This window comes from Marinobacter sp. ST-43 (assembly GCF_030541085.1).
Taxonomy (GTDB): domain Bacteria; phylum Pseudomonadota; class Gammaproteobacteria; order Pseudomonadales; family Oleiphilaceae; genus Marinobacter; species Marinobacter nauticus.
Map to the genome: position 1 here is coordinate 1 of NZ_JASSVO010000026.1, position 40,798 is coordinate 40,798.

The window sequence follows — 40,798 nt, forward strand, 5'->3', positions numbered from 1 at the left end:
TGGAAGAAGAGGGTGGCAGCGAGCCCACCCGCTATCACAACACCTTCAGCGCCATCCCGGCCGACAAAACCTGGCGCCCCCTGTGTAATCACAAACCCGTGATGGACGGCCCCCAGATGGCCATCGTCACCGGCCCCGAGGGTGAAGAAATCCACTGCGACCAGTACGGCCGGGTGAAAGTACGATTCCCTTGGGACCGCTATTCCAAGAACGACGAGCACAGCAGTGCCTGGCTGCGCGTGGCCCAGGGTTGGGCTGGAGGCCAGTACGGCTTTATGGCCCTGCCCAGAATCGGCCACGAAGTGATCGTGTCTTTCCTGGACGGCGACCCGGATCAGCCCATCATCACCGGAAGAACCTATCACGCCACCAATACACCGCCGTACGCGCTGCCGGAACACAAAACCCGGACCACCCTGAAGACCAAAACCCACAAGGGCGAGGGCAGCAACGAACTGCGCTTTGAAGACGAAGCGGGCGAAGAGCAGATCTACGTGCACGCCCAGAAAGACCTGGACCTGCTGACGGAAAACAACCGCACCGAAGTTATCAGGAATGACAGCCACCTGACGGTGGAAAACAACCGCTTCAGCCACACCAAAGGCAACCGCCACCACACCACAGATGGCGAACATCGCGAGAGTATCGGCGCCGACTACAGCCTCACCGTAAACGGCAGCCACCACAGCAAGCAGGGCAAAAACCAGCTGGTGGAAGCCGGCACCGAAATCCACCACAAGGCGGGTATGAAAATAGTGATCGAAGCCGGAGCCGAGGTGACGCTGAAAGCGGGTGGCAGCTTTGTGAAGGTAGACCCGAGTGGGGTGACAGTGTCTGGGCCTTTGGTGAGGATGAATTCCGGAGGTGGGCCCGGGAGTGGTAGCGGGGTTGGGGTAACTGGGCCGTTGTTGCCAAATGTGGTGACTCATGATGCTTTATCTGAGCAGCCAGTCTCAACACTTCCCCATACCGAGACACGGCATTCCGGTGATACTCAGTCTGTAAACGCGGACCAGCTGCGACCGACTGAGGCTGACCTGAAACAGGCCGCAAGTTTCAGAAATTCAGCGAGAAACGAAGAAACTTTTTCGGAGGTTTGCTCTGTGAGATCGGACCAGAGGATTTCTTCATGACGCTGCAGAGTTCGAACATTCAAGGAAGCCTGTCGCCGTCCGACAAAAAAATGTTCATGTTGTTTGATGGAGCGATCGCGGGTGGCCTGCGAAGTTTGTATGAAGAGAGACTGGATGTATGCCCTTTAATGGTACTTAAAGACGGCGTTTTCGATGGCGTATCAGCATTAGGGCCGATGATTGCTGATTTTGGAGCGAGCATAGTGCTCAAAGAGCTGTGGGCAAAGAACCATCCCTTAGTCGCGAGGGCTTCGGTGTTGCACACGTCTTATGATGAGTCAGCATTATTGGACTTTATGCGGTCTAGGGTTCAGGTGATGATGCCGGAGGGGCACGCTGTCTGGCTGAGGATTGGTGATGCCAAGGTAGTCTCGAGACTAGCTGGAGTCGACGGTCGTTTACCCGCTCATTTTTGGTCTGGCATTAACAGCATCTTTTTCCGTTCAAGTGATGGATCGATGACTCAGTATCGCCCTTCACCTTCCAGAATGAGTGACGAACAAAAGGAAGGACAATTCGCGTCTAATCTGGTGGCCCCATGCTTTCAATTTAGCTTGGATTTGCTGGCCGCTCTGGATTCTTCTGCGGATAACCAACACAGGGACGTGTTATGACTTATTGCGCAACTTGCCCACTAATGACGGCTTTTCTACCCCTTCGATACGCCATCGGCCCTATGCGCTATGAGGGAGAGCTCTTAGCTGGGCTGGAATTGCCCGATTTGCCGGTCCTGTTTCCTAATATTGATCGTTATACTGATCTTCAGGATCGGAATCTTGGACTCGTTCCTCGATTTCTGAGAGATGGCTGGTTGTATGTTTGGAGTGAGTTCGAAGGGAGGTTAATTGAGTATTCGGTTAATGATTCCCTGCTTCAGGAAACGACCCGAGGTGGAGAGGTTGTTGATCATCGCGGCAATGTCTACTTGTCTTTACCTTCTGGTGAGCCTGCTGATGTCGCCTGGAGTGAGAATCAATGGTCTGACGCTCATTTCGAAATGATTGTGAATGAACCGGGTCAGCGCAGCAAGTTTATGCGCAGGATTGTGCCAGGAGGTTCACCGAACACTCAGTTGCTTGATGAAAAGACCTTTTATGCCTTACCAGAAGTTACCTCCATTGAGGAGTTTGACTGGACTGGCCTGACTCCAACCATTCCCCACTGGCCTCGGTTGGAGCGCTCTACCCGGCGATTTGACCAGCGCGTGATGGGGATAGTGGACGATCCATGGGGTGTTACCGAAGATCTGGCCGCATTGGTTCGTCTGGCTCACGATAACCAGGAGAGGTTAAGAGCCAGATTCGGTGGAGAGTGGAGTTTGGCGAAGACGATCAAGGATCTTTATGAGACTGATCGCCAGCTTGAAGCGAAACTTCCTGAACTTGTAGATCTACCGAAATTACAGAGAGTGTGGCGGGAATCGGATGAGTCTCAGTCACATTTTGAAGACGTTGTTGCTGGGCTCCTTGATTCCTGGGTCCTATGGATGGATACCCTCGAATGTGCGAATGGCCCTGAAACCCTCGCAAGTTCATGCGAGAGCCTGGATCTGGCTAAAGAAGATCATCACACCATTCTGCAGGAAAAATTCGGACTTGCTTTGCTTGGTCCCTCCTATTTCAGTAAAGGGGCCGGGGCTATCGGCCGCCTCGCCGCAGTTCAGGGGGAGGGGACTCGCTGGTTCTGGAATGCGTTGCTTGGGATAAGAGAGCGTGTATCACTAGGTGACGTCGAGAAGCTAGTATCAATTGGTGATATGGCTAACGATTCTGTTGAAGATCTATCCAAAGCTGCCACTGCTGTGGTTGCCTCCATAAACTCTAAGGTGTCGGGTTTAGTGGGTCGGGCACCAATTCCATCGGCTGTGCCGACTCAAATACTTTTCAACGCTATTTCGCCTGCAGCCGCAGTTGAATTGAGAGGATTCCCGCATCGAATCTCACTCTTAGGCAGTGGTTTTTTGGTGTCTGGATTGGCACGAACAGGACAGTCATTGGCGGTGGACAGTGTAGGTGCTGTTCAATCGAATCAGTGGCTGAGTGAGGCGGCAAAAAATAGTGGCAATGCAGCGGCGACTCTTAGTCCTCCTGACGTCGAAGCACGGAAAGTGCCCGTTATTCGTATCACATCAGCAAATGCTGGCCAATATTTTAAAGGCAACCCATACAGCCTCAAGGATGCTTTAGAAAAGGCTCCTTTGCGTTCAGTTCTGGTTGTTCTGACCGGATTGAACATGGTGTCTGCAATCTCAGAATTTTTTACCGATTCGAATAAAGATGTCGAAGGTTTAGCAAAGGCTACCGGGAGTGTCACTGGTTTCACCGCTGCAGCCTTATCATTAGAGCACAAGATTTCCGAGCTTAATTGGAATAAAGGACTCTCAAGGTCACCTAACCCAGCAGCGTATAGCCATGGAGTAGGTGCAGTTGCAGCCGCGCTCACCGCTGCCACTGCGGCTTTCGATATAATTGTATTTGGCATGCAAGCGATCGAGTCGTACCGTTCTGGTGATTTCGATACGTCTGCTCTTGAGGTCGGCTTGATGGGGGTGTCGTCGGGGCAACTGGCACTCAGTGTGAGAGCCTTTAGAGCGTATCGTGAGGCGAGAGCTGCCGCACTAGGGTTGCAAGTTGCTTCTTCAGTTCGGGGATTGTCTAGGCTGGGTGGCTTCTATACGGCGTTGTCTCTAGGCCTAACTGCATCCTTGATTGGAGGCTTGGTCGCCCGTCACTACGCGCAGAATACACCGCTTGAGCGTTGGCTCGCTAATACTAGATTTGGTGTAAAGCCGGCCGAGTGGTCAGGAAACTATCGAGATGAAATGGAGCAGTTGTACACGGTTATTTTTCCCATCAAGTTGAGGCTGGAAAGGGTTCCAAGGTTAAATCCGCATACGGGAATCCATATGCAGGATTGCTGGTTGATTCTTGAGCTAGCAGGCCAAAGTGCTTTGAATCCTGAAACTATTTATTTTTCTGGCGATGAGTTGAGAAGCGGTGTTGGTTACCGGTCTTTGGCATGGGTTGAACGCCAATTACGAGCTGTTCTGGATACAGAGGAAAGAGAGCACATCCTTCAGCCAAAGCGAACCCCTGTGACTTGGTCTGGTTCTGATTTTAGTCTGCATGTGGGTACAAGAGTTCATAACGCCGCAGCTACGGCTACATACAGAAGAGTTTATCACGATGATGACCAAATCTTTGGGCTACAGGGCGAGTTAATCTATCGACCACAACCTGGTTTGGAAATGCCTCCGGTAAAGGTTGATATCTGGTGATTGAAAACGCGAAAAAGTTGTTTGACGCTGTAACTAACAAAATTGGGAGTTCCTCAAATGCTCTTCAGCTGAGCGGTGGCTCTGGTACTGGCTATGCTCCATCCCAGCCCGGTCTCATAGAGTCACAAGATGAGGTATCTTTGGCTTTGAGAACCGGGAGCACTGATAGCAGGGGGATTCTTACAGGCGTAGGTTTTTTTGTGGGAGCCGTTGGAATACTGCTTGTTTTGCTGCCTAACCTATTTGGAACACCTTATAGTTCGAATTTGGACTGGTGGGTTTTCTTTCTCTCAGTTTTAGTCATTATTGCTCCTGCAATATGGGAGGTTAGCCGTCCGCCCAGGCTACCTGTAGTTTTTAATCGGCGTACGCGGGAGATTTACTACGATCAAAAAGGCGAACTCTACTACTCAGAATGGGATGATATAGAGGCAGTCGCGTATGAGTATACGATAGTCAATCAGTACTCAGGGGCCATTATTCATGGAAATTTGGAAATTGTTCTTCGGAAGTTTGGTGACCCCGACGATCGGATAGTGCTGAATCTATCAGGCGTTCCAGCGGGCAAGCGCTTACCAACCTTATTAAGTTTCTGGGAATATTTGAGAAGCTATATGACAGTTGGCCCGTGGTTTGACGAGACCGGCAATAAGACAGAGTTTAAGAATTCGTTTATAGAGAAAAACTTGAAATCCAGTGACATTTCCTTTCTTGACTTGGTTCTTGATTCAAGGAGAACTTTGGGGAGAGAACGCAGAGAGGGGGAGGGTGTTTCTGGGGCGGCCTTTCTTTCTTGGGTGACCTCTTACATGCTGTTCCTGCCAGCATTCGGCATGGAATTTGTCCAGAAGATTGACAGAAAGAAGGCCCGTAAACACTGGCCTGAAGTCATCCAAGAACGCTTAAAACCGAACGGCCCCACAACGCGCCTTATCGATATCGAAGAAGACTACATCGTACGAAAACAGCAGCAGCTGGATGATCTTCATGATCGGATGCGTAAAACCCTGCCGAGGTAAATTGAAGTCCAATGCAATAGATATGAGAGGTTTCAGGACGTTACTTGATCACTTAAGGATCTCCTGTTTAATTGCCTCGTCAGCGCTTATTTCTAGCTGCGTCGAGGAGAGTGCCGTCTCTCACTTAGTTGAGCTGGCGATAGATAATCAGGTGTTCGTGCAAGGTGGTGAGTTTGCTCTTGGAGATGTTGGGAAGCCTGATGGCACTCCTTACGTGACTCTGACGGATCATAGCCGCCCAGTGGTTAACGTTAGGATCGATAGTTACTCGATATCGCGGTTCGAGACGACTTGGGGTGAAATGGTAGTCTACTACGAAGATCTTGAGCGAGCTCACCTATATGCAGACCAGTTCAGCTTAAAAAAGTACCTGATGGTTTCGGATGACCCCTTGTCACCCAACTATTACCGAAAGCCCGCCCGAGTACCAAATTACGGAGAGGCTGAGGGGTATTGCGCCTGGCTTGCAGAACGCACCGGGCTGCCTTTTGCTTTGCCTACGGAGGCTCAGTGGGAGTATGCGGCTCGAAGCCGGGGGAGGGCGGTGCCCTATGCCACCGATACAGGCGATGTCGAGAGGGATCCCTACCTGCGCCGCCCAAAAGAGTATGTTGACCCTTCGATACCGCCTTCTGGCAACACCCTGATCCACTCTTCGCTGAAGTTCGAGCGGCGCCCGGTTGGAAGCTACCCACCAAATCCGCTAGGCCTCTATGACATGACCGGAAACGTAGCGGAATGGACGCAGGATTGGTTTCAAAGCGACTATTACAGGAACGCACCCAAGGAAAATCCAAAGGGTCCTGACGGTCCGCTTGATACCGACAATCCTGAAAAAACCGTGAGGGACTGGGCCGGTAGAGGGGAGCACATTGGCGGTGGCGGCACCGTGTTTGCTCGAAGTGGTCAGCACATTGATTCTTCGGGGAATGGTTTCCGTTGTGTCGTTAACCACTCTGAGCCTGTTAACTGATTAACGGAGTGCAATACTCTGACGCTGTACGACAAGTAATTCCGACGATAAATATGTGAGGTTTTCAAGTTCAGAGGAAAAGCTCAGCACTTTAATAAGAGTTGATAAAACAAGGACGTTACTATCAATGCAGTATATTTCAGCCTTTCTCTTCTTACCCTCAACGCTCGTTCTTCTCAGTTATGTAGCGACGACAGTGGCCGGCGGCTCTGGATATTCTTTTCTGGGAATCGAGAATAGGGCTCTGGACATCGGGTTCCTGATCGTCTTCTTTGTCAGCAGTGTGGCTGGATGGCTGACCGTGTTTTTCGGTGTGCCTTTTCGCGATGGAGATCGTATTACCCTCATTGGTAAAGGCTTGCTGATGGGGTTTCTGACGTGGCCTTTCGTAATTATCTCACTTTTTTTCGACGGCAGGATTGCTCTCGCAAGTTGCTTGTTCTTAGGTTGGCTTGGTTTGGCTGTTTCGTTCTTGCCCGTAAGCGTTCATTCCACGACGTAGTTGACCTACTTCACGTCACGGAGAGGCCTTAATAACTCCGGCGAGACCTTGTACTGTTTCCTGCCATCCTCACCCAGCACGATCACACTCTTGCGATTGATTTTGGTGACGATCCCCAACACCGGTCCTTCCCGGCCTTCGAAGGTCACTTTCAGGCCAACCCGCAATTGACTCAAGGCATGCAGGGTTTCTTGTTCTTGCAGTTCATCAATTCGCTGGCAGATGGTCTGGTTCAGTTCCAGCAACTGGTCGATGGTCATGTCCTCAATGCGCACGGACGTTGGCCTCCGGCTGTTTGTTCTGTCGGTCAGGGTGGCGTGGGTCGATCAGCGCCCGTAGCGGATTGTCGGCGAACCGGGGTTTCCAGAGTCGGGGCGTCAGGTCGCTGACTTCACGGGCCGGGTGCTGGCTGATACGTTGCAGCACGTCCACCAGATACGTGTACGGGGTAATATCGTGCAGCTTGCAGGTGCTGATCAGGCTCTGGATGACGCCCAGGTGTTCCGCGCCCAGTTCGGTCCAGCAGAACATCCAGTTTTTCTTGCCCATTGGAATGGGGCGTAGTGCCCGTTCCAGGTGGTTGGTGTCTGGCTGCACATCCGGGTCTTCCAGGAACACGGTCAGGCTCGCTTCACGGCTGAGCACGTAGTTCAGGGCTTTGGTCAGCGAATCGCTGGGCACGAGGCCGCCTTGCGCCAACTGATCCCGGCACCACTGGAAGAAGTCGCTGACCACCGGTTTCGAGTGATCCAACCGGTACTGGCGTTTCTTCTCGCCAGTCAGCCCCTGGGTTTTGATGGCCTCTTCATTCCGGTACACCGTGGCGATCTGTTGCAGCGCGTCGGTGACTATCTCCGGATGATCCTTCTGCGCCTCGATAAAGTAACGGCGACTGTGCACCCAGCATTGGGCATGGGTGACGTTTTCCTGGGCGGCGGCATAACGGGCATAGGCCGCGTAGCCGTCACTGATCAGGGTGCCGCTGAACGATTCGCTGAGTACTTCTTCGATATGGGCACGCCCACGGCTGTTAGAGTAAGTGAACACCACCTCGTCGGCATCGCCATACAGCGGCCAGAACCAGCCGGATTTCATCTTGCCCTTTTGCGGGCTGGCCCGGCCCTGATGACCGGCCTTGATGGGCGTTTCGTCCATGGCCAGTACCCGACTGCGCAGTACGTTGTCGGTCTGGGCATCCACAATGGGGCGCAGCAGGTCGATGGCACGCTTGACCAGATTGGTCAGAGTGCTGCGACTGACGGTGATACCGGCCTGTTGGATACGCTGGTGCTGGCGATACAGCGGCAGATGGAACTGGAATTTGTCCACCAGCAGCCCGGCCAGCAGGCTGACATCGGCCAGGCTGTTGTCCAGCACGTTGAACGGAGCCGGTGTCGTGATGAGCTTCTCGGTGCCCTTGCGCCGGAACACCGGGCGTTCGCACTTAAGCACCACATAGCTGGAGGCCCGCTGGGCCAGCCGGTAGGTGGTCTTGCTGCCGATCACTTCGTACTGGTCAGCCTCCGGCCCGGTCAGTTCCGGTGGCAGGTGTTCAATGACCTCCACCGGCACATCGGCGGTGAAGCGCAGGCCGGTGTCGTTCAGGCAGTCGTCGTCCCGCTGCTTCTTACCGGTGCCACGCTGATAGGCTTTAACCGTGCGCTTTTTCTCTTCCGGTGGGTTCTCCGGAACCGGTGCATCGCCTTCCTGGAACAGGCTGTTCTGGCCCGGCAGGTCAAATGCCTGCTTCTCGGATTTGGGGCCGAACAGCTGCTTCTTGAACCAGTCCAGCTGGCGCTGCAGGGTCTGGACCTGCTCACGCAGCAGTGCATTCTCCTCGGCCAGAGCCGAGGAGGACGATACATTGGGAGAGGGAGCAGAAGCCGTTGAATTCATGACCGATATTATACCGGAACCCGGCCTTCTATACCCCTCGAAAACGCTTGAACTGGCGGTATTTCTGCACCTCAATGCCATCGATCAGCAGTTGCAGATCCGTCAGCGTCAGGGCTCGCTGACCGGAGGCAGATAAAGGCACGCGGAACTGTCCCTGCTCCAGGCGTTTGGCCCACAGGCAGTAACCAGTGGTCGTAAAATACAGCATCTTCATCTGAGTTTTACGGCGATTGACGAAGACGAAATACTGGCCGCTGAGCGGGTCGTGCTTCAACTGATTCCGGACCAGGGCGCTCAGGCCCCGGAACGATTTGCGCATATCGGTGGGCTCGGTGCACAGCCAGATCCGGGCCTGACTATCGAGCCCGATCATCCGTTCTGGCTCAGCCGCAGTTCCACGCCGTTGCCCAGGCTGAGCACAATGTTCCAGCCGGAGCCGGCGCCGGAGCCGGAGGATGGAGAGTTGCCCATTAACGACGAGAGATCCAGAAAACCGGCTTCACCGGGACCTGACGACTCATCAGTCGACGGGTCGGACAGGCGCTTGCGCCAGTTACAGAAGCTGGCGTAACCGATCTTCTCCTGTTTACAAAACTGCGGTGCTGACAAGCCGCTGGCGCGCTGCTGATCAACCAGGGTCTGCCACTGTTCTGGAGTACGGTGCTTTCTCATGGGGGTAACCTCGTATCGGGAAATGTGAGGTTACTGTAGAGCGAATCTCAGCGGGGTGGCAGAACGTCGCGGAATGAACGCTTACTCTTGCCCGCCATGAACAGCTTCTGGAATCGCCGGTTGCCTATACTTGGCATGCTTACGGTTGCACTAGGAATTCCTGTACTGATTAATCCGGCGCTATGGGCTACCTCCAAATCGGCTCCCATACGCGAGGCTTATTGGGGCGTTTATTATCCGGACTATGCAGTAGAAGAGGGTGAAGATTTTGTGGCGTACTATCAGGACCATGAGAAGCGCTTCGAAAAAACTCCACGTTTAATAATATCCAAAACGGGAATGTTCTTGGTTAACGTCCTGGGTCGCCCGCTATCCAATAGCTTCAACCATTGCGGGGCAAGCGACAACGTTCACGTATTTGTCAGTAGTTCCGTGGATGATTGTGGTTTCGATAAAACGGAGTTTTCGGGGAATACCCTGGAAATTGTGTTTTACATGCCGGGAAAACTACGTTGCGTTAATTGCCGGGAGTTTGGCAAGCCAGAGCATTGGATGTGGGTCGAGGCCCTTCAGAATCTGTGATCTGATCCCAAATTTCTAACTGTCGATGCTACCGAAGCCCGTCGATGGCATAGTTCTCAATGGTTCTATAAAATCCGGGCCAACACCTCCCAGGGAAGAACCCAAAACACAAGGATTGAACCATTGAAAACCCTGAATATCCTCAAATACGCCTTCACACTCATTGGCGCCGGTATGCTTGTTGGTGCGGTGATGAGTTACAGCAGTACGGTGTCATTTATCGAGCGAGCTACGGAAGCCACGGGCACGGTCATTGATCTGGAGCGCTCTCGCTCCAGCGATTCGACCACCTATTATCCGGTGATCGTTTTCGAGGATATCCGTGGTCGGGAGATCGAGTTCCGGTCGCGCTCCGGCTCAAATCCGCCGTCGTTCAGTCGCGGTGAGAGGGTGTCTGTGTTTTATGAGCCTTCGGCTCCGGAGAGCGCCAGAATCAACAGTTTTTTCTCCCTTTGGGGACTGCCCATTATTCTCGGTGGTATGGGGCTCGTGTTTGGCGCCATTGGCGGCGGAATGCTGTTGTTTGGTTGGAAGAAGAGCCGCTCACAGGCTTACCTGAAAGATCACGGCACCGAGGTGCTCGCAACATTTTCGTCGGTTGAGCAAAACACTAGCCTGACCGTGAATGGCCGTAACCCGTTCCGCATTGTCTGCCAGTGGCAGCATCCGCAAACCGGTGAACTTCATGTATTCCGAAGCGATAACCTGTGGTTCGATCCGAGTAATCATATACACCAGGAAACAGTGCCCGTGCTGGTCGATGAGGCCAATCTCAAGCGCTATTGGGTGGATACCTCATTCCTGCCTAAGCTGGCCAGCTAGCAGCCTCCTGCCTCAGTTTCCCGGTGGGCACGAGTTTTCGTTGCCCATCGCACACACGTATATACGCTCATACCGTTTGTCGGCCCAAGTTTCATAAATCCGGCTGGCAATCGGGTGAATCACCGGCCAGAGCAGCGGCTTGAACAACCAGCCAAAGCGGGTGTGCGACCAGGCTCGCACATTGGCGTGCAATCCCGTTACCCACTCCCCGGTCCAGCTCATCAGATGCAACCGACGAAGCAGCTGCTCCCGGGAGGGGAGTTGCTGGTTGCTCGGGTTTTGCTCGTGAATATCCGCAAAGATCAGGTTGCCGTTCTGTAGTCTCCTCAGGGTACGTATCTCACGCGCGCACAGGGGGCAGGAGCCATCGTAGAACAGGGTGTCGTAACGCGGTGCCATGGGTTCTCCGCTGTCAGCTGTTTATCCCGAAGGTATACGGTGTGCTGGGCGTGGATGGTTCAGTTTCCTCAAATGCATTTGGTAATTGTTTGATAATGCGGGTGCTTCCTGTAAACGCTACACTGTGTTGCTAATCGCCAGATTGTTGCGCTGGTGAAACTCCTGTGCCCTGAGCGGCACTCTGACAAGGTATAACGGCCCATGGATGACCAGAAGACAGAATCCCCGCAATCGAATGGCACAGGTTCGCGATCGTTCGCGGATCTCTCCACGCCAATCTACGGGTTGTTCATCCTTGGCATTCTGTACACCCTGTATATTGCTCATCAGATTGTTCTCCCGATCATCCTGGCGGTACTGACCAGCCTGTTACTGGCGCCTCTGGTCAAAAAGGCTTACTTGCGCTGGCGCATACCGCGTGTGGTATCCGCATTGGTTCTGGTGCTGGCGGTCCTTGCCGGAATTCTGGGGCTGGGTGCCGCGGTCGCCACGCCAGCTCTGGAGTGGGCCCAGAAAGCACCGGAGGGGCTGTCTCGCCTGTTGGTGGGGGAAAGTGAGATCATGCGCCAGATCGACAAGGTCAGTCAGTCTGCCGAGCAGGTCGAAAAATCGGTTGAGGAGCTTTCCAAAGATCAGGGCACCAAACCCACCACGGTGGTTCTGCAAACCGACTCCTGGCGCAGTCAGTTAATGTCCAAGGCCCGAAACGGCATTGCCGGGCTGGCGCTGGCACTGGCGTTAACCTATTTCCTTTTGGTCAGCGGCGACCGGTTGATTCGCAACTTCGTCAAGCAGTTGCCCCGGTCCCAGCGCAAGACAGTGCTGAGGATCACCCACGATTCCCAGCATCAGATAGCGCAGTATCTGGCGGTACTGGGGTTGTCCAATACGTCTGTCGGCGTGTTGACCGGCCTGATCTGTTGGGCCATCGGCCTGCCAGACCCGGCCGTCTGGGGCCTGATTGCAGGCCTTGCCCGGTTTATTCCGTACCTTGGTAACATGCTTACCATCACCCTGTTGGCCATAGTCTCCGCCATTTCCCTGGACGTGCTCTGGATGATGGTGCTTGCGCCGATCAGCTTCATTGTGCTCACCACGATTGTCGGATTTTTCCTTGAGCCCTGGATTCATGGTTTCCGGATGGCCATCAACCCCGTGATCATCTTTGTTTCGATCTTCTTCTGGGGCTGGTTGTGGGGGCCAGTGGGGGTTCTCCTTGCTGTGCCCTTGATGACGGTTATCCAGGTGGTCCTCAAGCAGATTCCGCGATTAAGGCCGGTTTATCGGGTAATCGCTCGGTAAACCGGTTGAGTCTAATGGATATCCGTAACAGGCCCTGACACACCCGGTGATCTTTCCTATTCTGTCTGGGTAGTTTATTCACCAGAACAGGAGGGTCTGTTGCCGATGATCCCGTCCTCAATGAAGGCGATGGTTCTGAAAGGCCATGGCGGAATTGATCAGCTCATGTATCAGGATGTACCGGTACCTCAGCCGAGGGAAGGCGAGGTGCTGGTTCAGGTAACTGCCACCGCCAAGAACAACACAGACCGCAAAGCCCGTGAGGGGCTATATCCCACTAAAAAAGGGGAAATGACGTCGTTCCAGATGGGCGGCAAGCCTACGCTCACGTTCCCGCGCATTCAGGGGGCCGATATTGTCGGTCGTATTGTTGCTGTGGGCGCGGGTGTCAGTGAACAGCGTATCGGCGAACGCGGCTTGTTGGACTTCAACATCTATGCGGACAACCGCACAGACATCAATCTCACGCCGGATTATTACGGGCATGGCGCAGATGGCGGATACGCCGAGTACGTCGCTTTACCGTCCGATCAGTTCCATCACATTCCCAATCCGGACCTGGCCGACGCCGAGCTCGCTTCCATGGGCATGTGTTCTTATCAGACCGCCTACCACATGCTTACCTCCGCCAATATTCAGGCTGGTGAACGCGTGCTGGTTACCGGTGCCAGCGGTGGCGTGGGCACGGCACTGATTCAGCTCTGCCGGATTATCGGTGCCATTCCCTATGCTCTGAGCCAGAAGGACAAGGCTGATCCATTGCTGAAGCTCGGCGCCGAGGCCGTTCTCGACAGAACTGACATGGATAGCTTTGTCGATCGGGTGAAGGCGGAAACCGGAGGCAAGCCGCTGGACGCGGTCATGGACCTGGTGGGCGGCGACATGACGGACTATTTCATCGACGCCATGATTTTTGACATGAATGCCCGGAGCACCTATCCGAGGCTGAGTATTGCCGGGGCCAGTGGCGGCAACATCAGCGAAATTCTCTGGACCCGCATCTATCTGTACCAGGTGCAGATTTTCGGTGTGTCCCATGGCACCCGGGAAGAGGCAGAACATCTTATGAGATGGATCCGGAGCGGTGATTTGAAACCGGTACTACATGGTGCTTTCCGGCTGTCTGAGTTGCACCGCGCGGAGGAGTACTTCGTGAACCGAGGCAGCAATTACCTGGGAAAAATCGTGATTGTTCCCGATGCCCAGTGGCAGGAGCACGGGCAACCCTACGAGGTGGAGGCGGACTGATGAAACCTGAACTGACCATTCAGTTGATGGACACTCACGCCGGTGGTGATGTCAGCCGCATTGTTACCGGCGGCATTGACCTGTTGCCCGGCGACACCGTGCGGGCGCAGATGGAGTACCTCCGGGACGATGCTGACGGCTTGCGCAAACTCCTGCTGGAGGAGCCCTATGGCATTCCCGAGATGTCCGTGGATTTGCTGGTCCCCGCCACCGATCCCAGGGCGGCGGCTGGGTACATCATTATGGAGGTGATGGGATATCCCATCTATTCGGGTTCCAACACCATCTGTACGGCGACGGCGGTCCTCGAGGCTGGCATAGTGCCAAAGCAGGAGGGCAAGCAACATTTCATGCTGGAATCGCCGGCGGGTCTCGTGAACATTGAAGCTATTGTTCATGATGGCGTGGTAGAAGCGGTCACCTGCGAGGGCTTGCCGAGCTACATCCACACCTACAATGCCAGTATTAACGTGCCGGGCATTGGCGAGGTTGGCTACAGTGTGGCCTATAGTGGCGGTTTCTACGCCCTGGTGGATGCCAAATCACTGGGCTTTGACCTGACCCTTGATGAGGAACGGGAGCTGGCCCGCACCGCGCATGCCATTGTCGAGGCCATTCAGGCTGCCCGTGGATTCTCCCACTACACCCTGGGTGATGTCGGGCCCCTGCCATTTCTGCACTTTATGGGGCCGGAAGAAAAAGTGGCCGATGGTTATTACCGCTCACGATCGGCCACCTACGTCCACCCCGGCGTGATCTGTCGTAGTACTACCGGTACCGGCACCTCGGCCAGGCTTGCGTTGATGAACTACGAAGGCCGAATCCAGCCGGGCGACAAGCTGGAAACCGTTTCCCTTCGCGATACCGGGTTCATCGGTGAATTCACCACGGTAGAAACCGAGGGCGAGTATCAGGTGGTCAAGAACAGTATCATTGGCAGGGGTTATGTGATTGCCCGTTCCGACATTGTGGTGAACTGTGACGACCCGATGGTGGAGTGTGATGGGTTGCACCACATACTATCGAGTCGCCACAAATCTAGCGTGGTCTGAGTCTTCGTTTCTCTGCTCGCCGCATCCAGAGCCAGGCGATAAATGCAATCACAGACACCGCCGCAATAATCAGCGTGGCCAGTGCGTTGATCTCCGGCGATACCCCCATCCGTACCGACGAGAACACCACCATCGGTAGCGTGGTGGCGCCGGGGCCGGAGACGAAACTGGCAATCACCAGATCATCCAGCGACAGGGTAAACGCAAGCAACCACCCCGAAACCAGCGCCGGCGCAATCACCGGCAGGGTAATCACAAAGAACGTCTTCAGCGGCGTGCAGCCCAAATCCATGGCGGCCTCCTCGATGGACAAATCCACTTCCCGCAACCGCGCACTCACCACTACCGCCACGTAGGCGCTGCAGAAGGTGGTATGGGCAATCCAGATGGTCGCCATGCCACGGTCTGCCGGCCAGCCAATCAGCTGCGCCATCTGCACAAACAGCAGCAACAGCGACAGGCCGGTGATCACTTCCGGCATTACCAGCGGCGCGGTGATCATGCTGGACAGCAGCGTGCGCCCGCGCATCTTCTTGAACCGGGTGATCACGAATGCGCACAGGGTGCCCAAACACACCGCCATGCTGGCGGAATAGAAGGCAATGCGCAGGCTCATCCACACGGCAGACAGAATCTGCTCGTTGGCGAACAGCGCGCCGTACCACTTGGTGGAAAATCCTGCCCATACCGATACCAACCGTGATGCGTTGAACGAGTAAACGATCAGCACCACCATCGGCAGGTACAGGAACAGCATGCCCAGCACCAGCATGGTTTTAGAGAAACCGGGGGCTTTTAACCTAACCATGTTTTTCCATCTCCCGGGCCTGGAAGCGGTGGAACAGCACAATGGGCACCAGCAGCAGCGCCAGCATCACAATCGCCAGGGCAGAGGCCACCGGCCAGTCGCGGTTGTTGAAGAACTCTTCCCAGAGCACCTTGCCGATCATCAGGGTGTCTGGCCCGCCCAGCAGTTCCGGAATCACGAATTCGCCCACGGCTGGAATGAACACCAGCATGGAGCCGGCCAGGATTCCGGCCCTGGACAACGGCAGGGTAACGGACCAGAAGGTGGTCAGGCTGCGGCAGCCCAGATCCGACGCCGCTTCCAGCAGGCGTATGTCCAGCTTCACCAGATTGGTGTAGATGGGCAGGATCATGAACGGCAGGTAGGCATAGACGATTCCCAGAATCACCGCGAAGTTGGTGTTCAGCATTTTCAGCGGCGATTCGATTACGCCCAGCCACAGCAGGAAGCTGTTGAGCAGGCCCTGGTTACCGAGTATGCCCATCCAGGCATAAACCCGAATCAGGAACGAGGTCCAGGACGGCAGCATCACCATCAGCAGGAACACCAGTTGCCAGTGCTTCGGCGCGCGGGCCATGGCATAGGCCATGGGGTAGCCGATCAGCAGGCAGAACAAGGTGGCCAGAAACGCGGTTTTCACCGAGCCCCAATAGGCGGCAATGTAGAGGCTGTCGGAGGCCAGGAACAGGTAATTGCCAAAGTTCACCACCACCGACAGGGTATTCTCCACCCATCGGAACACCGGCTCGTAGGGCGGAATAGCCATCACCGCCGAGGTCAGGCTGATCTTCAGCACCAGCGCAAACGGCAGCAGGAAGAACAGCAGCAACCAGGCGAAGGGCACACCGAAGACGACCCGCCGGTGAAATACCACCGCCCGCACCCGCTCCGCCAGAGGGGTTGCCAGAAGCTTCTTGGTCATGGCGTCAGTTCCAGAGCAGGATAGGGCTGGAGGCTTCCCAGGATACATAGACCCGGTCGCCCCATGTGGGCCGCTCACCACGGCGTTCCACATTGGCCATGGTGGCCTGCACCCGCTTGCCGCTGGCGAGCTTCACGTAGTAAGACGTGATGTCACCCAGGTAAGCAATGTTGTCCACCGTGCCGCAGCTCCAGTTGCTATCGCCTTCGGGCTTCTCGGTCGTCAGGTAGATCTTCTCCGGGCGCAGGGCGATCAGGGTTTCCGTGGTTTCCGCCGGCGTGGTTACACCCCGGTCAATAAACACCGGCGCGTCCAGCAGGTCGCTGGTGAGCGAGATGCTGTCGGAGTTGTCTTCCAGGATGTTCGCCTCGAAGATATTCACGGAGCCGATGAACTCCGCCGTCATGCGGCTGTTCGGGCTTTCGTAGATATCAATCGGTGAACCCACCTGAGCTATCCGGCCGTGGGACATAATGGCTATCCGGCTGGCCATGGTCATGGCTTCTTCCTGGTCGTGGGTGACCATCAGGCAGGTCACGCCCACTTTCTCCAGAATATCCACCAGTTCCAGCTGCATTTCGGTGCGCAGTTTTTTGTCCAGAGCACCCATCGGCTCGTCCAGCAGCAGCAACTTTGGTCGCTTTGCCAGCGAGCGGGCCAGGGCCACACGCTGCTGCTGGCCACCTGAGAGCTGCTGCGGCTTGCGCCTGGCGTAGGGCTCCATCTTCACCAGCTTGAGCATGGCGGCCACACGGTCGGTGATTTCGTTCTTCGGCAGCTTGTCCTGTTTCAGACCCATAGCAATGTTCTGCTCCACGGTCATGTGCGGGAACAGGGCATAGGACTGGAACATCATGTTGGTGGGTCGCAGGTACGGCGGCAGGGCCGTGATGTCCTGACCATCCAGCACAATGCGGCCGGAATCCGGGGTCTCGAAGCCCGCCAGCATGCGCAGCAGGGTAGATTTGCCAGAGCCGGAGCCACCCAGAAGGGCAAAGATCTCGCCCTTGTGGATGTCCAGGCTGACGTCGTCCACCGCCAGGGTGCTGTCGAAGCTCTTGGAAACGCCTTTGATGCTGAGGAGCACCTCCGCTTGCGCGGAGGTGTTGTTGGTCGCCGCCACCGTCAGCGACCGGATTTCACGCTGGTCCAGGTGCGGGTCATCAGGCGCTGGGCGTCCTGGGGCCGACCTTCCATGATGTACAGCTTCTTCATCACCTCGTCGGTGGGGTAGATGCTGGTGTCATTGAGGATTTCCGGGTCCACAAACTCGTCGGCCGCCTTGTTCGGGTTGGCGTACCACACGTAGTTGGTCACATCGGCGATGATCTCCGGGCGCATCAGGAAGTTCATCAGCTTGTGGGCATTTTCCACGTTCGGCGCGCCGGCAGGAATAGTCATCATGTCAAACCACAGCACCGCGCCCTCTTTGGGGATGGTGTAGCGGATGACGTTGCCGTTCTCGGCTTCTTCCGCGCGGGCAGCGGCCTGCAGGATGTCGCCGGAGTAGCCGGCGGCTACGCACAGGTCGCCGTTAGCCAGATCGCCAATGTAACGGGAAGAGTGGAAATAGGTGATGTTCGGGCGCACAGCCTTGATCACTTCACCGCCTTTTTTGATGTCGTCGGCGTTGTTGCTGTTCGGGTCCAGGCCAATGTAGGCCATGGCGGCACGCACCATTTCTTCACCGGAATCCAGCATGGCAATGCCACAGCCGCCGGCGGCCAGCTTGCCGGTCACTTCCGGGTCAAACACCAGAGCCCAGGAGTCGGTCGGTGCGGTGTCACCCAGAATCTCCTGAATGCGGCCTTTGTTGTAGCCATAACCGTTGGTGCCCCACAGGTACGGCAGGGAGAACTGGCTGCCCGGGTCGACCTTTTCCAGCTGGGTCATCAGGTCCTGGTTCAGGTTGGTCATGTTTGGCAGTTGGCCATGGTCCAGCGCCACGAAGGCTTTGGCAGAAATCTGCTTGGCCACGTAGTGGTTGGACGGCACAACCAGGTCGTAGCCCGAACGGCCAGACAACAGGGCTGCTTCCAGCACTTCGTTGCTGTCGTAAACGTCGTAAACAACTTTGATGCCGGTTTCCGCGGTGAACTTCGCCAGGGTGTCCTCGGCGATGTAATCAGACCAGTTGTAGACACGCACTTCTCCGGCTGCAAAAACCGAAGAGGCACCCAGAGACATAGCAACAGCGGCGGCAAGCGCCTGTGGCTTACACAACTTCAACATTGGATGGTGTCCCTCACTGAAAAGGGATGGATACAAAGCGTGCAGGACGCACGCGGTGTTGTGCAGGTCTGCTGAGGGTGGCCGGAGGTGGCAGGTGTTTGCGAAAACACCGGGGTGCCGCCTTTTGACTCCTTTGAGGCTTATCCTGGAAACGGTGGTGGGGAATCCGACCGTATTCGCGCGATATTTATCATGAGAATACCGGTGGCGCTACAAAAATTTTTACGGGACAGGTTGATGTTTATGCGTATGCCGGGTCTCAGTGCCGCGCTGTGTGGCGGTAATCCGTGGGCGACTTCCCCATCACTTTTTTGAACAGTCGAGAGAAGTAATAGGCATCGTCATAGCCCAGTTGCCGGCTGATGTCGGCGAAGCTCTGGCTGGTGGTATCCAGCAACTCACAGGCCCGTTCCACTTTGAGATGCAGGAAGTGCTGGATTGGCGAGGTGCCGGTCTGTTCCCGATACCGGGTGGCGAAGTGAGCCGGCGACAGGCCGGAAAGCTCGGCCAGCTGATTCAGGGTCAGGCGTTCCTCCAGATGCTCCCGCATGAAGCTGTGCAAGGAGTCCAGCTCGGCCTGCCGGGCCTGGCTGGTTTCGTCGGCGTTGATGGGCACGGCGGCCAGCAACTGTCGTAGCCGATTGCTGGCGTGGATCAACCCACGGGCCCGGAAGCCCGTCTGCCGTACCGACAACAGGCCGTTGAAATCCACCAGTAACCGGGGCTGTCTGCCCAGATGCCGGATGCGGGTGCTGTCATCAAAGCCCATGTACTGACCGAAGTCTTCGGCCAGGGGGCCGGTATAGTGAACCCAGTGAATGGTCCAGGGGTTGTCCGGGTCGGCGGTGTACCGATGGCTGGCGCCGGCCGGCAGTAGCAGGAGGTCGCCGGCCTCGACTGTGTGGGGCACGCCGGCGACGTTCAGAAAGGCCTTGCCGTCCGTGCAATAGATCAAAAGATTATCACGGTGGTGTTCCCTATGCATGTGATGCCCGGCCGCTCTCCGATAATGCCCGAAGGCAAGTGGATACAGCTCCCGGGTGAGCGGATGTGCCGCCAAAAGCCGCACAATAGGCTCTGGCACCACATAGCGAACACTGTCGGCTGGCACGGGCCACTGTGAGGTTTGAGTGGCCGGTTTCTTGGCTGCGATCTCATTCATCGAAAAATAATCCATCATGGGCGAAATTTAGTCAATCACCAAGCGTAAATCCGCGTGCTAGTCTTTCTTCAAATCATCGTCGGATCTGCCTTGTTATCGGTAGGCCGGCTCATCCCGGATAACAACAAACAGGGAACATCATCATGAAAAAAGTACCTCAGTTTATTGCAGGGGAATTCGTTCAGAGCCAGACCCAGAACTGGATCGACGTGACCAACCCCGCCACCAACGAAGTGATTGCACAGGTGCCCTGCGCCACTGCCGACGAGATGCGTCAGGCGATTGATAACGCCAGTGAAGTGTTCAAAAGCTGGAAGGAAACCCCGGTTTCTGAGCGAGCACGGGTGATGCTGCGTTATCAGGCGCTGCTTAAAGAACATCACGACGAAATCGCCGAGATCCTGTCCCAGGAAACCGGCAAGACTTTTGACGACGCCAAAGGCGATGTCTGGCGCGGCATTGAAGTGGTGGAACACGCAGCCAACGTGGCTTCCCTGATGATGGGCGAGACCGTTGAGAACGTGGCCCGCGAGGTAGATACCCATTCCTGGATCCAGCCTCTGGGGGTGTGTGCCGGCATTACGCCGTTCAACTTCCCGGCCATGATCCCGCTGTGGATGTTCCCCATGGCCATTGCCTGCGGCAACACCTTTATCCTGAAACCGTCCGAGCAGGACCCGCTGACACCAACCCGCCTGGCCGAGCTGTTTGAGCAGGCCGGCGCACCCAAGGGTGTACTGCAGGTGGTTCACGGTGCCAAAGAGCAGGTTGATACCCTGCTGACTGATCCGGCCATCAAGGCCGTATCCTTTGTTGGTTCGGTTCCGGTCGGGCAGTACATCTACGAAACCGGTACCCGCAACATGAAGCGGGTGCAGAGCTTCGCCGGCGCCAAGAACCACATGGTGATCATGCCGGATGCGGACAAACAACAAGTGATCAATGCTCTGGTAGGTGCCTCTGTAGGTGCCGCAGGCCAACGCTGTATGGCGATCTCGGTGGCGGTCTTCGTGGGCGCTGCCCAGGAGTGGATTCCGGAGCTGAAAGAGGCCATGGCGAAGGTGCGCCCCGGCGCCTGGAACGATTCTGGTGCCAGCTATGGCCCGGTGATCAGTGCCAAGGCCAAAGACCGCATCGAATCGCTGATCGCCACCGGTGAAGCCCAGGGCGCCAAACTGCTGCTGGACGGCCGTGGCTGCACCGTTGACGGGTTGCCGGAAGGTAACTGGGTAGGGCCGACCCTGTTCAGTGAAGTCACGCCGGACATGGATATCTACAACGAAGAGATCTTTGGCCCGGTGCTGTCCTGCGTCAATGTTGACAGCCTTGGTGATGCCATCGAGCTGATCAACGCCAGCCCCTACGGCAACGGAACTTCCATCTTTACCAGTCATGGCGGCGCGGCGCGTCGGTTCCAGCACGAGATTGATGTGGGCCAGGTGGGTGTGAACATTCCCATTCCGGTGCCCCTGCCGTTCTTCTCGTTCACCGGCTGGAAGGGCTCGTTCTACGGTGATCAGCACGCTTACGGCAAACAGGCGGTGCGCTTCTACACGGAGACGAAAACGGTGACCTCCCGCTGGTTCTCCAGTGAGGCGACCTCATCCGAGGCCAACTTCTCCATCCAGCTTCGTTAATCTCGTTGTCGGTGAGGTTATTGGGCCGGTTCCCCCACCGGCCCCTTTTTTCCGCTTCTTCAGTGGAAGCCCCGACCGTAACAACCAAGGAGCCTGACGATGGATTTTAATCTCACTGAAGACCAGCAGGCGTTTCGGGATGCTGCCCGAGCCTTCGCTGAAAAATCCATGGCACCCCATGCCGCCCAGTGGGACGCCGAGCATATTTTTCCGGTCGATGTCATGAAAGAAGCCGGAGCCATGGGTTTTATGGGCATGTACACGCCCGAATCCCTGGGTGGTATGGGCTTGTCTCGCCTGGATACCTCGGTGATTGTGGAAGAGTTGGCGGCAGCGTGCCCGTCCACCGCCGCCTTCATCACCATCCACAACATGGCCACCTGGATGGTGGCAAGTTTCGCCTCTGATGGTCTTCGCCAGGAAATTGTCCCCAGGCTGGCCAGTGGTGAATGGCTGGCTTCGTACTGCCTGACTGAACCCGGTGCCGGCTCCGACGCCGCCAGTCTCCGCACCCGCGCGGTTCGGGATGGCGACAGCTATGTGGTCAATGGCAGCAAAATGTTCATCTCCGGCGCTGGCGCAACCGATATTCTGGTTCTGATGGCGCGCACCGGAGACGCCGACAGCGGCTCGAAGGGCATCTCTACCTTCGTGATACCAGCGGATGCCGACGGTGTCTCCTACGGCAAGAATGAGGAAAAGATGGGATGGCATAGCCAGCCCACGCGCCTGGTTACCCTGGAAGACGTTCGCGTGCCTGCCAGCAATCGGGTGGGTAATGAAGGCGATGGCTTTGCCATTGCGATGAAGGGGCTGGACGGCGGCCGCCTGAATATCGCTACCTGTTCCCTGGGTGGTGCCCAGGCGGCTTTGCTCCGGGCCCGGAATTATATGCACGAGCGCCAGCAGTTTGGTAAGCCGCTGGCGGCCTTCCAGGCGCTGCAGTTCAAGCTGGCGGACATGGTTACCAACCTGGTGGCTGCCCGGCAGATGGTGCGTTTGGGTGCGTTCAAACTCGACAGTGGCGACCCGGAGGCTACGCTGCATTGTGCCATGGCCAAACGATTTGCCACCGACGCCTGCTTTGAAGTGGCCAACGAAGCCCTGCAGCTGCATGGCGGCTACGGTTACATCCGGGAATACCCGCTTGAGCGTTACCTCCGGGATTTGCGGGTACACCAGATTCTGGAAGGCACCAACGAAATCATGCGCCTGATCATTGCCCGCCGGCTGCTGGACGACGGCGTTGCCGAAGCGATCCAGTAACCGGCCACGGACTATAGAGGAATTTGTGATGAGTGAACTGATTCAACTGGAAAAACGCGGCCACATTGCGGTATTGACCATCGCCAATCCGCCGGCCAACACCTGGACGGCCGATTCCCTCGCCGCGCTGAAGGCGACCGTGGAAGAGCTCAACGCCGACCGGAACATCTTCGCGCTGGTGGTGACTGGCCAGGGGGAAAAGTTCTTCTCCGCCGGTGCTGACCTGAAAACCTTCGCCGACGGCGACCGGGCTCGCGCCAACGACATGGCGCAACGATTCGGTGAAGCGTTCGCAGCGCTGACGGCGTTCCGTGGCGTATCGATTGCCGCCGTAAACGGTTATGCCATGGGGGGTGGCCTGGAATGTGCCATGGCCTGTGATATCCGGATTGCGGAAGAGCATGCCCAGATGGCTCTGCCGGAGGCCAGCGTTGGCCTGCTGCCCTGTGCCGGCGGCACCCAGAACCTGCCCTGGCTGGTGGGTGAGGGTTGGGCCAAGCGCATGATTCTGTGTGGTGAACGGGTAACCGCCGCCAAGGCCTTGGAAATCGGGTTGGTGGAAGAAGTGGTGCCCACCGGTAACGGCTTGGAAACCGCCCTGAAACTGGCGGAAGGTGCCTGTAAGCAGAGCCCGTCGTCCATCGCCCGCTGCAAGCAACTGGTAATGAGCGCCCGCGACGGCCGCAGCCACAGCGACGGCTGGCGCATGGAGCGTGAATTGTTCGTGGAGCTGTTCCATACCGAAGACCAGAAAGAAGGCGTGAATGCGTTTCTTGAGAAGCGTAAGCCCGACTGGAAAAACCGATAACCCGGATTCGCTATGAGTGATCAACCAATCGTATTTGAAGAATGGAAAACCGCTGATGGTGAGCTGATTGCCGTGGCACGTCTGAACACGCCGCGCAATCTCAACTCACTGTCGATGGATATGATCAGCCTGCTCAAGCCCCAGCTCAGCCGCTGGGCCGAGGATCCCAAGGTTCAGGCTGTCTGGCTGGAAGCCGAGGGCGACAAAGCCTTCTGCGCTGGCGGCGATATCGTCTCGCTGTACCGGGCCATGACCGAGCCGGGCAAACTGGCGGAGGGCGAGCGCTTCTTTAACGAGGAATATGAGCTGGATTACCAGATCCACACCTACCCGAAGCCCATCGTTTGCTGGGGCAACGGCATTGTGATGGGTGGCGGTATTGGTCTGATGGTGGGTGCTTCTCACCGGGTGGTGACCGAATACTCGAAGCTCGCCATGCCGGAAGTCAGCATCGGCCTGTACCCGGATATCGGTGCCGCCTGGTTCCTGAACCGCATGCCCATGCGCACGGGCCTGTTTCTGGGACTGACCGGTGCCCGCATGAACGGCGCCGATGCATTGTTCGTGAACATGGCCGACCGGTTTATCTCCCATGGTCTGAAAGACCAGGTTGTGGATGCCCTGAAAGCGGCGGATTGGCAACGAGCGGAGGCGCAGGCGGTGGTGAGCGCAGTGCTGCGGCAGTTTGAACAGCAGAGCCGTGAGGCCTTACCCGCGTCTCCCGTGCGTGAGCATTTTGAAAACATCCAGCAGGCCACCGATGCGGATTCTCTGGAGCAGGTGGTGGCGCAACTGGACGAGCTGGGGGCTCGGGAAGATTGGCTCGGCAAATCGGTGAAGGGGCTGAAGGCCGCGTCTCCGACCTCCCTGGCCCTGATGTGGCAGCACTACCACCGCAGCCGCCTGCACAGCCTGAAAGAGGTGCTCGACAACGAGTTGGTGATGTCCCACAACAGCCTGAAGAAAGGTGAATTTGCCGAGGGCATACGGGCATTGCTGATCGACAAGGATATGCAGCCCCGCTGGCGCTATGCCTCACTCAGTGAAGTGGACAGCGCCTGGGTTAACGGATTTTTCAGCCAGTAGTCTGCCTTTGTGCAGCGATGACCCGTACAACAACAAGGAGAAGCAACATGGCCAAGATTACCTTTATCGGCCTGGGCAACATGGGTGCGCCAATGGCGGCCAACCTGCTCAAGGCCGGCCACGACGTTACCGTGTTCGATTTGTCCAAGCCAGCAGTTGAGGCCCTGGTGGCTGAAGGTGCCCGCACGGCGGATTCCGGCAAAGCCGCCGCCGAGGGAGCGGAATGCGTGATCACCATGCTGCCGGCCGGCAAGCATGTGGAGGCGGTCTACCTGGGTGACGATGGCCTGCTGGCTGCATTGCCAGCAGGCACGCTGGTGATCGATTCTTCCACGATTGCCCCGGAAACGGCCCGCAACGTCGCCGAACAGGCGGCTGAGCGAAAGCTTGCGTTTATCGATGCCCCGGTATCCGGAGGTGTGGGTGGTGCCAAAGCCGGCACGCTCACCTTCATCTGTGGCGGCGACGCGAGTACCTTCGAGAAAGCCAAGCCGATTCTGGAAGGCATGGGTAAGAATATCTTCCACGCCGGCCCCCATGGTGCCGGGCAGGTGGCCAAGATCTGCAACAACATGCTTTTGGCGATCCTGATGGCCGGCACCAGCGAAGCCCTGGCCCTGGGTGCCAAAAATGGCCTGGACCCTGCCGTACTCTCGGAAATCATGAAACAAAGCTCTGGCGGTAACTGGGCACTGAATGTCTATAACCCCTGGCCGGGGGTGATGGAGGGTGTGCCAGCCTCCCGCGAGTATCAGGGCGGTTTCCTGGTGAACCTGATGGCGAAGGATCTGGGCCTGGCCTTCGACAACGCGGTGACCAATCAGGCGTCGATTCCCATGGGCTCCCTGGCCCGAAACCTGTTCCAGCTGCATGCCGGGCAGGGCAACGGAGAGCTGGATTTCTCCAGCATTCTGCGGCTGTACAAACCGGAGTAAGCAGGGGAGGGCGATGGCAGGTCGCCCTTTCTTTTTAGCCTAAAGTTTACCTTTACGTAAAGTGAAGGCTATGCTAAACCTGACTAAATCTTGTGCAACCAACAACGACAACAAATGGAGTGTACGATGAGCCTACCGCACTACAACGAGGTGTATGACAACTTTGATGCGGCCGCACTGGAAGCGGAAATCCTGGACGGGCGCCTGGACAGTGGCCTGAACGTCTGTCACGAAATCTGTGATAAATGGGCTTCCGACCCGCAAAAGGTTGCGCTGTTTTACGAGAAAGTGGGTGGTGGTGATGGCGTGCTTACCTTCGCAGAGCTGAAAGCAGCCTCGGCCCGCTTTGCCAACTATCTGAAGTCTCATGGTGTCAAAAAGGGTGACCGGGTAGCGGGCCTGCTGCCGCGGGGCCCGGAACTCCTGATCGTGATTGCCGGCACCTTGCGCCTGGGTGCGGTTTACCAGCCGCTGTTTACCGCGTTTGGCTCCGGGGCCATTGAATACCGCCTGGAAAAAGCCGGCACCAAACTGGTGGTCACCGATCCGGACAACTATCCCAAGCTGAACGACGTCAACAACTGCCCGCCGGTGTTGTGCGTGAACGCCGCCGCCACGGGCGAGGACGTTGCAGACTTCCAGCAGGTACTGGACCAGCAGTCAGACCAGTGTGAGCCGGTGATGATCACCGGCAGCGATCCGTTCCTGCAGATGTTCACCTCCGGTACTGTCGGCAAAGCGAAAGGCGTGGCCGTGCCCGCCAAAGCCCTGTTGGCCTTCTATGTGTACATGAAGTACGCCATTGAACTGCGCGACGACGATGTGTTCTGGAATGTGGCTGACCCCGGCTGGGCCTATGGTCTGTACTACGCCGTTACGGGCCCGCTGTTAATGGGCCACGCCACGCATTTCAACCCCAACCCGTTCACCCCCGAATCCACCTACGACATGATCCGCAAGTACAAGATCACCAACCTGGCGGCGGCGCCCACGGCGTATCGGCTGTTGAAAGCCAACGATCAGGTCTTGCCGGAAGGGGAGAATCTGGGGCTGCGGGTGTGCAGCAGTGCGGGTGAACCGCTGAACCCGGAAGTGGTGAACTGGATTGCCCGCCGGCACTTCTGCCCGGTCAAGGATCATTATGGCCAGACAGAAACCGGTATGACCTGCTGCAACTTCCATGGCCTGGAGCACACCATTCGCCAGGGCTCTATGGGGTACTCATCGCCCGGGCATCGGGTGGTGGCGCTGAACGAGAAAAACGAAGAGGTGGGGGCCGGCGAGATTGGCCAGTTGGCGGTGGATATCAAAGCCTCGCCACTGTTCCATTTCGATGGTTACACCTGGGGTGAGAAAGACCCGTTCGTGAACGGCTACTACCTGACCGGTGATATGGTGATCTGCCATGGCGATGGCGGCTATTCTTTCAGTGGCCGGGACGATGACATCATCACCACCGCAGGCTACCGCGTGGGGCCGGCCGATGTCGAAAGTACCTTGCTGGAACACGCCGCTGTTGCCGAATCCGGTGTCGTGGCCAAGCCCGATGAAAAGCGCGGCTCGATCATCAAAGCCTATGTTGTGATCAAAGCTGGCCAGGAGCCGGTGGACGAGCAGGCACTCAAGGAGGAGTTGCAGGAGCTGGTTCGCCGTCGTCTGTCCACCCACGCCTATCCGCGTGAGATCGAATTCGTGGATGAACTGCCGAAAACGCCCAGTGGCAAGATCCAGCGCTTCGTGCTGCGCAACCGGGCCCAGGACGAGGTGCCGGCATGAAAGTGACCTTCGAGGAGCTGAAAGACTTCCTCGAGGTTCAGTTCCCCCAGGGGGCCGCATACGGCTCCCTGGAGGCACTGGGTGACGGCTGGGCGGAAATGACCCTGGCCGTGGAGGATGATCACCTGCGCCCGGGCGGGACCGTATCCGGGCCTGCGATGATGGCGCTGGCGGATGTCACCATGTATGCAGCCTTGCTCAGCCGGATTGGCCTGGTGCCGTTGGCGGTGACGACGAACCTGAACATCAACTTCCTTCGCAAGCCGGTGGCACATGCGCCGATACGGGCACGGGCGACCCTGTTGAAGGTGGGGCGCACCATGGGCGTGGGCGAGGTTTTCGTCTATTCCGATGGCATGGAAGACCCGGTGGCACACTCCACCATGACCTATTCCATACCGCCCGAGAAATAACAAAATTAGTTCTTGACGTTTACGTGCACGTAAATCTAATCTGTGTGCTAGTTGCGAAATACAACAATAACAAAAGGTGAAGTGGCTCATGAGTGAACAGTACGTTCTCGAGACCCGTAACCTGGTCAAGGAATTCAAGGGGTTTGTTGCCGTTAACGACGTCAACCTCCAGATCCGTCAGGGGGATATCCACGCCCTGATCGGCCCCAACGGTGCCGGCAAGACCACCGTATTCAACCTGTTGACCAAGTTCCTGATTCCCACCCGCGGGCAGATTCTGTACCGCGGCGAAGACATCACTCCCCTGAAATCCGCCGCCATTGCCCGTAAAGGCATTGTTCGCTCCTTCCAGATCTCTGCCGTGTTTCCCCACATGACCGCGCTGGAAAACATTCGCGTGGCCCTGCAAACCGCAGAGGGCTCCTCCTACAGCTTCTGGAAATCCGGCAACTCCCTGCACAAGCTCAACGAGCGCTGCATGGAGCTGTTGGAGTCTGTTGGCCTGGCCGAGTTTGCCAATACCACCACGGTAGAGCTGGCGTATGGCCGCAAACGGGCGCTGGAGCTGGCCACCACCCTGGCCATGGAACCCCAGTTGTTGCTGCTGGACGAACCCACCCAGGGCATGGGCTCGGAAGACGTTGACCGCGTTGTGGAACTGGTGCGCAAGGCCGCCCAGGGCCGGACGGTACTGATGGTGGAGCACAACCTGAGCGTGGTCAGCAAACTGTGCGACCGCATCACCGTGCTGGCCCAGGGTGCAGTCTTGACGGAAGGCGATTACCAGACGGTCTCCGCCGACCCGCGTGTGCGCGAGGTGTATATGGGCAGTGATGGCAGTGGCGAGCGGGGGTCACAGGCCGCCGCCAGCGAAAACGTGGAGGCGGCCCAATGAGCAAGAATCCGGACCGCGAATACGAGCAGCTGCGCATTTCCGGCCTGCACGCATTCTATGGCGAATCCCACATTCTGCACGGCATCGACATGGTGGTTCAGCGGGGCGAGCTGGTCACACTGCTCGGCCGAAATGGCGCCGGGCGCAGCACCACGCTGAAAGCCATCATGAACATGGTGGGCCGGCGCACGGGTTCCATCATGATCAACGGCGAAGAAACCATGCAGTGCGCGCCTCATCATATTGCCAGGTTGGGTGTCGGGTATTGCCCCGAGCATCGGGGCATTTTTTCCTCTCTCAGCGTGCAGGAAAACCTCACCCTGCCGCCAGTGGTGCGCAGCGGTGGCATGAGCCTGGAGGAAATCTACACCATGTTCCCCAACCTCTATGAACGCCGCTTCAGCCAGGGCACCAAGCTCTCTGGTGGCGAACAGCAGATGCTGGCCATGGCCCGCATTCTGCGCACCGGCGCCAACATGCTGTTGCTGGATGAAATCACCGAAGGCCTGGCCCCGGTGATCGTGGAGAAACTGGGGGAAGTCCTGATAGCCCTGAAGAACAAGGGCCTGACCATTGTTCTGGTGGAGCAGAATTTCCACTTTGCCGCGCCGTTGGCCGACCGACATTACGTGGTGGAGCACGGCCAGATTGTGGAAGAAATCAGCGCCAACGAACTGAGTGCCAAACAGTCGGTGCTGGATGGCTATTTGGGGGTCTGACCCCGGATAGAACGAGAGTAATAAGAGCAACAACAACCCGAACCAACGCAAGACAGTAGCGGAGAAACAACAATGACAATGATGAAAAAGCTTCTGACCTCAGCCGTTGCATCAGCTCTGATGGCCAGTGGTGCCCAAGCGGCAATCTCGGACAACACCGTAAAAATTGGCTACCTGGCCGACATGTCCGGTACCTATCGAGACCTGGCCGGCCCCAATGGCCTGACTGCCCTGGAAATGGCGATCAAGGATTTTGGCGGCACCGTCAATGGCGCCAAGATTGAAGTGGTGAGTGCCGACGACCGCAATAGCCCGGACACGTCTTCCAGCACCGTTCGCCGCTGGGTGGAAAACGACAAGGTGGATATGGTGGCGGGTATGGTGGCTTCATCGGTGTCCATCGCCGTGAGCAAGATTCTGGAAGAAAACGACCGGCTGGGCATTGTTTCCGGCTCTGCCGCTTCCAGCATCACCAACGAACACTGTACGCCCAACCATATTCACTATGTGTACGACACCTACCCGCTGGCCAATGGTACGGCCAGCGCTGTGGTGAAGGAAGGCGGCAAGACCTGGTATCTGCTGACCGCCGACTACGCCTTCGGCCACGCCCTGGAAGCCGACGTTACCCGAGTTGTTGAGGCCAACGGCGGCGAGATTGTGGGCAGCGTGCGCCATCCGTTCCCGACCCAGGATTTCTCTTCCTTCATCCTCCAGGCCCAGGCCTCGGGAGCGGATGTGGTCGGCCTGGCGAATGCCGGTGCGGACACCACCAACGCCATCACCACCGCCAGTGAGTTCGGGGTAACCCAGGCGGGCCAGACATTGGCGGCTTTGTTGCTGTTCCTTACCGACGTCCATGCCCTCGGTGCGGAAACCGCGCAAGGCATCCAGCTGACGACCGGCTGGTACTGGGACATGAACGACGAAACCCGCGAGTGGTCTGATCGCTTCATGAAAGAAACCGGTGTGCGCCCGACCATGGTTCATGCCGGCATTTACTCCAGCACCATGCAATACCTGAATGCGGTGGCTGCCACCGGCTCGGATGATGCCCAGACCGTGCGCAAGCAGATGATGGATACACCCATTAACGACATGTTTGCAAAGAACGGCAAAATCCGGGTAGACGGCCGTATGGTGCATGACATGTACCTGGCGGAAGTGAAAACTCCGGCTGAGTCCAAGAATGAATGGGATCTGTACAAGATCCTGCGGACGATTCCGGCGGATGAAGCCTACCGCCCGCTCTCCGAGAGCAAGTGCAAGCTGGTGAACTAAGCAACGGGAATTACCCGGTGCCCGGTCTCCAAGCGCGACCGGCGCCGGGTACCCGCCCGGACGAACACCCCAACAAAAACAACGTCTGCGCTGCTTGTGGAGTTAGCAACATGACCATGATTTTCGGCGTCCCCCTTGCTGTGCTGTCTGGCCAGCTGCTGATCGGGATTATCAACGGCGCCTTCTACGCCCTGTTAAGCCTTGGCCTCGCGGTTATCTTCGGTCTGCTGAAGATCATCAACTTCGCCCATGGCGCCATGTACATGCTCGGTGCCCTGGTCACCGTGGTTCTGTTTGACCTGCTGGGCGTCAATTACTGGGTCGCGCTCTTCGTCGCTCCCGTACTGGTTGGCGCTTTCGGTATGCTCATCGAATATTTCCTGCTCCGGCGCATTGCCGGCCAGGATCATATCTACAGCCTGCTGCTCACCTTCGGGGTGGCCCTGATCATCCAGGGCGTGCTCACCAATATCTACGGCGTGTCCGGGCTTCGATATTCCATGCCGGACATGTTCAAAGGCGGCATCAACCTCGGCTTCATGTTCCTGCCGTACTACCGGGCCTGGGTCATCGTAGTGGCCCTGCTGGTGTGTTTCGGTACCTGGTTCATCATCGAGAAAACCAAACTGGGCTCCTACCTCCGGGCAGGCACAGAAGACTCACAGCTCATGCAGGGCTTCGGCATTAACGTACCCTTGCTGGTGAGCCTGACCTACGGATTCGGCGTCATGCTGGCGGCGTTCGCCGGTGTGCTGGCGGCACCCATATATTCGGTAACTCCGGTGATGGGGTCCAACATTCTCATCGTGGTCTTTGCGGTGGTGGTGATCGGGGGCATGGGCTCCATTGGCGGGGCCATAATCACGGGCATCCTGATGGGCGTGATCGAAGGCCTCACCAAAACGTTTTACCCGCCGGCGTCTTCGGCCGTTATCTTCCTGGTGATGGTCCTGGTGCTGATGATCCGACCCACCGGCCTGTTCGGTAAGGAGGCATAATCATGAACCAGCCTGTTAATCCTGCCGATATCCACAAGGCCATTGTCGAGCAGCAAAAGATCCAGGACCGCAAGAAACTGATGGTGAACGGCGTGCTGCTGCTGTTGTTGCTGGCCGCGCCCTTCGTGATGTACCCGGTCTTCCTGATGAAGATCCTGTGTTTTGCCTTGTTTGCGGTGGCCTTCAACCTGCTGTTCGGCTTTACCGGTTTGCTGTCCTTCGGCCATGCGGCCTTCCTGGCCACCGGAGGTTACACCACGGGCTACCTGCTCAGTAATTTCTCCGGCCTGACCACCGAGATGGGCATCATTGCCGGTACCGCCACGGCCACCCTGTTGGGACTGGCCTTTGCGTTACTGTCGATCCGCCGGCAAGGCATCTACTTTGCCATGGTGACCCTGGCGCTGGCACAGCTGGTGTTCTTCTTCTTTGTGCAGTCGGAATTCACCGGCGGCGAAGACGGCATGCACGGCATCCCCCGGGGCGAGCTGTTTGGTCTGATTAACCTCGAAGACAACCTCAACATGTACTACTTCGTGCTGGTGGTGTTTATCGCCTGTTACCTGCTGGTGCAGCGCATTGTCAGCAGCCCGTACGGGCAGATCCTGAAAGCCATCAAGCAGAACGAACCGCGGGCGGTCTCGCTGGGTTACAACGTGGATCGCTACAAGATCCTGGCCTTTGTGATCTCCGCCGCGCTGGCGGGCCTGGCAGGTTCCATGAAATCCGTGGTGTTCCAGTTGGCGTCTCTCAATGATGCCCATTGGCATATGTCGGGCGAGGTCATCCTGATGACCCTGGTGGGCGGCATGGGTACGCTGCTTGGGCCGGTGGTGGGCGCCACCTTTGTGGTGAACATTGAATACCAGCTGTCCCAGGGACCACTGCGCGACTGGGTAGACCCGATCCTCGGCGGCATCTTTGTGCTGACGGTACTGGCCTTCCGCAGCGGGATTGTGGGCGAGCTGCAGAAATTCATGCGCAAGAACCTGGGATGAGTTACGGGGGCGGCAGCCCCCAGTCCTGTTCGGCCAACGCCTGCGCGATAGCGCGGTAGCCCTTGTCGCTCGGGTGGTAGCCGTCCCGGGCGAGCAGGGCAGGGTCTGACACCGTGGGATAACCCAGATACCGGAAATCTTCCGGGTTCCTTGCCGCAAGCACCTGATACACCCTGTCCAACTGCCGCGCCCGCCACCCCATGACCTGACGCAGGGGCGCCGGCAAGGCCGAGAATTTGTCCATGGGCGGCACGCTGAGCAAGGTAATTGGTGCCTGATACCGGGTTGCCAGGTTTTCGCGGAGCTGAATCAGTTGCCGGCGAAACCTGAACCGGGGAGTGAAACCGGTGGTGTCGTTTACCCCCATGCTCAGTAATACCGCATCTGCCGGCGGCAAGTCGGCCGAGCCCAGCGCATCAAGCAGCGCACCCAGCCGAATACCATTCACCCCGAAGGTGTACCAGCCAATACAGAGCCCGGTGCGTTGATGTAACTGCAACGCCAACTGGCTTGCCAGACCCTGGGCGTGGCTTTCAACCCCCACGCCCGCCGCAGTGGACTCGCCCAGCACCAGCAACCGAAAAACGGGCTCTCCCTCGCCGTACTGGCCTGCGCAATCCCCAGTAGCCTCTGGCAACCGCGGTGTTACCCGCCGGGTGCGCTTGCCCTGATAGAGCAACACCGGAAACAGCAAAGCCGTAGTCAGCCAGAAAGGCGCCTGCATAAAGGAGTCTCCATTAGCGAGGGTAAAGCCCAAGTATTGCAGGATTCCCCCATGCCAAACCAGCCAGAAACAACATAAAGCCTGGAGTTATACGAACGCGTTCGCAAAACTCCGGGAAGGTACCGGGAAATGTTGCTAACCTTCTGATAAGTTTGAAAAGGAATATCGGGGCGTGCGGAGTTATACGCCCCCAATCTGGGGCAGGGGTGGCTCGAACACGGGCGTATAACTCCGGCGGTAGCCGTGGTGGGTTCAGGTAATTTGCTGATTTTATTGGTGAAGCTTGGGTTTGTTAGGGCCGAGATTTTTGGAGTTATACGAATGTGTGTTATACGAACGCGTTCGTATAATTAGCTGTTAAATGCCGGTGATAGCCAGGTCCAGAGCCCCAACAATCTGGTCTCTGAAATGTGAGAGGGAACCAATGGGGCTCTTGAGGTGTTTTTCGGGCACGGAGGAAATTTGCGGAGTTAATAGCAACAACTCCTGATCCGCAAAGCTGATTTCCGGAGTGAGCCCTTGCATGGCTTCGCCACCGAAGGCAGAACGTTTGCCCAAAGGGATAACAATGCGAGTTGCCAAATCGTTCAGGAGGCTGCTCTGAATATCCACCAGGTAAGGGTAGTGAGCCTTGCTGACTTTGCTCGGGTTGGGGTACACATCGAACTGTGCCATCAGAACTCCCTGAATTCGTCGCCGAAGCATCCATGTTGTTCGACGAAATCGTTGTAACTTTTTATGGCAGCGCGATTTTTTTCAACCCATTGTGCGGCTTCGCGTTTCGAAAGCTCTTCTTTCAGAGCTCGTTCCAGGGTGGCAGACAAATTAATGTTCAGTTCCCGGGTTTTACGCAGCAGATCGCTGTTGATTGAGAGGTTCGCTGCTTTTTTGGGGGCGGCTGAATTATAGAGCTCGGCCATGAGGGCCTCCGAGAAGATCTAGAATACACAGCCTGATCGTATGCGTATCACTATGCGCATGCAAGCATTTAACCAATGGCTGTTGTCGGACGCGCCTGCGCTGGCGCTCCGGCACGCCGCAAAGCCAAGCGTTAAATTTTTTGCCGCACCCTCGTAGACTATGTTGTAATACATTGTAGTAGCCAAACTCGAGGGTATAGTCATGAGCGTCACCACGGTTCGCCTTCAAGCAGAAGTTGAACAGCACCTGGAAGCAATTGCTGGCAGGTTGCACCGGAGCAAAGGTTGGGTAATTAACCAAGCATTATCGGAGTACATAGAAAAGCAGCAGCTGGAGCAAGAGCGCTGGAAACAGACCTTAGAAGCAATGGAGTCCGCTGCACAAGGCAAGGTTGTTGATGCCCGCGAGGTTCACAGCTGGCTTAATAGTTGGGGAACCGACAACGAGCAGGATGCACCGAGGTCAGGTAAGTGAAACTGGTTTACACGGACGAAGCCATTGAAGATTTACAGCGCCTCAGGGAGTTCATTGCAGTCCACAATCCTTCGGCGGCAGCCCGGATCGCCACCGAACTGGTTGGCAAAATCGAATTGCTTCCTGATTTTCCCAAGATGGGCACACCAGTTGAAATGGCACCGGTGCCTGACTCTGTTCGAGATATGGTCTTCGGGAAATATGTCGTTCGATATTCGCTCCATCCCAGTGCCATCATCATTCTCCGGGTATGGCATGGCCTTGAAGGTGAGCGGTAGTAATTTAACCAGGCGCGTCACTCGGATGCCTTTGTCTCCGCTGCGCTGCGACAAAGGCACCGGTGCGCTTCAGCGTTAGATTTTGAGGAGAACCTATGAAAATCAAAGTGTTTTTGGCTATTTTGGTGCTCAGTATGGTGACAGGCTGCGCTACAACGGCCAATTATGAAAAAATATTAGATAGTTGGGTTGGCGCAGATGCAAACCGGCTCGTCAGCTCTTGGGGCTATCCTCAGAGCTCTTTCGAAGCACCGAATGGAAACATTGTATATGTTTACGGGAGTTCCGGTAGTTATACGATGCCGACTCAAACCAACACGACTTATAACGTTATTGGCAATACTGTCTATGGAAACTCAACCACAACTGGTGGCCAAACCCTAAATTTTTGGTGCAGAACATACTTTGAGGTCAATGATTCCAAGCGGATTGTTACTTGGCGCTGGGAAGGCAACAACTGCAAAGCTCGGTAAGTTGAGGTCAAATCTGGTTGAAGGTTCCAATTATTTAAAAGACGGACTTTTTTGATGAATTACAAAAGAATGTTGCTTTGGGCGTTAGTCCTACCCTTGGTTTTCACGGCCCAAGCTAATGCAGATGGCAACGAGCTTCTTCAAAAGTGCAATAAAGCGGTCCAATTTATGGATAATCCTCCTCAAAATCCAGACTTTGGGTCGATCGGTTTTTGCCTCGGAATGATGCAAGGAATCACGAATTTGAATTCGGTCTATGAAGTTAGATTGTCTGAAGAGGCTCTTTTCTGCGGACCTGAGGATGGCATAAACAATGGCCAAGCGACACGGATAGTTGTTAAGTATCTGAAGGATAATCCCCAGGCACTGCATCAACACGAAGGGGTACTTGCTATTGCTGCATTCATGGATGCATACCCCTGCGAGTAGGCAAAACAATCTAACAAAGCCAGGCACGGCGACGTCTACTACATTGCGGCTTCGCCTCCATTCCGTAGCCGCGCATGCTGGCCGGCGTTAGTTGGTAGTGCATTGTCCCTTGTGGGTGGCTGGGTTCTAAGGCCTTGGCCGAAAGCTGGCAGTAAAGCCGGACGGTTTATTGCTCTGCCAAGGCCCGATAAATTGTCGCCTTGCTGGCAGCCCAACTGGCTATCGGTAGTGGTTTAAAATTTGGCGTTGGCCGTGTGGGGCTGTCCGCCGGTAAACGGTTCCTTGCTTACTTGCTACTCTGATGTTCAGGTTCATCCACCGCATCGTTGGCGGTGGTTTCAATAATGATGCACCGGCGAATTTGGGTGCAAGGGCAGCGGTGTAGGCTGCGATGTTGGTTGCCAGGGATTGGGCTTTATTGATGCCCCCAACTAACCAGTCGCTGTAGTACGTTCCCGGCCCAAGGGCCGTCCACCGGATGCCCTTGTCAGGGCACCGCTAAGCTCAGCGTTAGCACCTCAGGTCCGACGGCTGTCGTTCACGTCGTCCGCAAGCCAAGCCTTGATTAGTGATTGATAAGGCATGTCCCGCTTGTTGGCTTCGATTTTGATCCGATCAAGCAAGGTTTCCGGCAACCGGAGTGAGATCGTCTTGGTTGAGGGTTTAAGCTTCGGGAACGATGCCGGCTTGACCTGACTCCAATCCAGGTAATCTGTGGAGTCGTGGGTTTCCCAGAACTCTCGCTCTTCTGCTTCAGTTTTAAATTCAGGCATCTTTTTTAGCTTGCTCATAAACAGCCCTCTCTTTACGGTGCATGTCGCGAGCGGAAATCACTCTGATCAGCGTACCGTTCTGCCTTAGTGTGAACGTAATGTGGAGCAGTCTCTCATCATCCGTTACACCAAGGGCATGAAAACGGGCCTCAGTCTGGCTGTGCTTGGAGTCATCCAGCACCAGAAGCGGCTCGTTAAAGAAAATTTCTTCCGCTTCGGACTGGTTTACGCCGTGTTTCTCCGCGTTCTTGCGGGAGTTGCCTTCGTCCCAGTCAAAGCCAGTAACTTGTGCCCAATTGATCATAAAAGTATATTACCAGCATATACGTAGTCGTCAACAAGTGCTAACCAATGCAGGCACGGCGACGCCCTTTACATTGCGCCTTCGGCTCCATTTCAAGGGCGCGCATGCTGCAGGCGTTATGAATACTGATTGGGAGTAAAGTTTGAAAAAAGAGGACAGTTTCGGAAACCTCTATAAGAAGGTGGATGCTACGTCGAAAACGCGGTTCCATGCATCGAGGCGTTTAAAGCTACATAGTAAATTATCAACGCATACGGTAGTCATCATATCACTGGGTTTGATATTGATATCTCTCATGCAAGCTTACGAGTTGGGGAGAAATATCAGTAGCGATTTGGTTGCTCTCGTTCAGGTGTTTTCTGCCATTGCAGTACTGGTTTATTCTCTACTGATAGAGCGAAACGATTACTCGAATCTGTCGGAGAAAATGTATTCGTGTGCTGCAAAGTTGGGTGAGCTAAAGCAAAAAATTTACCCACATCTTGGCCAGAGTTTCGATGCTGAGGCATATGATAAATTGAGGAATGAGTACCACTCGGTTCTCAAACTTTTTGAAACGCATTCGAACAGTGATTTTAGGGCAGACTACTTTAGAGCTAAGCTTGAAATGCCTGAAAACTATGACATTAAGGGCGGCGAGTGGTGGAAAACGCAAGCTTCGATAATCCTTTCGCATGCGTTGAGTTTCTCATCTTACATTGTCGTGATAGGTACTTTACTGCTAGTCATTCTTTGGATATGGATCGGCGGCGGTCCAGATATTTCATAACAAGACCAGTCACGGCGACGCCTACTACATTGCGGCTTCGCCTCCATTCCGTAGCCGCGCATGCTGGCTGGCGTTAGAGGTAAATTCATTGGAGGACAGTCATGACTGGACCAAAGTACTTTTACCTGAACATCTACAAACATACAGGCGGATACACAATAAGCCATTACCATGCTACTCGCGCAGAAGCAGATGTAGCCGCGAAGCAGAGAACCGATCGGATATCCTGCTTGCGTGTTGAATTTCGTGATGGCCAGCTTGATCCAGATGAGAGCATTTTTGTTAATGTCCTTGAGTATGCAGATACCTATACGTTGAGCCAGGGGCTGCATCAAAGCCGCAAAGAGGCAGACGCCGCTCAGACTCGATCAAGCAAAAGAGTTGCCTGCGTTCGAGTACCACTGGTTAGCGGCCGATTCGATCCTTGACTGTACAAGTCTCTAACCAGTTGTTGCAGTTTGTTCCGGGCCTGAAGGCCCTCCACCGGACGCCCTTTTCTCCGCTTCGCTGCAAAAAGGTCGCCGCTGAACAAAAGCGTTATTGGCCCGGCATTCGTGAGTTTTTAGCAGGTGGGGTGCAAAGGCCTTGGCACCGGGATTGGTTGCAAGCCCGCTCACTCTGGTGATCGCCAAGGCCGGAAAATTCGCTGTCTGGTTTGGTTGCCACAATGGTCAGCGGTGTTGGTATTCATGGTGTGCCCCAGTCGTGGGGCCGTCCGTCTTAAACGGTAATCGGGCCGGTAGCCTTTGCGTTCTGGTTTCTTTCGTCATTCGTCGAGTTGGTGCAAATTGTCCGGGAGAAGGCATGCGGCCTTTGATTCCAGACTTAACCACGGTGGTGAACGGCCATTAACCAGGCGGTCAACCGGACGCCAAAAGCGTACCGCTTTTGGTTCCCTCCGCTGCGCTCCGGCGCCGGTTACCTTAGCGTTATGCCCTATGGAGAGTTCTGAGCTAAATGGATACGTCTGAGCTTTTCGAGCTTTTTGGAAAGAACATTGATTCCCAGGAAGTACATTCGTTCTTGGAAAAGCATCCGTCTTTTAAAGTTGGCGATCCGGACTATGGGCGCCAATACGTCGAATCAAAGAGCGATGGTGTAGATCTGTTATTTGAGCCAGATGATGGCCCACAGGGTGGAAAGACCAAACATCTCAGAAATTGCCAAACCATATTCCTGTATGCACAAGGCAAGGATGAGCATGAGAAATACCCAGGTGAGGTTCCGTTGGGCTTCAGCTTTTCGGACTCACGAGCAGACCTTATCAACAAAGCTGCTCCAGAAAGGACATGGAAGATTGGGCAGGGTGAAGTTGATGTTACATTCCCTAATCCGAATCATGACCGTTGGGATTTGGGGGATAAGCTAATATCGGCTCACTACAGCAAGAAAACGGGTTCGATTATGTATTTCATAGTTACCCGAAAAAAGGCATAACCAGGCCATGCACCGGATGCCAAATCCTCCGCTTCGCTCCTGTTTTGCCACCGGTGATGGCGGGCGTTATACACAAGGAATGTTCATAGATCATGGCAAGGAATCGTGGCCAAGGTGGGCCGATTGAAACAAGGTTGATCAGCCTTTTTGCATCGCTATTTTTCTCTATCCCAACGGCAGTATTCGTTTGGCTCTGGGTCAATTTGGAATTGGCCGTCTACTGGGACGGCTTTCTCAGCAGTCGTTACCTCATTTCCTGTATCTTGGTTTTTGCTGTGTTGGCGTTGCTGCTCCCGAAACTGTTTCCGTCTATTCTCGGGGGTGTCTGGCGCGGTATAGCCAAGGTTTGGCATTGGTGGGGGTGGTAGCCTTATGTATAACCAATCGTTCAAGTTCGCTACCGGCCTGGCGGCCGTCCGCCGGACGCCTACTACGCTGCGCTCCGCAGGCGCCGCTTAACATTCAGCGTTAAATTGAGGTGAGCAACCGTGTACTTCGCTGATGAGCTATCCCGAAAATTCCGGACTCGTCGCAGGGCATTTAGTCTAAGCTCCGTATTGGTTGCTCTAGCCAGCTTTTTCATTTTGGGTGTCATTAATCCCGATAGGGATGCAGAACTTGGGTTGCCGGAATTCGGTCTCCTCATTGCTGTGGTCGCAATAATCTATGTTCTAAAAAGAATTTTTTGGCGTTGCCCTGCATGTGGGTCTGCACTGCAAATGGGCGGACTGACAGTATTCGACCTCAAAAGGTCTGACAAAGTGCGCTGCCCAGGCTGTGGCGTAACCTTGGAATAAATTTAACCATTAGTTCCAGTACGTTTCGGGCCTGCCGGCCCTCCACCGGATGCCCTTTTCGCTGCGCTGCAAGGGCACCGCTGAACAAAAGCGTTAATGGCCAGGCACTTGTAGGTTTTTGGCTGGTGCCGTGCAAAGGCCTTGGCATCGGGATTGGTTGCAGTGCCAGCTCACTTTGGTGATGGCCAAGGCCGGAAAGTTCGCCGTCTGGTTTGGTTGCCAAAGTGGTCAGCGGTGTTGGTATTCATGGCGTGCCCCAGTCATGGGGCCGTCCGTCTCAAACGGTTATCGGGCTGGCAGCTTTTGCGTTCTGGTTCCTTTCGCCATCCGTCGAATTGGTGCAATCTGTCCGGGAGAGGGTATGCGGCACTTGGTTTTGGCTCAACCACGGTGGTGAACGGCCATTAACAAGGCGGTCAACCGGACGCCAAAAGCGTACCGCTTTTGGTTCCCTCCGCTGCGCTCCGGCGCCGGTTACCATCAGCGTTGAACTAAACCGCTCCGCGGTAGCGGTGATACTGAGAATCTCCCCGGAATGGAGGTGATTGGAGGATACTTTTGAATGGCCCAAGTGGGCTTTTCAAAGAGGAGATGCCGCCATGACCC

The 40,798-nt window shown here is 55.9% G+C and carries 44 protein-coding genes; 29 read left to right on the forward strand and 15 right to left on the reverse strand.

Annotation, left to right across the window (positions count from 1 at the left end; translation table 11 throughout):
* From QPL98_RS17980 to QPL98_RS18005, 6 genes are all read left to right on the forward strand, one after another.
* Positions 1 to 1,133: type VI secretion system Vgr family protein (locus QPL98_RS17980; RefSeq protein WP_303293731.1), on the forward strand; the 1,133-nt coding region annotated here is incomplete at its 5' end.
* Positions 1,130 to 1,747 carry a DUF4123 domain-containing protein gene (locus QPL98_RS17985; protein WP_121208705.1) on the forward strand — a complete coding sequence of 206 codons (618 nt, stop codon included), beginning with the start codon at positions 1,130 to 1,132 and terminating at the stop codon, positions 1,745 to 1,747. The genes QPL98_RS17980 and QPL98_RS17985, both read left to right, overlap by 4 nt.
* Positions 1,744 to 4,410, forward strand: coding sequence for a toxin VasX (locus tag QPL98_RS17990; RefSeq protein ID WP_278349862.1), 2,667 nt, complete (start codon positions 1,744 to 1,746; stop codon positions 4,408 to 4,410). Before QPL98_RS17985 ends, QPL98_RS17990 begins: the two co-directional genes overlap by 4 nt.
* A complete protein-coding gene (locus tag QPL98_RS17995) occupies positions 4,407 to 5,429 on the forward strand; it encodes a DUF6708 domain-containing protein (protein WP_121208707.1) in 1,023 nt (340 codons plus the stop codon). Before QPL98_RS17990 ends, QPL98_RS17995 begins: the two co-directional genes overlap by 4 nt.
* On the forward strand, positions 5,389 to 6,402 hold the full coding sequence (locus tag QPL98_RS18000) for an SUMF1/EgtB/PvdO family nonheme iron enzyme (RefSeq protein WP_278349863.1): 1,014 nt from the start codon (positions 5,389 to 5,391) through the stop codon (positions 6,400 to 6,402). Before QPL98_RS17995 ends, QPL98_RS18000 begins: the two co-directional genes overlap by 41 nt.
* 127 nt (positions 6,403 to 6,529) lie before the next feature.
* Positions 6,530 to 6,904, forward strand: coding sequence for a hypothetical protein (locus tag QPL98_RS18005; RefSeq protein WP_303293732.1), 375 nt, complete (start codon positions 6,530 to 6,532; stop codon positions 6,902 to 6,904).
* Between the two features lie 5 nt (positions 6,905 to 6,909).
* Here QPL98_RS18005 and QPL98_RS18010 read toward each other — a convergent pair whose 3' ends face one another.
* Genes QPL98_RS18010 through QPL98_RS18025 form a run of 4 tightly spaced genes read right to left on the reverse strand, consistent with a single transcriptional unit; the run spans position 6,910 to position 9,472 of the window.
* Positions 6,910 to 7,179: a hypothetical protein gene (locus tag QPL98_RS18010; RefSeq protein WP_004578758.1), complete on the reverse strand. Its 270-nt coding sequence runs from the start codon at positions 7,177 to 7,179 to the stop codon at positions 6,910 to 6,912.
* Entirely contained in the window at positions 7,169 to 8,800 is a 1,632-nt protein-coding gene (locus tag QPL98_RS18015; RefSeq protein ID WP_181861275.1) for an IS66 family transposase, read from the reverse strand. Before QPL98_RS18015 ends, QPL98_RS18010 begins: the two co-directional genes overlap by 11 nt.
* Positions 8,801 to 8,828: 28 nt before the next feature.
* The gene (gene tnpB / locus QPL98_RS18020) at positions 8,829 to 9,173 is read right to left on the reverse strand and encodes an IS66 family insertion sequence element accessory protein TnpB (RefSeq protein WP_004578760.1); all 345 of its coding nucleotides are present in this window, start codon (positions 9,171 to 9,173) and stop codon (positions 8,829 to 8,831) included.
* Complete coding sequence (locus QPL98_RS18025; RefSeq protein ID WP_303293733.1) at positions 9,170 to 9,472, reverse strand: IS66 family insertion sequence element accessory protein TnpB; 303 nt, start codon at positions 9,470 to 9,472, stop codon at positions 9,170 to 9,172. The genes tnpB and QPL98_RS18025 overlap by 4 nt, the downstream gene beginning before the upstream one ends.
* 87 nt (positions 9,473 to 9,559) lie before the next feature.
* On the opposite strand from QPL98_RS18025, the gene QPL98_RS18030 reads away from it, so the two are divergent.
* Both QPL98_RS18030 and QPL98_RS18035 read left to right on the forward strand, forming a co-directional pair.
* The gene (locus tag QPL98_RS18030; protein ID WP_303293734.1) at positions 9,560 to 10,054 is read left to right on the forward strand and encodes a hypothetical protein; all 495 of its coding nucleotides are present in this window, start codon (positions 9,560 to 9,562) and stop codon (positions 10,052 to 10,054) included.
* 123 nt (positions 10,055 to 10,177) lie between these two features.
* Entirely contained in the window at positions 10,178 to 10,876 is a 699-nt protein-coding gene (locus tag QPL98_RS18035; protein ID WP_153741634.1) for a DUF3592 domain-containing protein, read from the forward strand.
* A 12-nt stretch (positions 10,877 to 10,888) separates the two neighbouring features.
* Here QPL98_RS18035 and QPL98_RS18040 read toward each other — a convergent pair whose 3' ends face one another.
* Positions 10,889 to 11,275 (reverse strand): thiol-disulfide oxidoreductase DCC family protein, encoded by a 387-nt coding sequence (locus QPL98_RS18040; RefSeq protein WP_153741633.1) that lies wholly within the window; start codon positions 11,273 to 11,275, stop codon positions 10,889 to 10,891.
* A gap of 201 nt (positions 11,276 to 11,476) precedes the next feature.
* Between QPL98_RS18040 and QPL98_RS18045 the strand changes: the two genes are divergently transcribed.
* From QPL98_RS18045 to QPL98_RS18055, 3 genes are all read left to right on the forward strand, one after another.
* Positions 11,477 to 12,577 (forward strand): AI-2E family transporter, encoded by a 1,101-nt coding sequence (locus QPL98_RS18045; protein WP_113878794.1) that lies wholly within the window; start codon positions 11,477 to 11,479, stop codon positions 12,575 to 12,577.
* A gap of 105 nt (positions 12,578 to 12,682) precedes the next feature.
* Entirely contained in the window at positions 12,683 to 13,825 is a 1,143-nt protein-coding gene (locus QPL98_RS18050; RefSeq protein ID WP_303293746.1) for a zinc-binding dehydrogenase, read from the forward strand.
* Entirely contained in the window at positions 13,825 to 14,877 is a 1,053-nt protein-coding gene (locus QPL98_RS18055) for a proline racemase family protein (RefSeq protein ID WP_303293735.1), read from the forward strand. Before QPL98_RS18050 ends, QPL98_RS18055 begins: the two co-directional genes overlap by 1 nt.
* Here the strand turns inward: QPL98_RS18055 and QPL98_RS18060 are convergent.
* The 5 genes from QPL98_RS18060 to QPL98_RS18080 all read right to left on the reverse strand — a co-directional run bounded on the left by QPL98_RS18060 (position 14,864) and on the right by QPL98_RS18080 (position 20,019).
* On the reverse strand, positions 14,864 to 15,685 hold the full coding sequence (locus QPL98_RS18060; RefSeq protein ID WP_303293736.1) for an ABC transporter permease subunit: 822 nt from the start codon (positions 15,683 to 15,685) through the stop codon (positions 14,864 to 14,866). The two genes, QPL98_RS18055 and QPL98_RS18060, sit on opposite strands and share 14 nt — an antisense overlap.
* Complete coding sequence (locus tag QPL98_RS18065; RefSeq protein WP_222563035.1) at positions 15,678 to 16,607, reverse strand: ABC transporter permease subunit; 930 nt, start codon at positions 16,605 to 16,607, stop codon at positions 15,678 to 15,680. The genes QPL98_RS18060 and QPL98_RS18065 overlap by 8 nt, the downstream gene beginning before the upstream one ends.
* Before the next feature lie 4 nt (positions 16,608 to 16,611).
* The gene (potA, locus tag QPL98_RS18070) at positions 16,612 to 17,730 is read right to left on the reverse strand and encodes a polyamine ABC transporter ATP-binding protein (protein ID WP_303293737.1); all 1,119 of its coding nucleotides are present in this window, start codon (positions 17,728 to 17,730) and stop codon (positions 16,612 to 16,614) included.
* Positions 17,731 to 17,732: 2 nt separating this feature from the next.
* On the reverse strand, positions 17,733 to 18,839 hold the full coding sequence (locus QPL98_RS18075; RefSeq protein WP_303293738.1) for a polyamine ABC transporter substrate-binding protein: 1,107 nt from the start codon (positions 18,837 to 18,839) through the stop codon (positions 17,733 to 17,735).
* Between the two features lie 259 nt (positions 18,840 to 19,098).
* The gene (locus QPL98_RS18080) at positions 19,099 to 20,019 is read right to left on the reverse strand and encodes an AraC family transcriptional regulator (RefSeq protein WP_081496554.1); all 921 of its coding nucleotides are present in this window, start codon (positions 20,017 to 20,019) and stop codon (positions 19,099 to 19,101) included.
* A 125-nt stretch (positions 20,020 to 20,144) separates the two neighbouring features.
* Between QPL98_RS18080 and QPL98_RS18085 the strand changes: the two genes are divergently transcribed.
* The 12 genes from QPL98_RS18085 (at position 20,145) to QPL98_RS18140 (ending at position 32,813) form a co-directional block, all read left to right on the forward strand.
* A complete protein-coding gene (locus tag QPL98_RS18085) occupies positions 20,145 to 21,638 on the forward strand; it encodes a CoA-acylating methylmalonate-semialdehyde dehydrogenase (RefSeq protein ID WP_014420862.1) in 1,494 nt (497 codons plus the stop codon).
* Between the two features lie 99 nt (positions 21,639 to 21,737).
* On the forward strand, positions 21,738 to 22,904 hold the full coding sequence (locus tag QPL98_RS18090; protein ID WP_183581391.1) for an acyl-CoA dehydrogenase family protein: 1,167 nt from the start codon (positions 21,738 to 21,740) through the stop codon (positions 22,902 to 22,904).
* A 28-nt stretch (positions 22,905 to 22,932) separates the two neighbouring features.
* A complete protein-coding gene (locus tag QPL98_RS18095; protein WP_206856341.1) occupies positions 22,933 to 23,712 on the forward strand; it encodes an enoyl-CoA hydratase in 780 nt (259 codons plus the stop codon).
* 12 nt (positions 23,713 to 23,724) lie between these two features.
* Positions 23,725 to 24,798: an enoyl-CoA hydratase/isomerase family protein gene (locus tag QPL98_RS18100; RefSeq protein ID WP_303293739.1), complete on the forward strand. Its 1,074-nt coding sequence runs from the start codon at positions 23,725 to 23,727 to the stop codon at positions 24,796 to 24,798.
* 47 nt (positions 24,799 to 24,845) lie between these two features.
* Positions 24,846 to 25,733: a 3-hydroxyisobutyrate dehydrogenase gene (mmsB, locus tag QPL98_RS18105; protein WP_206856345.1), complete on the forward strand. Its 888-nt coding sequence runs from the start codon at positions 24,846 to 24,848 to the stop codon at positions 25,731 to 25,733.
* Positions 25,734 to 25,859: 126 nt separating this feature from the next.
* Complete coding sequence (locus QPL98_RS18110; RefSeq protein ID WP_222448310.1) at positions 25,860 to 27,509, forward strand: AMP-binding protein; 1,650 nt, start codon at positions 25,860 to 25,862, stop codon at positions 27,507 to 27,509.
* Entirely contained in the window at positions 27,506 to 27,922 is a 417-nt protein-coding gene (locus tag QPL98_RS18115; RefSeq protein WP_014420869.1) for a PaaI family thioesterase, read from the forward strand. The genes QPL98_RS18110 and QPL98_RS18115 overlap by 4 nt, the downstream gene beginning before the upstream one ends.
* Positions 27,923 to 28,010: 88 nt before the next feature.
* A complete protein-coding gene (locus QPL98_RS18120) occupies positions 28,011 to 28,817 on the forward strand; it encodes an ABC transporter ATP-binding protein (RefSeq protein WP_014420870.1) in 807 nt (268 codons plus the stop codon).
* Positions 28,814 to 29,536, forward strand: coding sequence for an ABC transporter ATP-binding protein (locus tag QPL98_RS18125; protein ID WP_014420871.1), 723 nt, complete (start codon positions 28,814 to 28,816; stop codon positions 29,534 to 29,536). The genes QPL98_RS18120 and QPL98_RS18125 overlap by 4 nt, the downstream gene beginning before the upstream one ends.
* Before the next feature lie 72 nt (positions 29,537 to 29,608).
* The gene (locus tag QPL98_RS18130) at positions 29,609 to 30,817 is read left to right on the forward strand and encodes an ABC transporter substrate-binding protein (protein ID WP_303293740.1); all 1,209 of its coding nucleotides are present in this window, start codon (positions 29,609 to 29,611) and stop codon (positions 30,815 to 30,817) included.
* 110 nt (positions 30,818 to 30,927) lie between these two features.
* Positions 30,928 to 31,815 carry a branched-chain amino acid ABC transporter permease gene (locus tag QPL98_RS18135; RefSeq protein WP_014420873.1) on the forward strand — a complete coding sequence of 296 codons (888 nt, stop codon included), beginning with the start codon at positions 30,928 to 30,930 and terminating at the stop codon, positions 31,813 to 31,815.
* Between the two features lie 2 nt (positions 31,816 to 31,817).
* Positions 31,818 to 32,813 (forward strand): branched-chain amino acid ABC transporter permease, encoded by a 996-nt coding sequence (locus QPL98_RS18140; RefSeq protein WP_113878808.1) that lies wholly within the window; start codon positions 31,818 to 31,820, stop codon positions 32,811 to 32,813.
* A 1-nt stretch (position 32,814) separates the two neighbouring features.
* Here QPL98_RS18140 and QPL98_RS18145 read toward each other — a convergent pair whose 3' ends face one another.
* The 3 genes from QPL98_RS18145 to QPL98_RS18155 all read right to left on the reverse strand — a co-directional run bounded on the left by QPL98_RS18145 (position 32,815) and on the right by QPL98_RS18155 (position 34,457).
* A complete protein-coding gene (locus QPL98_RS18145) occupies positions 32,815 to 33,537 on the reverse strand; it encodes an SGNH/GDSL hydrolase family protein (protein WP_303293741.1) in 723 nt (240 codons plus the stop codon).
* A 357-nt stretch (positions 33,538 to 33,894) separates the two neighbouring features.
* Positions 33,895 to 34,212 (reverse strand): CcdB family protein, encoded by a 318-nt coding sequence (locus tag QPL98_RS18150; protein WP_113879946.1) that lies wholly within the window; start codon positions 34,210 to 34,212, stop codon positions 33,895 to 33,897.
* Positions 34,212 to 34,457, reverse strand: a complete 246-nt coding sequence (locus QPL98_RS18155; RefSeq protein WP_113879945.1) for a type II toxin-antitoxin system CcdA family antitoxin — start codon at positions 34,455 to 34,457, stop codon at positions 34,212 to 34,214. Before QPL98_RS18155 ends, QPL98_RS18150 begins: the two co-directional genes overlap by 1 nt.
* A gap of 202 nt (positions 34,458 to 34,659) precedes the next feature.
* Between QPL98_RS18155 and QPL98_RS18160 the strand changes: the two genes are divergently transcribed.
* The 4 genes from QPL98_RS18160 (at position 34,660) to QPL98_RS18175 (ending at position 36,112) form a co-directional block, all read left to right on the forward strand.
* Positions 34,660 to 34,932, forward strand: a complete 273-nt coding sequence (locus tag QPL98_RS18160) for a CopG family ribbon-helix-helix protein (RefSeq protein ID WP_022989998.1) — start codon at positions 34,660 to 34,662, stop codon at positions 34,930 to 34,932.
* Positions 34,929 to 35,210, forward strand: a complete 282-nt coding sequence (locus tag QPL98_RS18165) for a type II toxin-antitoxin system RelE/ParE family toxin (RefSeq protein WP_023012028.1) — start codon at positions 34,929 to 34,931, stop codon at positions 35,208 to 35,210. The genes QPL98_RS18160 and QPL98_RS18165 overlap by 4 nt, the downstream gene beginning before the upstream one ends.
* Positions 35,211 to 35,305: 95 nt before the next feature.
* On the forward strand, positions 35,306 to 35,683 hold the full coding sequence (locus tag QPL98_RS18170; RefSeq protein ID WP_303293742.1) for a hypothetical protein: 378 nt from the start codon (positions 35,306 to 35,308) through the stop codon (positions 35,681 to 35,683).
* 54 nt (positions 35,684 to 35,737) lie between these two features.
* Complete coding sequence (locus QPL98_RS18175) at positions 35,738 to 36,112, forward strand: Rap1a/Tai family immunity protein (RefSeq protein ID WP_303293743.1); 375 nt, start codon at positions 35,738 to 35,740, stop codon at positions 36,110 to 36,112.
* 518 nt (positions 36,113 to 36,630) lie between these two features.
* On the opposite strand, the gene QPL98_RS18180 is transcribed toward QPL98_RS18175, so the two are convergent.
* Complete coding sequence (locus QPL98_RS18180) at positions 36,631 to 36,903, reverse strand: BrnA antitoxin family protein (protein WP_303293744.1); 273 nt, start codon at positions 36,901 to 36,903, stop codon at positions 36,631 to 36,633.
* The gene (locus QPL98_RS18185) at positions 36,878 to 37,189 is read right to left on the reverse strand and encodes a BrnT family toxin (protein WP_027830483.1); all 312 of its coding nucleotides are present in this window, start codon (positions 37,187 to 37,189) and stop codon (positions 36,878 to 36,880) included. Before QPL98_RS18185 ends, QPL98_RS18180 begins: the two co-directional genes overlap by 26 nt.
* Positions 37,190 to 37,331: 142 nt before the next feature.
* On the opposite strand from QPL98_RS18185, the gene QPL98_RS18190 reads away from it, so the two are divergent.
* Positions 37,332 to 37,958, forward strand: coding sequence for an SLATT domain-containing protein (locus QPL98_RS18190; protein WP_303293745.1), 627 nt, complete (start codon positions 37,332 to 37,334; stop codon positions 37,956 to 37,958).
* Positions 37,959 to 38,915: 957 nt separating this feature from the next.
* A complete protein-coding gene (locus tag QPL98_RS18195) occupies positions 38,916 to 39,395 on the forward strand; it encodes a hypothetical protein (protein WP_183580603.1) in 480 nt (159 codons plus the stop codon).
* Positions 39,396 to 40,798: the final 1,403 nt, after the last annotated feature.

Bases quoted from the DNA above. Each gene is read 5' to 3' on its own strand.
- QPL98_RS17985 (WP_121208705.1), top strand. From the start codon at position 1,130: ATGACGCTGCAGAGTTCGAACATTCAAGGAAGCCTGTCGCCGTCCGAC.
- QPL98_RS17990 (WP_278349862.1), top strand. From the start codon at position 1,744: ATGACTTATTGCGCAACTTGCCCACTAATGACGGCTTTTCTACCCCTT.
- QPL98_RS18000 (WP_278349863.1), top strand. From the start codon at position 5,389: ATGATCTTCATGATCGGATGCGTAAAACCCTGCCGAGGTAAATTGAAG.
- QPL98_RS18005 (WP_303293732.1), top strand. From the start codon at position 6,530: ATGCAGTATATTTCAGCCTTTCTCTTCTTACCCTCAACGCTCGTTCTT.
- QPL98_RS18015 (WP_181861275.1), bottom strand. From the start codon at position 8,800: ATGAATTCAACGGCTTCTGCTCCCTCTCCCAATGTATCGTCCTCCTCG.
- tnpB (WP_004578760.1), bottom strand. From the start codon at position 9,173: ATGATCGGGCTCGATAGTCAGGCCCGGATCTGGCTGTGCACCGAGCCC.
- QPL98_RS18025 (WP_303293733.1), bottom strand. From the start codon at position 9,472: ATGAGAAAGCACCGTACTCCAGAACAGTGGCAGACCCTGGTTGATCAG.
- QPL98_RS18040 (WP_153741633.1), bottom strand. From the start codon at position 11,275: ATGGCACCGCGTTACGACACCCTGTTCTACGATGGCTCCTGCCCCCTG.
- QPL98_RS18045 (WP_113878794.1), top strand. From the start codon at position 11,477: ATGGATGACCAGAAGACAGAATCCCCGCAATCGAATGGCACAGGTTCG.
- QPL98_RS18050 (WP_303293746.1), top strand. From the start codon at position 12,683: ATGATCCCGTCCTCAATGAAGGCGATGGTTCTGAAAGGCCATGGCGGA.
- QPL98_RS18055 (WP_303293735.1), top strand. From the start codon at position 13,825: ATGAAACCTGAACTGACCATTCAGTTGATGGACACTCACGCCGGTGGT.
- QPL98_RS18060 (WP_303293736.1), bottom strand. From the start codon at position 15,685: ATGGTTAGGTTAAAAGCCCCCGGTTTCTCTAAAACCATGCTGGTGCTG.
- QPL98_RS18065 (WP_222563035.1), bottom strand. From the start codon at position 16,607: ATGACCAAGAAGCTTCTGGCAACCCCTCTGGCGGAGCGGGTGCGGGCG.
- QPL98_RS18075 (WP_303293738.1), bottom strand. From the start codon at position 18,839: ATGTTGAAGTTGTGTAAGCCACAGGCGCTTGCCGCCGCTGTTGCTATG.
- QPL98_RS18080 (WP_081496554.1), bottom strand. From the start codon at position 20,019: ATGATGGATTATTTTTCGATGAATGAGATCGCAGCCAAGAAACCGGCC.
- QPL98_RS18085 (WP_014420862.1), top strand. From the start codon at position 20,145: ATGAAAAAAGTACCTCAGTTTATTGCAGGGGAATTCGTTCAGAGCCAG.
- QPL98_RS18090 (WP_183581391.1), top strand. From the start codon at position 21,738: ATGGATTTTAATCTCACTGAAGACCAGCAGGCGTTTCGGGATGCTGCC.
- QPL98_RS18095 (WP_206856341.1), top strand. From the start codon at position 22,933: ATGAGTGAACTGATTCAACTGGAAAAACGCGGCCACATTGCGGTATTG.
- QPL98_RS18100 (WP_303293739.1), top strand. From the start codon at position 23,725: ATGAGTGATCAACCAATCGTATTTGAAGAATGGAAAACCGCTGATGGT.
- mmsB (WP_206856345.1), top strand. From the start codon at position 24,846: ATGGCCAAGATTACCTTTATCGGCCTGGGCAACATGGGTGCGCCAATG.
- QPL98_RS18110 (WP_222448310.1), top strand. From the start codon at position 25,860: ATGAGCCTACCGCACTACAACGAGGTGTATGACAACTTTGATGCGGCC.
- QPL98_RS18115 (WP_014420869.1), top strand. From the start codon at position 27,506: ATGAAAGTGACCTTCGAGGAGCTGAAAGACTTCCTCGAGGTTCAGTTC.
- QPL98_RS18120 (WP_014420870.1), top strand. From the start codon at position 28,011: ATGAGTGAACAGTACGTTCTCGAGACCCGTAACCTGGTCAAGGAATTC.
- QPL98_RS18125 (WP_014420871.1), top strand. From the start codon at position 28,814: ATGAGCAAGAATCCGGACCGCGAATACGAGCAGCTGCGCATTTCCGGC.
- QPL98_RS18130 (WP_303293740.1), top strand. From the start codon at position 29,609: ATGACAATGATGAAAAAGCTTCTGACCTCAGCCGTTGCATCAGCTCTG.
- QPL98_RS18135 (WP_014420873.1), top strand. From the start codon at position 30,928: ATGACCATGATTTTCGGCGTCCCCCTTGCTGTGCTGTCTGGCCAGCTG.
- QPL98_RS18140 (WP_113878808.1), top strand. From the start codon at position 31,818: ATGAACCAGCCTGTTAATCCTGCCGATATCCACAAGGCCATTGTCGAG.
- QPL98_RS18145 (WP_303293741.1), bottom strand. From the start codon at position 33,537: ATGCAGGCGCCTTTCTGGCTGACTACGGCTTTGCTGTTTCCGGTGTTG.
- QPL98_RS18150 (WP_113879946.1), bottom strand. From the start codon at position 34,212: ATGGCACAGTTCGATGTGTACCCCAACCCGAGCAAAGTCAGCAAGGCT.
- QPL98_RS18155 (WP_113879945.1), bottom strand. From the start codon at position 34,457: ATGGCCGAGCTCTATAATTCAGCCGCCCCCAAAAAAGCAGCGAACCTC.
- QPL98_RS18160 (WP_022989998.1), top strand. From the start codon at position 34,660: ATGAGCGTCACCACGGTTCGCCTTCAAGCAGAAGTTGAACAGCACCTG.
- QPL98_RS18170 (WP_303293742.1), top strand. From the start codon at position 35,306: ATGAAAATCAAAGTGTTTTTGGCTATTTTGGTGCTCAGTATGGTGACA.
- QPL98_RS18175 (WP_303293743.1), top strand. From the start codon at position 35,738: ATGAATTACAAAAGAATGTTGCTTTGGGCGTTAGTCCTACCCTTGGTT.
- QPL98_RS18180 (WP_303293744.1), bottom strand. From the start codon at position 36,903: ATGAGCAAGCTAAAAAAGATGCCTGAATTTAAAACTGAAGCAGAAGAG.
- QPL98_RS18185 (WP_027830483.1), bottom strand. From the start codon at position 37,189: ATGATCAATTGGGCACAAGTTACTGGCTTTGACTGGGACGAAGGCAAC.
- QPL98_RS18195 (WP_183580603.1), top strand. From the start codon at position 38,916: ATGGATACGTCTGAGCTTTTCGAGCTTTTTGGAAAGAACATTGATTCC.